This window comes from Hoskinsella mucinilytica (assembly GCF_045223415.1).
Taxonomy (GTDB): domain Bacteria; phylum Bacillota_I; class Bacilli_A; order Erysipelotrichales; family Erysipelotrichaceae; genus Hoskinsella; species Hoskinsella mucinilytica.
The window spans coordinates 1-57,671 of record NZ_JBEQZJ010000011.1 but is presented as its reverse complement, the minus strand read 5'-3'; the positions used below and the strand labels follow the sequence as shown (position 1 = coordinate 57,671).

The 57,671-nt window shown below is 34.7% G+C and carries 49 protein-coding genes (1 of these 49 running past the window's edge); 14 read left to right on the top strand and 35 right to left on the bottom strand.

The annotated features are described in order from the left end of the window. The 7 genes from UGRO018_RS05375 to hslO form a co-directional block, all read right to left on the bottom strand. Nucleotides 1-146, bottom strand: the 5' portion of a protein-coding gene (locus UGRO018_RS05375; protein ID WP_416325436.1) for an ester cyclase. Its footprint begins 265 nt before the window's first position; 146 of the gene's 411 nt are visible here — the first part of the coding sequence; its start codon is at nucleotides 144-146; its stop codon lies beyond the left edge, outside the window. Between the two features lie 55 nt (nucleotides 147-201). After that, nucleotides 202-549: a hypothetical protein gene (locus UGRO018_RS05370; RefSeq protein ID WP_416325435.1), complete on the bottom strand. Its 348-nt coding sequence runs from the start codon at nucleotides 547-549 to the stop codon at nucleotides 202-204. Nucleotides 550-649: 100 nt separating this feature from the next. Next, nucleotides 650-1,060: a VOC family protein gene (locus UGRO018_RS05365; protein ID WP_416325434.1), complete on the bottom strand. Its 411-nt coding sequence runs from the start codon at nucleotides 1,058-1,060 to the stop codon at nucleotides 650-652. A 290-nt stretch (nucleotides 1,061-1,350) separates the two neighbouring features. After that, a complete protein-coding gene (gene lysS, locus UGRO018_RS05360) occupies nucleotides 1,351-2,832 on the bottom strand; it encodes a lysine--tRNA ligase (protein ID WP_416325433.1) in 1,482 nt (493 codons plus the stop codon). Nucleotides 2,833-3,385: 553 nt separating this feature from the next. Then, nucleotides 3,386-4,003 (bottom strand): peptidylprolyl isomerase, encoded by a 618-nt coding sequence (locus tag UGRO018_RS05355; RefSeq protein ID WP_416325432.1) that lies wholly within the window; start codon nucleotides 4,001-4,003, stop codon nucleotides 3,386-3,388. Nucleotide 4,004: 1 nt separating this feature from the next. Next, nucleotides 4,005-5,000: a tRNA dihydrouridine synthase DusB gene (gene dusB / locus UGRO018_RS05350; protein ID WP_416325431.1), complete on the bottom strand. Its 996-nt coding sequence runs from the start codon at nucleotides 4,998-5,000 to the stop codon at nucleotides 4,005-4,007. After that, complete coding sequence (hslO, locus tag UGRO018_RS05345; protein ID WP_416325430.1) at nucleotides 4,990-5,874, bottom strand: Hsp33 family molecular chaperone HslO; 885 nt, start codon at nucleotides 5,872-5,874, stop codon at nucleotides 4,990-4,992. The genes dusB and hslO overlap by 11 nt, the downstream gene beginning before the upstream one ends. 254 nt (nucleotides 5,875-6,128) lie before the next feature. Between hslO and UGRO018_RS05340 the strand changes: the two genes are divergently transcribed. Both UGRO018_RS05340 and UGRO018_RS05335 read left to right on the top strand, forming a co-directional pair. Further along, nucleotides 6,129-8,795: a PD-(D/E)XK nuclease family protein gene (locus tag UGRO018_RS05340; protein WP_416325429.1), complete on the top strand. Its 2,667-nt coding sequence runs from the start codon at nucleotides 6,129-6,131 to the stop codon at nucleotides 8,793-8,795. Beyond that, nucleotides 8,779-12,000: a UvrD-helicase domain-containing protein gene (locus tag UGRO018_RS05335; RefSeq protein ID WP_416325428.1), complete on the top strand. Its 3,222-nt coding sequence runs from the start codon at nucleotides 8,779-8,781 to the stop codon at nucleotides 11,998-12,000. Before UGRO018_RS05340 ends, UGRO018_RS05335 begins: the two co-directional genes overlap by 17 nt. A gap of 37 nt (nucleotides 12,001-12,037) precedes the next feature. Here the strand turns inward: UGRO018_RS05335 and abc-f are convergent, their stop codons facing one another. Beyond that, a complete protein-coding gene (gene abc-f / locus UGRO018_RS05330) occupies nucleotides 12,038-13,633 on the bottom strand; it encodes a ribosomal protection-like ABC-F family protein (protein WP_416325427.1) in 1,596 nt (531 codons plus the stop codon). Between the two features lie 596 nt (nucleotides 13,634-14,229). Here abc-f and UGRO018_RS05325 point away from each other — a divergent pair. After that, entirely contained in the window at nucleotides 14,230-15,576 is a 1,347-nt protein-coding gene (locus tag UGRO018_RS05325) for an ATP-binding protein (RefSeq protein WP_416325426.1), read from the top strand. Nucleotides 15,577-15,855: 279 nt separating this feature from the next. Here the strand turns inward: UGRO018_RS05325 and UGRO018_RS05320 are convergent, their stop codons facing one another. Together UGRO018_RS05320 and UGRO018_RS05315 are read right to left on the bottom strand one after the other, a co-directional pair. Further along, complete coding sequence (locus UGRO018_RS05320) at nucleotides 15,856-16,413, bottom strand: beta-glucosidase (protein ID WP_416325425.1); 558 nt, start codon at nucleotides 16,411-16,413, stop codon at nucleotides 15,856-15,858. Nucleotides 16,414-16,539: 126 nt separating this feature from the next. Next, nucleotides 16,540-17,160, bottom strand: a complete 621-nt coding sequence (locus UGRO018_RS05315; protein WP_416325424.1) for a cytidylate kinase-like family protein — start codon at nucleotides 17,158-17,160, stop codon at nucleotides 16,540-16,542. A gap of 253 nt (nucleotides 17,161-17,413) precedes the next feature. Between UGRO018_RS05315 and UGRO018_RS05310 the strand changes: the two genes are divergently transcribed. After that, a complete protein-coding gene (locus tag UGRO018_RS05310) occupies nucleotides 17,414-18,070 on the top strand; it encodes an HAD family hydrolase (RefSeq protein ID WP_416325423.1) in 657 nt (218 codons plus the stop codon). Between the two features lie 61 nt (nucleotides 18,071-18,131). On the opposite strand, the gene mnmG is transcribed toward UGRO018_RS05310, so the two are convergent. The 5 genes from mnmG to UGRO018_RS05285 form a co-directional block, all read right to left on the bottom strand. Beyond that, nucleotides 18,132-19,988, bottom strand: a complete 1,857-nt coding sequence (mnmG, locus tag UGRO018_RS05305) for a tRNA uridine-5-carboxymethylaminomethyl(34) synthesis enzyme MnmG (protein WP_416325422.1) — start codon at nucleotides 19,986-19,988, stop codon at nucleotides 18,132-18,134. Nucleotides 19,989-20,004: 16 nt separating this feature from the next. Then, nucleotides 20,005-20,340, bottom strand: coding sequence for a hypothetical protein (locus UGRO018_RS05300; protein ID WP_416325421.1), 336 nt, complete (start codon nucleotides 20,338-20,340; stop codon nucleotides 20,005-20,007). A 259-nt stretch (nucleotides 20,341-20,599) separates the two neighbouring features. After that, entirely contained in the window at nucleotides 20,600-20,905 is a 306-nt protein-coding gene (locus tag UGRO018_RS05295) for a hypothetical protein (protein WP_416325420.1), read from the bottom strand. 106 nt (nucleotides 20,906-21,011) lie between these two features. After that, nucleotides 21,012-22,268, bottom strand: a complete 1,257-nt coding sequence (locus UGRO018_RS05290) for a sensor histidine kinase (protein WP_416325419.1) — start codon at nucleotides 22,266-22,268, stop codon at nucleotides 21,012-21,014. Next, nucleotides 22,265-22,942, bottom strand: a complete 678-nt coding sequence (locus UGRO018_RS05285; RefSeq protein WP_416325418.1) for a LytR/AlgR family response regulator transcription factor — start codon at nucleotides 22,940-22,942, stop codon at nucleotides 22,265-22,267. The genes UGRO018_RS05290 and UGRO018_RS05285 overlap by 4 nt, the downstream gene beginning before the upstream one ends. Before the next feature lie 203 nt (nucleotides 22,943-23,145). Between UGRO018_RS05285 and UGRO018_RS05280 the strand changes: the two genes are divergently transcribed. Beyond that, on the top strand, nucleotides 23,146-23,736 hold the full coding sequence (locus UGRO018_RS05280; protein WP_416325417.1) for an accessory gene regulator B family protein: 591 nt from the start codon (nucleotides 23,146-23,148) through the stop codon (nucleotides 23,734-23,736). 287 nt (nucleotides 23,737-24,023) lie between these two features. On the opposite strand, the gene UGRO018_RS05275 is transcribed toward UGRO018_RS05280, so the two are convergent. The 5 genes from UGRO018_RS05275 to UGRO018_RS05255 all read right to left on the bottom strand — a co-directional run bounded on the left by UGRO018_RS05275 (nucleotide 24,024) and on the right by UGRO018_RS05255 (nucleotide 28,847). Continuing rightward, nucleotides 24,024-25,199 (bottom strand): mannitol dehydrogenase family protein, encoded by a 1,176-nt coding sequence (locus UGRO018_RS05275; RefSeq protein WP_416325416.1) that lies wholly within the window; start codon nucleotides 25,197-25,199, stop codon nucleotides 24,024-24,026. Nucleotides 25,200-25,320: 121 nt separating this feature from the next. Continuing rightward, nucleotides 25,321-26,277 (bottom strand): hypothetical protein, encoded by a 957-nt coding sequence (locus tag UGRO018_RS05270; RefSeq protein ID WP_416325415.1) that lies wholly within the window; start codon nucleotides 26,275-26,277, stop codon nucleotides 25,321-25,323. A 15-nt stretch (nucleotides 26,278-26,292) separates the two neighbouring features. Next, complete coding sequence (locus tag UGRO018_RS05265) at nucleotides 26,293-27,897, bottom strand: PTS system mannose/fructose/sorbose family transporter subunit IID (protein ID WP_416325414.1); 1,605 nt, start codon at nucleotides 27,895-27,897, stop codon at nucleotides 26,293-26,295. Between the two features lie 15 nt (nucleotides 27,898-27,912). Beyond that, entirely contained in the window at nucleotides 27,913-28,407 is a 495-nt protein-coding gene (locus UGRO018_RS05260) for a PTS sugar transporter subunit IIB (protein WP_416325413.1), read from the bottom strand. 23 nt (nucleotides 28,408-28,430) lie between these two features. Further along, a complete protein-coding gene (locus UGRO018_RS05255) occupies nucleotides 28,431-28,847 on the bottom strand; it encodes a PTS sugar transporter subunit IIA (protein WP_416325412.1) in 417 nt (138 codons plus the stop codon). 281 nt (nucleotides 28,848-29,128) lie between these two features. Between UGRO018_RS05255 and UGRO018_RS05250 the strand changes: the two genes are divergently transcribed. Further along, nucleotides 29,129-31,021, top strand: coding sequence for a BglG family transcription antiterminator (locus tag UGRO018_RS05250; RefSeq protein WP_416325411.1), 1,893 nt, complete (start codon nucleotides 29,129-29,131; stop codon nucleotides 31,019-31,021). A 207-nt stretch (nucleotides 31,022-31,228) separates the two neighbouring features. Here UGRO018_RS05250 and ftsH read toward each other — a convergent pair whose 3' ends face one another. The 7 genes from ftsH to UGRO018_RS05215 all read right to left on the bottom strand — a co-directional run bounded on the left by ftsH (nucleotide 31,229) and on the right by UGRO018_RS05215 (nucleotide 39,048). Continuing rightward, nucleotides 31,229-33,259 carry an ATP-dependent zinc metalloprotease FtsH gene (ftsH, locus tag UGRO018_RS05245; protein WP_416325410.1) on the bottom strand — a complete coding sequence of 677 codons (2,031 nt, stop codon included), beginning with the start codon at nucleotides 33,257-33,259 and terminating at the stop codon, nucleotides 31,229-31,231. Nucleotides 33,260-33,276: 17 nt separating this feature from the next. After that, entirely contained in the window at nucleotides 33,277-33,816 is a 540-nt protein-coding gene (gene hpt, locus UGRO018_RS05240; protein ID WP_416325409.1) for a hypoxanthine phosphoribosyltransferase, read from the bottom strand. Nucleotides 33,817-33,843: 27 nt separating this feature from the next. Beyond that, nucleotides 33,844-35,064 carry a tRNA lysidine(34) synthetase TilS gene (gene tilS, locus UGRO018_RS05235; protein WP_416325408.1) on the bottom strand — a complete coding sequence of 407 codons (1,221 nt, stop codon included), beginning with the start codon at nucleotides 35,062-35,064 and terminating at the stop codon, nucleotides 33,844-33,846. An 87-nt stretch (nucleotides 35,065-35,151) separates the two neighbouring features. After that, entirely contained in the window at nucleotides 35,152-37,017 is a 1,866-nt protein-coding gene (locus UGRO018_RS05230; RefSeq protein WP_416325407.1) for a SpoIIE family protein phosphatase, read from the bottom strand. A gap of 113 nt (nucleotides 37,018-37,130) precedes the next feature. Beyond that, nucleotides 37,131-37,718, bottom strand: coding sequence for a hypothetical protein (locus tag UGRO018_RS05225; RefSeq protein ID WP_416325406.1), 588 nt, complete (start codon nucleotides 37,716-37,718; stop codon nucleotides 37,131-37,133). 200 nt (nucleotides 37,719-37,918) lie between these two features. Continuing rightward, nucleotides 37,919-38,476: a chromate transporter gene (locus tag UGRO018_RS05220; protein ID WP_416325405.1), complete on the bottom strand. Its 558-nt coding sequence runs from the start codon at nucleotides 38,474-38,476 to the stop codon at nucleotides 37,919-37,921. Then, the gene (locus tag UGRO018_RS05215) at nucleotides 38,473-39,048 is read right to left on the bottom strand and encodes a chromate transporter (RefSeq protein ID WP_416325404.1); all 576 of its coding nucleotides are present in this window, start codon (nucleotides 39,046-39,048) and stop codon (nucleotides 38,473-38,475) included. Before UGRO018_RS05215 ends, UGRO018_RS05220 begins: the two co-directional genes overlap by 4 nt. 105 nt (nucleotides 39,049-39,153) lie before the next feature. On the opposite strand from UGRO018_RS05215, the gene UGRO018_RS05210 reads away from it, so the two are divergent. After that, the gene (locus tag UGRO018_RS05210; protein ID WP_416325403.1) at nucleotides 39,154-40,056 is read left to right on the top strand and encodes a LysR family transcriptional regulator; all 903 of its coding nucleotides are present in this window, start codon (nucleotides 39,154-39,156) and stop codon (nucleotides 40,054-40,056) included. A 65-nt stretch (nucleotides 40,057-40,121) separates the two neighbouring features. On the opposite strand, the gene UGRO018_RS05205 is transcribed toward UGRO018_RS05210, so the two are convergent. The 7 genes from UGRO018_RS05205 to UGRO018_RS05175 form a co-directional block, all read right to left on the bottom strand. Next, nucleotides 40,122-41,240 carry an MraY family glycosyltransferase gene (locus UGRO018_RS05205; protein ID WP_416325402.1) on the bottom strand — a complete coding sequence of 373 codons (1,119 nt, stop codon included), beginning with the start codon at nucleotides 41,238-41,240 and terminating at the stop codon, nucleotides 40,122-40,124. An 18-nt stretch (nucleotides 41,241-41,258) separates the two neighbouring features. Further along, nucleotides 41,259-42,245: a rod shape-determining protein gene (gene mreB / locus UGRO018_RS05200; protein ID WP_416325401.1), complete on the bottom strand. Its 987-nt coding sequence runs from the start codon at nucleotides 42,243-42,245 to the stop codon at nucleotides 41,259-41,261. A gap of 126 nt (nucleotides 42,246-42,371) precedes the next feature. Continuing rightward, nucleotides 42,372-42,992 carry a peptidoglycan DD-metalloendopeptidase family protein gene (locus tag UGRO018_RS05195; RefSeq protein WP_416325400.1) on the bottom strand — a complete coding sequence of 207 codons (621 nt, stop codon included), beginning with the start codon at nucleotides 42,990-42,992 and terminating at the stop codon, nucleotides 42,372-42,374. A 41-nt stretch (nucleotides 42,993-43,033) separates the two neighbouring features. Then, the gene (locus UGRO018_RS05190; protein ID WP_416325399.1) at nucleotides 43,034-44,635 is read right to left on the bottom strand and encodes a response regulator transcription factor; all 1,602 of its coding nucleotides are present in this window, start codon (nucleotides 44,633-44,635) and stop codon (nucleotides 43,034-43,036) included. 12 nt (nucleotides 44,636-44,647) lie between these two features. Beyond that, the gene (locus UGRO018_RS05185) at nucleotides 44,648-46,267 is read right to left on the bottom strand and encodes a sensor histidine kinase (protein ID WP_416325398.1); all 1,620 of its coding nucleotides are present in this window, start codon (nucleotides 46,265-46,267) and stop codon (nucleotides 44,648-44,650) included. Nucleotides 46,268-46,273: 6 nt separating this feature from the next. After that, the gene (locus UGRO018_RS05180) at nucleotides 46,274-46,471 is read right to left on the bottom strand and encodes a DUF1146 family protein (protein ID WP_416325397.1); all 198 of its coding nucleotides are present in this window, start codon (nucleotides 46,469-46,471) and stop codon (nucleotides 46,274-46,276) included. 63 nt (nucleotides 46,472-46,534) lie between these two features. Beyond that, nucleotides 46,535-46,996 carry a hypothetical protein gene (locus UGRO018_RS05175; RefSeq protein WP_416325396.1) on the bottom strand — a complete coding sequence of 154 codons (462 nt, stop codon included), beginning with the start codon at nucleotides 46,994-46,996 and terminating at the stop codon, nucleotides 46,535-46,537. 466 nt (nucleotides 46,997-47,462) lie between these two features. On the opposite strand from UGRO018_RS05175, the gene UGRO018_RS05170 reads away from it, so the two are divergent. The 7 genes from UGRO018_RS05170 (at nucleotide 47,463) to UGRO018_RS05140 (ending at nucleotide 55,104) form a co-directional block, all read left to right on the top strand. After that, complete coding sequence (locus UGRO018_RS05170) at nucleotides 47,463-48,371, top strand: ROK family protein (RefSeq protein WP_416325395.1); 909 nt, start codon at nucleotides 47,463-47,465, stop codon at nucleotides 48,369-48,371. Between the two features lie 14 nt (nucleotides 48,372-48,385). Then, nucleotides 48,386-49,837, top strand: a complete 1,452-nt coding sequence (locus UGRO018_RS05165; RefSeq protein WP_416325394.1) for a glycoside hydrolase family 1 protein — start codon at nucleotides 48,386-48,388, stop codon at nucleotides 49,835-49,837. Between the two features lie 2 nt (nucleotides 49,838-49,839). Further along, on the top strand, nucleotides 49,840-51,123 hold the full coding sequence (locus tag UGRO018_RS05160; protein WP_416325393.1) for a PTS sugar transporter subunit IIC: 1,284 nt from the start codon (nucleotides 49,840-49,842) through the stop codon (nucleotides 51,121-51,123). A 75-nt stretch (nucleotides 51,124-51,198) separates the two neighbouring features. Continuing rightward, nucleotides 51,199-51,501 (top strand): PTS sugar transporter subunit IIB, encoded by a 303-nt coding sequence (locus UGRO018_RS05155; protein ID WP_416325392.1) that lies wholly within the window; start codon nucleotides 51,199-51,201, stop codon nucleotides 51,499-51,501. Then, nucleotides 51,501-51,824 (top strand): PTS lactose/cellobiose transporter subunit IIA, encoded by a 324-nt coding sequence (locus tag UGRO018_RS05150; RefSeq protein WP_416325391.1) that lies wholly within the window; start codon nucleotides 51,501-51,503, stop codon nucleotides 51,822-51,824. Before UGRO018_RS05155 ends, UGRO018_RS05150 begins: the two co-directional genes overlap by 1 nt. A 1-nt stretch (nucleotide 51,825) precedes the next feature. Beyond that, entirely contained in the window at nucleotides 51,826-53,253 is a 1,428-nt protein-coding gene (locus tag UGRO018_RS05145; RefSeq protein ID WP_416325390.1) for a 6-phospho-beta-glucosidase, read from the top strand. A 36-nt stretch (nucleotides 53,254-53,289) separates the two neighbouring features. Next, complete coding sequence (locus UGRO018_RS05140; protein ID WP_416325389.1) at nucleotides 53,290-55,104, top strand: family 43 glycosylhydrolase; 1,815 nt, start codon at nucleotides 53,290-53,292, stop codon at nucleotides 55,102-55,104. A gap of 1,103 nt (nucleotides 55,105-56,207) precedes the next feature. On the opposite strand, the gene UGRO018_RS05135 is transcribed toward UGRO018_RS05140, so the two are convergent. Beyond that, nucleotides 56,208-57,422, bottom strand: coding sequence for a helix-turn-helix domain-containing protein (locus UGRO018_RS05135; RefSeq protein WP_416325388.1), 1,215 nt, complete (start codon nucleotides 57,420-57,422; stop codon nucleotides 56,208-56,210). Nucleotides 57,423-57,671: the final 249 nt, after the last annotated feature.

Genomic DNA, 57,671 nt, shown 5'->3' with positions numbered 1-57,671 from the left:
TCTTTCATACCCTCAATACCTACATAATATGATTTTTCTCCAACTCTAGTGGTACAATTCGTTGAAACATAATTTTCAACTTCATTTATGAGACCATTAGATGTTACCACTTCACAAAAATACTTGATTTTTTCTTTATCATTCATACAAATTCTAATTTTTATTACTCATGTTTAAAGCCGATAAACTGAAATTTGTAAATCAAACAATATTCTCACCCAAGATTATTTTGGGCATTGTGGTTAAACACCTATTCCAACGTTTATAGAATTTTTCTATACCAAGTTTCCCAACTCTTGCATGTACTTCTTCATTTTCCAGCACCCAATACAAGACATATGTCACCTTACCTACATTTCTTGTAAGACGAACAGGTAATTCTCCCTCTTTAACTGCATTGAAATCTTTTTGTCGGTGAGTACGTTTTATATAGTGTACATCAATAACACCATCTTGCTCCAAGTAAAATTCCGCTACTTCCTTCATCAGTTCTTCAATTTCATCTAACTTGGTCAGTTTTGCCTCATATATACATATTTCATTAAACATAAAATACCTCCACTTTCTTTTTTTCTATTCAAAACAATAGCTATTGTAATTGCTATAACTTCATTACCTTTACATAACTAGAATTTGTAGAGTTTCTATCCTATGTTTCACTTGTACTTCCAATTTCAAGCAAATTCCCCTCAGGATCAGCTACGTAAAAGTTGCGGATACCGAAAGGATAAGTGATGGGTGCTCCTGTGGGAAACTGCACACCCAACTTTGACAGACGCTCATACTCCAAATCCACCTCAGCAAAATTGGATAGCCAAAGGGCGATTTCAAATGTCTGATTGATACCCTTTGGAAGTACATAATCTTCTCCTATTGCCTTTACAAATTCTTTCCTGCTATACATAAATAAGGATAGTTCTCCACTTGCAGTTTCAAAATCCGCAAAAGGTCCGTCATTCCATTGAGTTTGAAAACCTAGTGTATCTCTATAAAATCGAACCATGTTTTCCATGTCACCAACCAGCAGGCTTACACCTACACGTACATCTTTTCCATTCATTATCAATCCCTCCTCTACAAATTCTAATTTGCAATCTTGTCTTAATCATATCACTTAATCCTTCCGACAACAAATATATAATAAAAAATGACCAATTATTCTTCATAATAACTGGCCATTCCTATCAAATTTTCACGACATTTCTACGACTTTTCACGACATTTTTGCGTTTTTACGGAAAAATCAGCGATTTTTATCTATCGTCGTATACTGTCTGTATACATCCAAAAGTGCCCTGTTTATCGGCATTTTTGAGTTGTATGCTATCTGTATGGTACCTGTACAGACCTCTACTTATTCTTCATATGCGGAAACAGCAAAACCTCTCTAATTGTTGTCTGTCCTGTTAATAACATCACAAAACGATCGATTCCCAAACCAACACCACCAGTAGGAGGCAAACCATATTCCAACGCTTCCACATAATCTACATCCATTTCATTCGCTTCATCATCACCAAGATCACGTAGCTTCAACTGATTTTCAAAACGCTCTCTTTGATCAATTGGATCATTTAACTCAGAGAACGCATTTGCATACTCATGTCCATCAATGAACAATTCATATCGATCCGCAAATCTAGGATCCTGCGCATTCTTTTTCGCAAGAGGTGAAATAGAAGTTGGATGACCATAAATATAAGTTGGCTGAATCAATGTTTCTTCCACATACTTTTCAAAGAATAAATTAATGATATGACCAACACTGTTATGCTTTTTCTCTACTTCGATTTCATGTTCCTTAGCGATTGCACATGCTTCCTCATAGCTCATATCCTGCCAGAAATCCACACCACATGCTTCTTTAATTGCATCTGCCATATGAAGACGCTTAAATGGTGCTTTTAATGAAATTTCTTTATCGTTATAAGTGATTTCAGTAGTTCCCAAAACCTCTTTAGATACATAATCAAACAATCCTTCAATTAAATCCATCATACCATTTAAATCAGAATAAGCCATATAAGCTTCTACTGTTGTAAATTCAGGATTATGTGTAGCATCCATACCTTCATTACGGAATAGACGTCCAATCTCATAAACACCTTCTAAACCACCGACAATCAATCTCTTTAATGGTAACTCTGTTGCGATACGCATATAAAAATCCATATCCAAAGTATTGTGATGTGTCACAAACGGTCTTGCGGCAGCACCTCCAAGAATCGGTTGTAAAACTGGTGTTTCCACCTCTACCAATCCTTTGCCATCTAAATAACGCTGGATTGCACGAATAATTCTCGGTCTCATCAACGCAACCTTCTTGCTTGTATCATTCATGATCAAATCTACATAACGTCTACGGAAACGTTCCTCTGTATCTTGTAATCCATGGAATTTTTCAGGCAAAGGTCGTAGTGCTTTGGTTAAATGAGTGTAAACAGTTGCTTTAATGGATAATTCTCCATGATCTGTTTTCATTACGATACCTTCGATTCCCACGATATCACCAATATCTGATTTCTTGAAAATCTCATATTGCTCTTCTCCGATTACGTCTTTACGAACATAAATCTGAATTCTTCCATCCAAATCTTGAATGTGCATAAATCCAGCTTTTCCTTGGCGACGTTTTGTCATAATACGTCCGGCTATTTTTACTACAATATTCTTTTCAACTAATTCTTCCTTTGTACAGTTTTCATATGCTGCACGAATTTCTCCTGATTTGTGTGTTCTTTGATATGCAGTTCCAAATGGCTCAATTCCCATATCGATTAAGTCCTGCATTTTCTGACGACGAATCTTTTCTTGTTCTGTCAATTTTTCCATCATTTATACTCCTTTACATAAATAAAAGCTCTCTACCCATATAGGGACGAGAGCTTGATCGTGGTACCACCCTAATTCACTACCTGGTTGCCCAAAGCAGTCTTAGTGACTTAATATAAGTCTATTCGTAACGTGAATAAACGTCCTATCGGAAGGCTCCAAGTCTTTATTTTTGACAAAGTTTCCTACATCATTTCCACCAACAGATGCTCTCTATGATTCCACATTTATCATACTTTCTCTTCAACGCCATATTTGCATATTGATTATATAGGATACAACCTTGAAAAATCAAGCCTTTTTCTCATATTCTTGAAGAAAAGCACTGAAAGCTTTCTACTTCATGGTACAAAAAATCAATTACAATAAATAAAAACGATTCCCTTATCGCATCCTTTTATATACATCCTGACATAGAGCCTTGCTTCACACACAAGCTTCAACTAACATCATTTTCTTTTCATTTTCAAGAATATTTGTTTTTCCTTAGTTTTTACAATATCTCAAGTATATGAAAATGCCTTTGTTCATTAAAACAAAAGCATAAGCAATCTTATTCGATAATTTTGATTGTTGTAATGATCGGTTGATCTTCTTTTGCTACCGTCCCACTACTATCCTGTCCCTTTGCATCCTTACAGATCTGGTCAACGATTTCCATACCTTCTGTCACCTTACCAAATGCAGCATAATCGCCATCCAAATGAGGAGCATCTGCCTGCATGATAAAGAATTGTGAACTTGCACTATCCATTGCCTTAGAGCGAGCCATTGATATTACGCCACGAACATGTTTGATAGAATTTTCAACACCATTACTTTCAAATTCTCCCTTGATCGTTTCATTTGATCCTCCGGTTCCATTTCCATTAGGATCGCCACCTTGAATCATAAATCCATCAATAATACGATGAAAAGTTAAACCGTCATAAAATCCGTCTTTGGCCAATTTCACAAAATTAGTAACCGTAATCGGTGCCGTATCTGCATCAAGTGAAAGTTTGATGACCCCCATATCTTTGACATCAATTTCTGCTTGAATCGTACCGGATAATAAGTCTTTAGATGGTTCACTTTCCGTATCCTTTGAACTTTTGCAAGCTGTAACCAAAAACATCACACAGAATGTCATTAAGATGATTCTTATTTTCTTTTTATATAGTTTCTTCATATTATTTTCCTCTTGCTTCTGCTTCTTTTTCATATGCTTCTAAGATAGAAAGCATCTCTTCATATGTTTCGATTTTTGTCAATGCATCCTTTAATTTATGAGAGCCAGGCAATCCCTTGACATACCATGCCGCATGCCCTCTCATTTCACGAATACCGACATATTCTCCTTTTAATTTACATAATCTCGTTGCATGTAGCTTTGCCATTTCGAATTTTTCTTCCATACTAGCCGGTGGTAAGGTTTCTCCGGTATCCAAATAATGAACGATTTCCTTGATCAACCAAGGATCACCCAGGACACCTCGACCTACCATGACAGCATCACAACCGGTTTCATCCATCATACGTTTGGCATCTTCACCACTTTTGATATCTCCATTTCCCATAACAGGAATGGATACCGCTTCCTTTACCTTTTTGATATAGGACCAATCCGCATGACCTTCATACATTTGTTTTCTTGTTCTGCCATGTACTGCCAATGCACTTACGCCTATGGACTCTAATCCTTTCGCAAGCTGTACACAGGTAATCTGATCTAAATCCCAACCAATTCGCATTTTGACGGTTACCGGTTTCTTCACAGCATCCACTACAGCTTTACTCATCATAATAGCATGGTCAACATCCTTCATCAGCGCACTTCCCGCATTTGATTTTACTATTTTATTAACAGGACATCCCATATTGATGTCAATGATATCGCAATCAGTTTTGGTATCCAGTAATTTTGCGGCATAAACCATGGTTTCTATATCATGGCCAAAAATTTGCATGGTCAAAGGATGCTCACTTTCTTCTACATCTGTCATTTGGATCGTTTTTTCATTATCATAATATAAGGCTTTATCGCTTACCATTTCAGTATAAATCAATCCCGCTTGAAATTCTTTACAAATCATTCGAAAAGCCGGATTGCTGATACCGGCCATTGGTGCGATAACAACACGATTATCAATGGTAACATTTCCTATATTCCAGCATTTATTTTGCATATTGATCGATAAACCTTTCTAAATCTCTTAATTCCGCTTCATCAAAATGATATTTTTCTCCGCAAAAATTACATGTAATTTCGCAACCATGATCCTCTTCTATCATTGCCAGACGCTCTTCCTTACTTAAAGTAGTAAGCACTCGTTTCATCTTACTGCGATCACAGTCACAACGGAATTCAATTTCTTGTGTCGTTAAGATCTTAACATCCTCGAACAATTCTTTTAATGTGTTTTCTAAACTATCACTTTGATTCATAAGATCACTCATTGGTGGTAGCTTCGCCAATACCGCTTCTACCTTTTGAATATCTTCCTCTTTCGCATCTGGTAGCATTTGAATGATCAATGCACCGGCTGATTGAATGGTATCATCAGGATTTACCAAAACGCCTACAGAAACAGCACTTGGTGTTTGTTCACTTACAGTAAAATAATAAGCGAAATCTTCTCCTAACTCACCACTTTGTAACGCCACGGTACCTTTCCAATTCTCTTTCATATGAAAGTCCTTCGTAACCTCAAGATAGCCATCACTACCTACTGCTGTCCCAACTGCCAAATGCCCATTCTCATATTGCATCATGATGTGGGGATCACCTACAAATCCTCTGACATGACCATCACTATATGCATCCACCATGATCGTGCCGATAGGTCCATGCCCATTGATCGTAATGGTAAGTTGTTCTTGTTCAGACTTCAACATACTCCCCATCAAACTACCAACTGATAAGGTTCTACCTAGTGCTGCTGCGCTCGTTGGCCATAAATCAAAACGTTTTACAGCATCTTCTATCAAATGTTTGCTGGTACACATATAAATACGAACACGTTCCTCACATGCCAGTGCTTTTACTAAATAATCCTTCATGTTATCAACTCCAATTCTGCTCTTGAAGTATATCATAGATTGAAAAGAAATACGACATAAAAGCCACTGTTTTCCTTCCATACAAAAAAACAAGCTATGGGATCCTTCCCATCTATCATGAACAATCAAAGCATTCTTTTCACATGATCAAACTCATAAGAAATCAAGCATTACCAAATCTTACAATTTCTTCAAATCGATACAGCTGACTCATTCAGTATGATATAATAAATTCATTCGAAAGGAGCTTTTTTATGATCAAAGAAACCTTGCCTCCCTTTTCTATTTTGATAGCACCAAGTTACCTACATCCTTTTTTGCGTTCCTCATTATTAGAGGGGCAAAACGGCTGTATTGGTATTAAAATATTATCCCCTACTGCCTATCTGGCATCTTTAAGCCATAAAGAACCAAAGGATCCATTAGAGCTTTGTTTTTTATATAAAGAAAAAATAAAAACCATGCAAGCGCATATGAAGACCTATCAATCTATTGCTTTGACTCCTTCTTTTTTGAAAGAATGCCATAGCTTTATGGAAAAGATGAAATTTTATCATATCCTACCAAAGGATCTTCCCACTCATACACAAGCACAAAGCGAAATCAAAGAAATCATCTCTCTTCTTTATCCTATCGAAAGCGCACAAGATCAACAAAATGAAGTGCTTGCGAAATTATCCGATTGTCGTAACGTCTATCTTTATGACTCCTTTTATACGCTAAAGGAACAACAGATATTTGAACAACTGATCAAACAAGGCGCTACGATCATAGCTATGGATCATCCATATCAAGAAAAAGAATTTTATCATGCCATCAATATGCGTCAAGAGTGTGAGGCTATTGCACAATATATCATCACACATGATCTTGATGCATCTGATATCGTAATGACCCTTTGTGCACCTAACTATAAACCTGTGGTTGAACAGGTATTTCAACGATATGGCATTCCATACACCATGCTTCAGCAATCTAAAAACAGCATCATTTCTCAAAGATTTGCAAGTATGCTTTCTTATTCTTTATCAAATGATTCAGAGGATCTTTTTGCCTGTATGGATGCAGGTTTATTTGCTCATGAATATCTAGATGAATTCAGAGAATACATGGAAATATTCGATTGTGATGTTCATCAAGCATTTACTCATTTACAAACGCTACATGCTTTTGGTCATATTCTAGATGAACTTGAAGTAGAAAAATTAAAAGACTTAGAAGTACGAGCGGAGGAATGTAGGTTGGCTCTTTATCCTACTTTGACAAAAATGATGGAAGAAAATATACCTACTTTGCTCACACAGTTGATCGATATCTTACATGACAGTATGAAGCATTCATCTCTTGATGATATACAGGCACTAAAACAGATTCAGGAACTACTTTCCTTATGTTATCCCTATTTAAAAACCAAAGAGGATCTTGCCTTTATCCTTCCCGAAATCAAAGAAATCGCTATATCAAAAAGTGTACATGAAGTACAAGGTGTCATCTTAGCGGATTTGAAGCAGATCATTACAAGTAAATGCCATCATTTTATCCTCGGTGCAACGCAAAAAAATTATCCTGCCTTTCCAAGTGAAAGTGGTATCTTCGATGAAACCTATTTACAAGACACTTTATTACCGGATATGGAACAACGCTATCAGCATTATATCAATCAATGTCAAAAACAACTTTCAGCCAATTCCCATCTCATTGTGACATTCCCACTTGGAAGTTATGAGGGCAAAGGAAATGAAGCTGCTCTGGAAATCGAAGAATATATGAATATGGATCCAACCTCCTTACCTTTGATAGAAAACTACGAAATGATCGTACAAGATTTTACAATTTCTTCTGATACAGCCAAAGCTTTATTTGTCAAAGATCATCATATCAAAGGTTCTATATCCGCAATTGAACGTTATATTCATTGTCCTTATGCATATTTCCTTCGTTATGGATTATCGCTACGAGAACCAATGCAACATGGCTTTGATCCCTCTTATATGGGGACGATGGCACATTACATCCTTGAAACCTTAGTGGAAGAATTAGGAAAAGACTATACGAAAGCAACCATGAATCGTTTAGAAGAAATCGTGGATGCAGAGGTAGAAGCCATTCAAGAGGTTTTTCCAAATAATGCTGATTTTATGCAAATAGTAAAACGCCGTTTTCTTGTTAGCTTTACCCAAACTTTAAAACGACTAGATGATTTTGAATCCCATAACGCTATGCACCCTTCTTTACAAGAATACGAATTTCATCAAGAATTTCCGATTGAAAATGGGATTAGCTTTGCGTTAAAGGGTTATATCGATCGAATAGATGAAAGCGGTAATTTCTATTGTATTTTAGACTATAAAAGTAGCAGTAAAACACTTAGTGAGGATAAAGTATTTGCGGCATTGCAACTACAACTATTAACCTACTCTATTGTTGTAAAAAAACAACTGCAAAAGGACGTATTAGGTGCTTATTACATTTCATTGAAAAATCAAAACATTCCTTATATTGCAGGAAAAATGAAACGAAGACCTGTCGGCTTTCAAGAAAGTGATAAAGAGGAATATGAGGAAACGCTGTTAAAGGCACATCGTCTCAATGGTTGGACATTACGAAAAGATATTGATATGCTAGATGATAACGGTTCACATATTACCGGTGTATCTATGAATAAAGACGGTATCGTAAAAGCAAGGAAATACTACAATTATGAAACCATTTGCTCATGGTTCCATGATATATATAAAATGATAGGTAAGCGCATTTTATCAGGAAATATCAGTTGTACTCCGGATACAGATGCTTGTCTGTATTGTAGCTATCATGAAATATGTAGATTTAAAGGCTTTTATACGGAAAGAAAACCTCTGATTGAGTTAGATGATACCTTGTATTGGGAAGGAGGTGCACACGATGCCGACATGGAATAAACAACAGTTAGCTGCCATAGAAACGAAGGAAAAAAATATCCTGGTCTCAGCTTCTGCCGGTAGTGGGAAAACAACAGTATTGGTCGCAAGATTAATGGATCTGGTTCTTAACGATCATATTGCGATAGATGAAATACTCGCTATGACATTTACAGAAGCCGCAGCCAATGAAATGAAAAAAAGACTTGCCAAAGAACTTCAGATTGCTTGGGCAAATAGCAGTGATGAACAAGAAAAAGCATTTTTATCTCGTCAGCTTTCTTCGCTTTCTAACGCCTATATCTCAACCATCCATTCCTTTTGTTTATCTATCATACAAAAGTATTATTATATGATAGGGTTAGACCACGAACGTGTAAATAGTATTATGGATAACGGGGCAATGAGCCTATATCAAGGTCAAGCATTAAAAAAAGCACTTCAATTACAATATCAAAAACAAGAGGAAACCTTCCTTACACTATGTCAAATGTTTTCCTCAAGACCTGAAGATACACAAAATCTTCATGCGATGATCATGCAATTGGCAACTTTGGCAAGCAGTAAGCCGGACCCTGACGCTTGGCTAAATTCCTTACATGATGCATATAGCGATATACGACATTTGGAAGATCTTCCACAAGACATTTATCATCATTTTTTCGAATATCTTTATGTAGAAGAGCAACGTTATGAGGAAGCACTTCATCATATGGATGATATCTATCGTTTAAAATATCCTAAGGAAGCTAAAAAAATTGCTGTCCTGGAAACCAAACTTCGAGCCTTATCTACCTTAAAACAGCCTCTAGAAGACAAAGACTATGAATCATATCGCACTGCATTTATTGCAATATGTCATGGCATTGTACCAACCTCTCCTGATAAAGAAGATAAGGAATATGCAAGAGTGAGAAAACAAATCAACGATTTAGAAGATCGTACATTAGCTCTTTTATTTCGAGAGGAAACTTTTATCAAGGACCTTGAGAAACTAAATCCTATCATAAAAAAACTTGTAGAAATCACAAAGGATTATCGCCGTAATTATGAGCACATCAAAGAAAAAAACAAGCAGATTGATTTTGATGATATGGAACACTTTGCATTGGCTATTTTAGATGTGAATGATCATGCAGTCGCTCAGATATATCGTTCTACTTTTAAACAGATCATGGTAGATGAATTTCAGGATAGCAATGATGTACAAAATGCTTTGGTCATGCGTATCTGCACAGAAAACAATGTCTTTCGTGTCGGGGATATCAAGCAATCCATTTATGGATTTCGTCATGCAAAGCCACAACTTATGAAAGGCTTGATTGATCAAAAAGGTATTCATGATGAAGTCATTTATTTATCGAATAATTATCGTTCTAAAGAAATGATCGTAGAATTTAATAATGAACTTTTCAAGCGATTGATGAATATGGATGGTTTTGATTGTAGTTACAGTGAACAAGATGATGTCGCAACCGGTATACCTGCACAAAAAGAAGATAATGTACCGATTTGTTTTCACACGATATTTCATAATGAAATCAAAGAAGCAAATGATCTCATCCTATCCAAAAATGATCTAAAAGCAAGCTATATTGCCAATCAGATCTTAGAAATTAAGGAAAAAGAACAACGGAAATGGAAAGACTTTGTTGTATTGGTGCGAGGAAACGCTCGTAAAGATGACATGAAAAGTATCTTTGATGAATTGAATATCCCTTATTTTATTGATATCAAATACGGTTTTTATCAGTCCAATGCTGTGCAAATCATGTTATCCGCATTAGAAAGTCTATATTCTCCTCATGAAAATATTCCATTTGTTGCGACCATGCTTTCTCCACTTTTTATGAGAACAAATGAGGAACTTGCATGGATCAAACTTCAGAAAGAGAAAACGACCTCTTATTATGCTTGGTATCAAGAACATCCTTTTGATGGCTTTGAAGTTTTTGAAGAACTCAGAAAACAGCGTAACGTATTACGTTTAAGTGAAATGTTGAATGCTTTATATGAAATCAATTCATACTATTCCCTTCATACCACCATACAAGAAAAAACCAATTTAGATCTTTTATATGAAAAAGCAATCCAATTTGAAGAAGAAAATGCCTGTGGTATCCCATCCTTTCTATCTAGAATAGCGCAAATCAAAGATGCTCAGACTGCGGAAGCAATCCCTATCGGTAGTGATGCAGATGTCGTACGTGTCATGAGCATCCATCAATCAAAGGGTCTTCAATTCCCTGTGGTGTTTCTTTGGTCAACGGATCGCATGACACCAATAGAATTTAAAGAATTTTGTATCGCAGATGCAGATTTAGGTATTGCAATGAAAGCAATGGATCTTCCTGAACGATATGTAAGAACAACGATTCCTCGTATCGCTATGGAACATAAAAAGGATAAAGAAGAACTTGAAGAAGAAATGAGAATTCTTTATGTTGCGACCACCCGTGCTCAGCAACAAATGCACATCGTAGATTGTATCCAATCACTTGAAGACTATAAAAAACCATTGACCATGTCCGGTGTTTACGATCGTGGTGGTTATACAAGTTGGATATTACAAAGCTTTCTCACACATCCTAGTCCTTTGTTTACGATTAAGGAAATCCATCAATTCTGGAACAATATACCAGTTGAAAAACAGTATCAACAGCATCAAGCCATACCTATCTATAACAAAGCAGACACGGTATGGAAACTATCAAGTGCTACGACATTAAAATCAGAAGATGCCTTACCTAAGTTTCAACCGAAAAGTAAAGCCGGAATGAGCTATGGTAATAAAATGCATAAAATGATTGAGTTTTTATCCACACCGCCTTGGAGCATGGAACATATTCAAACATGTGCAAGTGAGCTTCAGATATCCTTAAAAGACTATGATTATCAATGCCTTTGTGACCTTGGTAATCTAGCGTTTTACCAATCGCTTTATCTAAAGGAACATCATCATGAGCTTGCGTTTATGGTAAAAAAAGACCATGAGATCCTACATGGATTCATGGACTTCGTCGCAATTGATGATAAAGAAACTATCATTGTGGATTTCAAAACAGATCGATTAGAGGATACCAGTTCTTTTATCGAGGATTATAAGTCTCAGTTGATCGCCTATCAAGAAGCTATGCAGATCCTATATCCGCAAAAAAGCTGTTCTACCTATATTTATTCTTTTCATTTACATCAGATGATCAAAATAGATCAAAAGGAACTATGATTCGAAAAACAGACAAATGCAACATTTGTTTGTTTTTTTATTTCATCAACCAGTTTTCATTGAGGTATTCATGAATACCTTGATTTTCAATCATCCACACCTTTGAGCATAAGGATCGAATAAAATATCGATCATGAGTTACCAAAAGCAAAGTTCCAGTATATTCTTTCAAAATCTGTTCGATGATTTCAATACTGGAGAAGTCTAAATGATTGGTTGGTTCATCAAAGATGATAACATTCACTTCTTCTTTTAATATCATCGCAAGCTTTAACCTTGTTTTTTCACCACCACTCATTATTTGAATTCTTTTGAACATATCTATTTGATCAAACCCAAAGCGGGATAAATACCTTCTGGTATCTTCTTCATGCCATCCAAGTTCATATTGTGCATAATCAAGGATTCTTTCTTCTTCGTTCGCAAAATGAATCATCTGAGGAAGATATCCTATTTGTGTCGTATCAGACACAAATAATTCTCCTTCGTCTATTGGTTCTTCCCGCATGATCATTTTGATCAACGTACTTTTCCCCATTCCATTTTCCCCGCAAATCGCTATACGATCCTTTGCAAAAACAGATGCGTTCATATGGGCGAAGATAGTTTTATCACCATAAGATTTTGATAATTGTTTGATTTCTAATACCTTTTTTGCACTATGTTGACGTTCTTTCACCTCCACTACCATTTTTCTTGTAAGGTTTTGAGGCTTTTTGATTCTATTGATCATTTCTAATCGTTTTTCCAGCATTTTAGCTTTCTTATAAAATTTTTCGTTATCCCCTTCTTGTCCCCATTGGCGAAAGCGTCGTATCGCATCTTTCAATTTTTTTATTTCTTTCTGTTGTTCCTCGTAATCTTGTTGCCATAACAAATATCGCTCTTGTTTCTGTTTACGATAATCATCATAATCTCCTATATACATTTGTAATTCACCATAGGTGATTTCATATATTTTTTTCACTGTATGATTTAAAAAGGTACGATCATGACTTACTATGATAACCGTTTGTTTTAGGTTTTGGATATATTGTTCTAGCCAACGAATTCCCACAAAATCCAAATGATTGGTGGGTTCATCCAGTAATAGAACATCCGGCTTCTGGAGTAGTTGTTTGGCTAGATTTACACGAGATACTTCTCCTCCACTTAGATTTTTATATTCCCTTTGAAGTAAATGATCAATGGAAAGCCCTTGCGCAATTTGTTCGACGGATGTCATGAGCTGATAACCGCCCATTCTTTCAAAACGTTCTTGTAGATTTCCATAGTTCTCTAACAATGTATCTATTTCTTGATTTGTACTTGTTGCCATTTCATCTTCCAATTTTTGCAATTGATCTTGAATATGTAAAAGGTCTTCATGTGCTTCTATCAAATATGCAAATACCGTTTGTTCAAATGTATCAAACATCTGACTTAAATAAGCTATTTTCGTTTGTTTTGAAAGTAATACTTCTCCTTCCTGGCAAGGTTCCAGTTTTGCGATAATTTTTAATAAGGTTGATTTCCCACATCCATTTTCCCCTACAATGGCAATGTGTTCACCATCGTTAATTGTCATTGTAATATCATCCAGAATAATATCCTGTGTATACGCTTTTGTGATATGATTTAATTGTATTGTCATGTTACATTTCCTTTCCTAACTATTTTTGGGAAAAGAAAAAGCCCCAGCAAAAAGCGGGACATTCATCATGATTGTTCGTATGATGTAAGGCTTTTTACTTTATGTTTTCCCGAATTTTTGACGCACTTGTCCCTATTTCGTGGAAAACCTTAAATGTTATCGTATGACAAAAAGCATCATGTGCCATTTTTTTATCATTGCCTGTACTTTTGATCATACGAATTATCATTTGCCTTACACCTCCTCATAAACGATACATTTATCATAATTGGTTTTATATTACTTGTCAATAAGAAATGATTTAGAATCATTCATAATAAAGTAAAAATGTTACAGAATATATGTGAATACCGTATCACATACTTTCATATTTGCGTGAATAATCTCAAATAATTTGTCTCTTCTATTTTCAATATGCAATATCATTTCTAGTTAAAAAACCAAAGATCCCTGCACAAATGAAGATTTTATTAAAAAACAGGATGAAATCATCGTATTTATTTTTGGTTATAGTTGTATTATCCACAGCATAAGAATATAATAAAAGTGTGATTTATATCACTAAAATACGTATAAAAGTGTGAAGGAGCATGTATATGGAACGATTGATTATGAATAAGTTATTAAACTGGAAAAATTCTCCTTACCGTAAACCATTGATCATGAAAGGTGTTCGTCAAGTAGGAAAAACCTGGATTCTCAAGGAGTTCGGTAGACGTTATTATGATAATACTGCTTATTTCAATTTTGATGAAAACGAAGAATACAAGCAGTTTTTTGAGACTACAAAAGATATAGAGCGAATCTTACAGAATCTGATGCTGGCAAGTGGTCAGAAGATTGTAGCCGAAAAAACCCTTATCATTTTTGATGAAGTACAGGACTGTCCCAAAGTCATCAACTCCATGAAATATTTCTGCGAAAATGCTCCGCAATATCACATTGCCTGCGCTGGTTCATTGCTAGGTATTGCTTTGGCAAAACCATCTTCTTTCCCAGTAGGAAAGGTCAACTTTATGCAGATAGACCCTATGACCTATACTGAGTTTTTGCTTGCAAATGGTGATGAGAACTTGGCTGAATATTTAGAAACAGTAAACACGATTGAGCCAATTCCTGACGCTTTCTTTAACCCTCTATACGAAAAACTAAAAATGTACTATGTGACTGGAGGTATGCCAGAATCTGTGAAAATGTGGACAGAAGCACGTGATGTTTCTGCCATGCAAGAAGCCTTATCCGCCATCATTGGTACCTATGAACGTGACTTTGCAAAACATCCTAGCATAAGTGAGTTCCCAAAAATTTCAATGATCTGGAAGTCCATACCATCCCAGTTGGCAAGGGAGAACAAGAAGTTCATCTACAAGGTTGTGAAAGAAGGAGCCAGAGCCCGTGAATACGAGGATGCACTTCAATGGCTTGTAGATGCCCGCCTGGTGCATAAAATCTACCGCAGCACAGCTCCTGGACTTCCTGTTGCTGCCTATGATGACCTATCAGCTTTTAAAATTTATATGGTGGATGTAGGCTTGCTACGTCGACTGGCTCAACTGGCACCTACAGCCTTTGGCGAAGGTAATCGCCTGTTTACAGAGTTCAAAGGTGCATTGACCGAAAACTTTGTACTACAGACCTTAGTTACACAATTTAAAGTCGTTCCCCGATATTGGACACAGATAAACCCACCATATGAGGTGGATTTCCTCATCCAACGGGATAACGACATTTTCCCTGTTGAGGTCAAGTCCGAAACCAATAACACCAGTAAAAGTCTGAAAAAATTCAAGGAACTATTTTCAGATCAAGTGAAACTTCGGATCCGCTTCTCTCTAAATAATCTGAAACTGGATGATGATGTGCTGAATATTCCACTTTTCATGGCTGACCAAACTGATCGCTTGATTGGATTAGCGTTGGAAGCTTGCAAAACTAAATATTAAATAGTAACAGATAAAGCAATGCCATTCATGCGAGTATCAGAGTTATCGTTACCAGATGATTCACTGTCAAAAAGGAAACCTATTGGTTAAAACTAATAAAACCCGTAAAATAGCTATTTTGCAAATATTTCAAAAGCTCAATTCGCTTGAAGGAATTGAGCTTTTCAAGTTTTCCTTATATTCAAACAATAACAACACGATCGAAAGTACAACTTTCTTAGTTTATTACATACCTCTATTTCAATTATCACTTCATAAGAAATCATAGATCTACGATCATTATCCAATGGTTCCTTTAAAAGTCTGTCTTTTCTTACTATCTAAAACAAATCGCTTCATCGCCTTCCAAATCGAATAGACGATATTTTCAAACACACCCAAATGCATACTTTGCATCACGACCTGTGATAAATAACCATCTTTATTTTGATCATCAGAAGCATCAAACATCAGTAACAATACCATAATGATATCATTTTCTTTCAAATAATCAATATCATCCCAAGTTTCATCTAAGTAAAGCTTCATATCTTCTTTTTGAAATTGATCCATCATCGCAATAATTTCCAAAGGAAGATCAATCACACCTTTACAATAATATAGGCGATGATCCTCTTGCCATAGACCAAATCTTGTAGAAAAATCACGCACACGCAAACTGATAGGTAAACGCCAGTCTTCAAATGGTTCTAGATAACCGCTATCATCTAAATCCTTGAATGCATAACCATCTTGTTCCAGAATTTTTATTCCTGAGTTTGGATCATAACCTAATGTTTTTCCTCCCATATTCTCAATGATCATGCCTTGTTGTGTATGTGTCAATTTCCAATTCATATAGAAACCTCCTCGAGTATAGTTTCAGTATAGCATAGGTTCCTTAAAGATTTTGTCTGATAATCTTGTGAAATTATGGTACCCTTATCTCTTGAAAAGACACTTCAAAATGAAGTGCCTTTTTTGTTAGATTTCCTTTTTTTCCAGCATATCTTTTAGAATAGAAACGGTTCGATCAATACCGAATGTACTGGTATTGATACTAACATCATAATTATCTGCCTTGCCCCATTTACGATCTGTATAATATTCATAATAATTACTTCTACGTTTATCGATTTTTCTTACAGATGCTTCAATATCTCTTTCATCTACTTCATAAGAATGGACAGCACGATTTTTACGATCTTCCATATCTGCATGAATAAATACATGCAATACATCTTCTCGATCTCTAAGTACATAATCTGCACATCGACCAACGATGATACAAGGTCCTTCATCCGCAACCTGTTTTACAACCTGTGATTGCACAATAAACAGACGATCGTTTAAGGATAATTCTGTCATTGTGGATAATGGTCCTCCCAAAGAATAGCCCAATGCGCCTAACAAATGGAATCCTTTGCTTGTACGTGTTTCTTCATCTTCAAACAATTCCTTATCCAATCCGCTTTCTCTTGCGGCGATTTCAATTAATTCTTTATCGTAGAATGGAATTCCCAGCTGTTCTGCCAGCTTCTGTCCTACCTCTCTTCCGCCGCTACCAAATTGTCTACTGATGGTAATAATGGTCTTCTTTTTCATATTGATGACCTCCTTGTTTTGTTACCTTTATTATACTATGATACCCTGACAACATCAATGTAAACCTTATCATTTTGTGAAACCTCATACATTAGAGCTTAACAATGCCTGCATCTTTTCCTGACTACTGCCTTTTTACTTATACATGTCTTAGTTACAAAATTAGTTTATTTCAGTATAAAAATCAATCGAAATAAAGCTAGTAAAGATATCATCCATCCATTATAATGATAAAGAAAGAAAAGGTGGCATTATGAAAAAGGCAGTAATATTTGATATGGATGGTCTGATGATCGATAGTGAACGAGTTACGTTTGAAGAATATGAAAAAAAATTAAAACAGCTGGGATATCAAGACTTTAACGAATCTCTTTATCTTCAATGTCTTGGGAAGAATAAAAAAGGCATTTGTCAGGTATTTTATGATCATTACGGAAACGATTTCCCTATGGAAGAGGTTTGGGATGAGGTACATATTAGCATTGATGAAAGATTAAGGGAATTTGTGCCTAAAAAACCAGGATTGAATGAGCTTTTACAATATCTAAATCAACAAGGCTATAAGGTTGTGATTGCGACAAGTAGTTCCAGAAATAGAGTTGATGAGATCATACGATGCGCAAACATCGAAGCATATATTGATGATTCTATTTGTGGGGATGAGGTATCTCATGGTAAACCTGATCCTGAAATATTCCTTAAAGCCTGTGAAAAGGTTTCAGTTGATCCTTTAGATGCTTTGGTTTTAGAAGACAGTGAAACCGGCATACTAGCTGCTTATCGTGGTGGTATTGATGTCATTTGTATCCCTGATATGAAATTCCCTTCTCAAAAATTCGAAGCTATGGCTACCGCAATCAAAACGTCATTATTAGATATCATACCTATTCTAAACGATAAAAACCCATAGACAGTTATGGGTTTTCTTTTGTGATATTTTTCTGTTATATGCTGTATTCGAACATCGATGATCATCCTCGATTCATTTGTTCCAAATACACTGCAAGCACTGCGATATCAGCAGGATTCACACCTGAAATTCTAGATGCCTGACCCATTGTCTGCGGTTGTACCTTCGCAAGCTTTTGGCGAGCTTCTAATGACAAGTTTTCGATATGTTCATAGTCTAGGTTATCTGGAAGCTTTCGTTCATCCATCGCACGTAAATGTGCCGCATCTCTTTTCGCCTTACTGATGTATCCTTCATATTTGATTTCAATTTCAACTTGTTTTGCGACTGCAGGATCTATCTCATATTCTAAATATGGAATAATATCCTGAATGGTTACTTTAGGGCGTTTTAATAACTCACTTGCACTAATTCCATTGCGAAGTGATTCATAGCCCATTGCTAGTAACTTTTGATTGATTTCAGATTTAGAAGTAAAACGCAAGGTATCCAAATACGACATCGCCTCCTTGATCTTGTCCTTTTTAGAAAGGAAGTTTTGATATCGTTCTTCTTTGATCAAGCCTGTTTCATATCCATATTGTGTCAATCGTAAATCTGCATTATCATGACGAAGTAACAATCGATATTCCGCACGTGATGTTAATAAACGATATGGTTCTTTGGTTCCTTTCGTTACTAGATCATCTATCATGACACCGATATAGGCTTCATCTCGATGCAATACCAAAGGCACTTTCCCATCTAGCTTACGGCTGGCATTGATACCTGCCATCAAGCCTTGTGCAGCTGCTTCTTCATATCCACTGGTTCCATTGATTTGACCTGCAGTATAAAGGTTTTCAATGATTTTATTTTCAAGGCTTGGCTTACATTGTAAAGGATCTATCGCATCATATTCAATCGCATATGCATATTTTTTGATACGGCAATGCTCAAGCCCGGGAAGGCTGTGTAACATCGCATCTTGTACATCATGCGGCATTGAGGTTGAAAAGCCTTGTACATAAGTTGTATCAAGTTGCTCGCTTTCCGGTTCTAAAAATATTTGATGACGTTCTTTATCCGCAAAACGCACCAGCTTGTCTTCAATGCTAGGACAATAGCGTGGTCCTACACCTTTTACCAATCCACTATACATCGCTGATTTATCTAAATTGCGATTGATAATTTCATGTGTCACAGGGGTTGTATAAGTTAAATAACAAACCACCTGATCTTTAAATGGTCTTATTTGCGTCGTTTCTTGTGAAAAACATAAAAACTCATCGGTTCCCGGCTGAACTTCTGTTTTACTAAAATCGATAGAGTTTGTATAAACACGAGCCGGTGTTCCTGTTTTTAATCGAAAGGTAGAAAGACCAACATCACGAAGACTTTGACTAAGCTGTTCTGTTGTCGGTTCTTCATCCGGTCCGCTAGGTGTTGCGGTATGTCCAACCAACACAGTAGAACTCATAAAGGTTCCTGTGGTCATGATCAACATCTTACATTCTTGAATGATACCATCTTTTTGTAATACACCCTTTATTTTATTGTTCTCGCATAATACTTTTTCCACACACATTTCTCGTACTTCTAAATGCTCTTGGTGTAAAACAACATCTTGCATATAAGCCTTATAAGCCATTTTATCTGACTGAACACGAAGGCTCTGTACGCCGGGACCTTTTGTCGTGTTCAACATCTTAAATTGTAAAGCTGTCGCATCAGCTGCCTTTCCCATCTCTCCCCCCAAAGCATCAATTTCACGAACAACGATACCCTTCGCCGGCCCCCCCACACTAGGATTACATGGCATAGATGCAATCATATCTATGTGCATGGAGTATAAAATAGTTGAATGATTGGTTCTAGCACAAGCAAGCGCAGCCTCTACACCGGCATGCCCTCCACCAATAACGATAACATCTACCACACGCTTTTCCTCCCTTCTAATAAAATTTTGTGCCACATTTTGGACAATAACATACGTTTGATCCTATACTTGCGCCGCATTTCGGACAAGATCGCTCTTTCGCAAATAGTTCACGATCAAATTCAAAACTATATTCCTTTTTAATTTTCTTTCTTCTCATATTCATTTGAAAAATATAACAACTGATCAATAATAGAATTACTGCAGCCAAACAGGCACCTGTCCCTATCATCCTCTGGTTTTTTATGAAGAAAAAGACAGCAACTGCTACAGCTACGATACCAGCAATCAGACATATTCCAAATGAAGCCCAACGTTCTTTCAAACAAAGACGTGAATAACCTTTCTTCATGGTATTACCTTCCTTCATTTTATATCAGTAAAACTTTCCTATCGTTCTATATTATAGACTACTTTTTTATGAAATAATAGAAGTTTTTTCATCTTTTTACTGGTAACTCTTTCTTTTTTCATCATTTATCTCATGATTGATTACTACCCTTTCTTTTGACAAATTTTGCTGTTTTGATTTGATATCCTTATAGAAATACGTATTCCACATCGCCTTATGATCAATTCAAAAAAAACAGACAAATGGAACATCATCCAATTTATCTGCTTCTTGTTTCAATAAAGATTCTATGATTTTCATATAGACGGCAACGTCTTTTCTTCATGAGCTTCGTACCAAATAACACAAGATAAAGAAATACACACATGGAACATGCGATAAATACGTCTGCGACTAAGTTACTGAGAGTTCCATGATAGGAAAGATGATAAACCGCCATAGATACCCCTAGAGTCAAAATCACCCATATCCAATTGATGTAATATTGCAGTCTATCTTTTATTGTTCTGAATTTAATTTTGATTTCTCGATCTTGCCATTTCTGATAAAATTCATGAAAACTCATATCTCAGCACCTCTTTTCTACTTTTATGCTACCATTGAAAAATTAACCACGCAAGGTTTCTGGTACCAATAGTAAAAAATACGGATGAATAGCATGAAAGCCTTCGTTATTGATTACTAACCATAAGCTTAATGGTAAAGACATTATTTTTCTGTTGAATAAAAACCTCACCATCATATGCATCTACAATTTTATGAATAATATTCAATCCTAATCCATGTTGTTCTTGATCCCCTTTCTCACTGATCAAAGATTTTACGTGCTCTATAGGATTGCTCACACAAATAGAAAGCTTATAACGATCTTGTTCAATTCTAATTGTGACATATTTATCTTCCCCCTTTGCGCCTTCTACCGCATTATTCAATAAATTGATGATCAAAGAACAGAAATCCATAGTATCCATATAAATATCATGGATATCCTGTATTTGTATTTGAAAATCGATTTCAGGATGACTAATTACATTTTGATATAAGATCGCATCAAGGTAGGTGTTACCTGAATAAGGGATGACTTTATCAATCGCTAACGACTTATTTTGCAAGTGAACAACCTTCTCAGCCTCTTCATAATTCTTCTCTTTTAATAAGACGCCCATCATTTGCCAATAAGATTTCATATCATGACGAATTTCTCTTGCTTTTTCATAGTAACAAGCAATATCCTCAGCATATGTTTTCGTAGCATCAAGTTTTTGTGCTGTTAATGCATTTTGTAATTCCTTTTCTTTTTGTAAACAAATTTCTTTTCCAATATAGATGATTGTAAGACAGGATAAAGAAGCTATAAAAGATAGCATGACATAAGCATTATTTCCAGGTTCTTGAAAGGAAAGATTAAAGATTTCCGTATATAACACCGTTGTCGGCGTTAATAAAAACACCAACTGTTGTAGTAATCGAACATCTTTTTCTCCACCTAAACCTTTGTAATATTTTGCACATAGCATACATACCAAGGCACATATAAACTGATAAATTAAGGAGATTAAAAATTGTTGAAGATCTGGCATGTGAAGGAATGAAATATCTAACAAACCACCGTAAATTGTTGTTTCCATCAAAGAGACAAGATGACCTATCATAATATAAAGAAGGGCATAAATGAAGGAAGCATAAATAGAAAAACGGAACAAAAGGACACCAATAAAACAAATCACAAGAATAAAAAATAATTCTGAATAAATATATGGAATTGGTACGCCCACAGTTAGTGTATAATCTAATACAATACCTAGCAACACCAAAGCCACACCTTCGTAATTAAATTTTAGTTTCCTTTTTCCATTTAAAAGCCAATAAAAAAACAAAATTCTTACAAAATCGAACACACAAAGAATAATATCGCCTGCAAGTTTCATAGTATTATCTCCATAAATTTTTCTCTGACATCTTTATAACAGTAACGATTGGTATAAAGGACTTCTTCATTGTCCATAAAAATCTGATACTGTTTATTTAAATGCACCATATGGGCAACGTTTACTATCATATGGCGGGAGGCATATACAAAATTGCGATCAAGTTGGTTGTAGCATTCCTTTAATGTCATATTAGGTAAGTGAATCTTTTCATCCTTTTTATAAACATATACATCTTTACGATAGACCTCCAAATAATAAATGCTGGATATGGCTAGCTTATTCTCTCTTCCAAGATCATCTTTATAAATGAAATTATGATCGATATATAGGCTTTCATCTACGATTTCCAATACTTTAGGTAATTGATCCATAAGATCTTCTTTGAGTACAAAGCCTTCAACATGTTTACCGAAAGCTTCTTGCATACGTTCTTTCATACTCGTCACAAAAATGATCACACAGCCTTTTTGTCTAAGCTTTTTAGCCAATTCAATACCATCTTCTCCTGGCATTGCGATATCCAATAATACTATGGCAAACTCATCTGCTTCTTTTATAAAATCGGATACATCTTGATAACATTTTGTTTCATATTCTGGTAATGTTTGTTCAACGATCGATCGTATTCTCTCTAAGTAAAATTTTTCATCATCTACGATAGCTATCCTCATGTTAAAGCACTCCCTCATTCCTTCTTATATGTAACCTTATATATCCCTTATTATACAAGATAGCTTATATATTATCCATAGATTTTCTACTATGAAATGAAGAAAACCCTTTATCTATAAGCGCTTTATAGTTATTCTTTGCTATTCAGACGCAATTTCTGCTATTCGTACCACAAATATTCCAATTTATTTGGGATTGTAGTATGATTAGGCCGAAGGTAGAAGAAATGATTGAAAAATATGGGTATAAGTTAGGAATTTATCTATGGAAGAAAGGGTATATTGATAGTGAAGAAGATGTAGATTATTTCAGATTTGCATTGGTTGCACTATCAAGTGACATTCTTAATACAATTGGTATCTTAAGCATCGCTCTCATCAGTCATAGACTGATTGATATGCTAGTTTATCTAATTGGATTTCATCTATTAAGATCAAATGCAGGTGGCTATCATGCAAATTCCCTTATCGCATGTTTTGGAATTACAGTTGTAGCATTTATCCTTGCATTGTGGTATTCCACATTGAATCTTATATGGATGACAATTGGTTTTCTCCTGATATCTGTTATGCTCTTTTTTAAAAATCTACCATACTTTACCAAAGAGCAATGGCAGTATCCACTTATCCATAAATTACATCTTCGATGTAAAGTCGTTTCTACTCTACTTCTGATAGTAAGTGGCTTCTTTTATTTCCTTGGTGATATTTCATATTTCCATATCATTGGATTCTTAATGATGGAAGTTGCACTATCGATGGTTTATGGGAGGTTCCGTTATGAAAGTGATTAAGAATGTAGTAAGCCAGCTGATAACCGTTGGAAAGCAATGTGATAATTCAAAATCTTTTAATTATCACTATTTACCTAAAAAGGTAAAAAAGAGCAAGTAGTATTTATTTACTCCTATTCATTCATTATTTTCCCCATTTAAAAAAAGGAATATGCCCGTGTTCCTTTTTTTATTATAAAAAAGTAAAAATATTTACGTTCAATCTCTTGATTCTGCAAGAGAAAATACAGTTCTTTGATTATAATTGAAATTAGAAAGAATATGATTCGACAAAAAAAAATCCAGCATTATGCTGGTTTTTTTAAGCATTTATAATTATAGACGATACCTTGTACAATATCATGATGTTCTGGCAATCCGACAACCTTGCTTACAGCATAGGAAATCCCTTTTTCAGAAATCATCTTTTGTATATATTGTGCCTTTTTATCCGATGGTTCATCATAAGCCATGCCATATGCTATGGCTTTGATTAAGTTTTTCGGTTCAATGCCATGTTTTATACATAACAGTGCATTTCCCGTCAATCGATCATGTTCTGATAATTTCCTAACAGGATCCAGCGCAACTCTGGTTATCAATTCTTCTTCATTTTTAAATCCTTTTGGCATCATTATAAATAACGCCAAATTCTCTCTTGTTATAGGAAACTCTTTTAGAATAGCTTCCTTTGCTTCTGTTAAACAAGCATCCATCAGCATTTTAATTTCAGAATCTTGTTGTGCTTCTTCTATTGTTTTATAACCCTTCCAATATCCAGCATATGCGCAGACGGCATGTGGGCAATTATAGGTAAATATCTTTATATCTTTGAACATTTCCAACTGGTCACGAAGTTCTAGCCATGGAAATATTGCGACATCAAAATAAACAGGACCTTGGATCAATAATGATAAAAGCGCTTTTGTGGATAAATATAGCGAACTTGTAGATATAGCATTGGCACTTCTACGAATGATCATATCCCGAAACACTACATTTCTTTGATACCAGTACAATTCTTTTTCATCAAAAAACTTTAGCATATGCTTTTCATAGATAGAAATCATACGATTCTTATTTGTCCCGCTTAATATTGTTAATTTTTTTTCTGGATTTTGATGAGCTCTTCTTTTTAAAAGATCTCGTATGTCAGCCATAGCTTCGAAGATATCATCGGGGTAAAGTGCAAAAACGATCACATCACAACCTAAAATATCCTCTTCATACGCCGCATGATTTTTTATTTCATAAGCATCATAGTTATTAATCTCATGTTGTTCAACACGATTTTCATATATTGCTTCCACCTGATATGCTTTCTTTTGTAAGAGTGCACGAATTACATCTATATCCTTATCTAAAAATGTTATATGCCATCCTACTTCATGAAATATATCACCAAATGTACCTTTTCCTTCTTTCCCTGCCCCTATTATAACCACATTCTTTGATCCTGTGTTTTCCTCTATTATTTTGGTCAACGGTTACACTCTCCTTCTTGTAAATGAGAAAAGAGAATCTATTGAACAGGCTATGACACGCTATATTTATCTCTTTCCTCTATTTCTAATAATCTAGTAAATACTTGATAAATAATTAAGTTTAAATGCGATTTTTATATGTAATAAGACCTAAATCAACATCACCTTGCACATGCAAAGGGCCATAATTATACGGGATAAAAACGGTTTCTCCTTTTTTTATGTGTATATCATTTATCTTAGCTTCTCCATCAAGACAAACTAGGAATAAGAATTCAGTTTGTTCATAGATTCCTTCTTCTTTTACTTGGATACGTTTTGCAGTAAAAATCCCTGGTTCATCTAAGAAATCATATATGATACATCCGTTTTCATTTCTTGGAACTACATCGATACCATAATTGGTATCATCTGGAATGTTGACCGTATCTATAATTTTATCGATATGAAGTGGGCGATCTGCCATATTGCGGTCATGATCATATAAGCGGTAAGTAATGTCTGAATTTGTTTCAAACGCAAGAGATATAATGTCTTTTTCTTCTGTTTTTTTAGGTTCTCCATGTAGTAATCCTTGAGGAGTGTGGGTATATTGTCCTTTTTTTATTTCCACAATGCGGAATAACTGATCCCAACGTTCTTCTTTTACCAATTTACAGAATTCCTCTTTCGTTTTAGCATGATGTCCCCGAATCGCTAAATGATCACAATCACCTTGTATGCGGATAAGACACTCCACTTTGCCTCGTTCACCTTCATGTGCAAGACAATATTCATCATTAGGGTGTAATTGAATAGAAATTAAATCTACACCATTTCCTTCACTCAAGCGAATAGGAAACTCTTCTCTATCACAGTGAAATAATTCAGGATTTTCATGATAAAACTTTGATAAAACCTTATCAGTTCCCAACACCTTATTATCCAACTGATGCTGAGGAAGAGCAATGACATGATATACGAGTGCAATATTTGGAAGTTCTGTTTCATATCCATATCTTTCTCTTATAGCTTGACCACCCCAGTATTTTGCTTCAAAAACTGGCTCTAAAAAATAAATCTTTTTTGCATCTTTCATTTATTTGTTCTCCTTTTATAAAATCCCAAGACCACCCAAAATCAAGCCTATTCCAATCATCAATAAAACAATTTGGGTATAATTTCGATTTACTTTTTCCAAATATAAATATACGCCCCCAACAGTAGCTAATTGTAATAATCCAGGTAAGATACTATCTAATATTTCTTGTATGCTATATACAGTGCCTCCTGTTTGAATGGAAAGTGGCGTTGTTACTTGAATAAATGTAGCTGCTAGACCTCCCATCATAAACAATCCTAAAATACTAGCCCCTAAAATAGCTTTATCGATCCATCCTGATTTTAATAAGAAGGTTGCTGATTTTGTACCCGCACTATAACCAAAATGATATAAATGATAACCGATAAAACATGTAATTGCCGTATAGATCAAGATAGGCGCTACACCTGCGATCCAATTCCCTTTTTCTGCCATAGGAATAAACAATCCAAGTAAAATTGGCAATAAAGTCGCCCAGTTGATTGTATCACCAATACCTGCAAATGGTCCCATAAGACCTGTTTTGATGCCGTTGATAGTATCATCTGGTACATCTGCATGCATTGCTTTTTCTTCCTCTAAAGCAATGGTCATCCCCGGTACAATAGCTCCCCACGTACATTCGGTATTAAAAAACTGTAAATGTCTTTGTAATGCTGCGCTTAAATCTTCTTTGTTTGTATAAAGTTTTTTCAAAATTGGTGTCATAGCACAACAGAAAGCAAGTGATTGTAGACGTTCAAAAGAATTTGAAACTTCACAACTCAACCACCACATCCAATAAGATTTCGAGATATCTTTTTTCTCCAACAAACGGAATACCGGTGCTTTTTCTTCCTCTGGTTCCTCTTCCATCTCTATCTCTGCCGTGATATCTTTATTTGTAAATAATATATGTAAATATGCAATCACCAATCCGAAGATAGAAATCGGTAAAATTCCCAATCCGGAGAATTTAATAAGGAAGAAACCTGTAATAAAATATGGAAGCAGATATTTTCTTCCTATTACTGATACTACAATGGCAAATCCTAACGCAGGCATAATACCTCCTACAACAGTCAATCCATGCATAAGCCATTGTGGAATAACGTCTAGAATACCTTGTACAAATGTAGGTCCATAAAATGCTGCCAATGCAACAGGTATCACACAGATAGGAAGTCGCATCAGGGATGGATAGACCAAACCAGAAAGGATGATTCCCCGTACATTTCCCTTTGCTGCATATTTGTCAGCCATGTGCACCCATACAACGTTAAGGGCACGAATCAAATTTGAAATCTGTGCTCCTAATAGTCCGACAGGAATTGCCAATGTTACAACTGCTTCCGCATCCATTCCTGTTTTTAATGCAATTGTTGTTGCAATTAACGCTGCTAAAGCTGGATCTTGAGGAATATTTCCCGCAGGACCAATAGTACCTAAAAACATTAACTGAATCACAGCGCCAATCGCCATAGCAGCAGGAATATTGCCTAAAACAATTCCTGCCCATAAAGCTGCAGGCATACAACTCATTAGAATAGATGCAGTGAAAGAATGTCCATATCGATTGCATTCAAACCAATAGAATAGTCCAATGAGAATTGCTTGAATAATTGTTACTTCGTTCATGATAACCTCCTTGTTTTATAATGTAAAATATTTCTTTATGATGGTTTGTATATCAACGATCTTCTCGCCAGGCATTGATTGAAACTCAACATTAACTCCTTGGTCATGAAGGTCTTTAAGTAGCATTGCTGATTCTTTATCTAACCCAACAGATTTATAAACCAATTTTTTTCCGGGACCGGATGCTAATCCAGCAATTTGAACATGGGAAAAATGAAACCCTTTTTGATAGGCATCATATAATGCCTTAACATTTTTAAACAAAATCAATAATGTTCCTGTGCCAAGTTCATCTTTTTTCCATTCCTGCGCAAGATGATCAATTGCAATAACTTCAACCGTAAGTCCTTTAGGTGCCGCCATAGTATAGATACTTGCCATAAATTTATTGTTTGCTAATTCATTATCTGCAATCAGAATCCGTGTGCTTGCTGTATGGTTGATCCATGTCGTTACAACTTGTCCGTGAATCAATCGATCGTCGATTCTAATAAGGCCTATTTTTGCCATTTTGCATACCTCTTTCTATTCATTTAAATCTGATAATCCTCTGCAATAATGCTGTTTACATCTTTAACACCATCCAAAGCAGCTTGTTTACATTTCATTGCAATTTCATCTAGGGTGATATTCTCCTGCTGTCGCGTAATTAATGCCTCCAATAACATTGGTAAATTCACCCCAGTTAAGCATCGAAATGGATAGTCCATAATATGCGACATTACCGCATTCGTAGGACTTCCGCCAAACAAATCGGTGAAGATTAAAACATCTGCTGTTGAAGCATATGCTTTCATTCTTTGTTCTACGGCTTTACTAAAGATCAAAATATCCTCGCCTCTTTTCAACGAGAATGCTTCTATATCTGTTTGCTTTCCTACAATTAGTTCTGCACTATCTAGTAAAGCCTTTCCTAAATCTTCATGCGTTACGATTAAAATTTTAACCATATTGTTTCTTCCTCCTTTTTCTATTTCTTTCCTATAACTCAATTTCATGCCATATCTACTTCCTCCTTTCATTTCTTGTTAACCACTTATTTCATGCTATGGTCAACTTCTGTCTAAACTATATCATTCAAGATTCATAATGTTTTACAATGATTTACATATATTATATGAAAATAACAATAAAAAAAATTGCAACTGTTTGCATAAAATATGTAGAAATTTTTTGATATATTTCTAAAAACACTTATTGTATAATCTATTTGAATAAAAGAGGTGAAATTATGCTATCTGAACGCCAATTACATATTATTGAGTATTTTTTACAATATTGTGATTCCTATATCACAGCAAATATGATTGCGACTCACTTTAAAGTAAGTATGAGAACGATCTTTAATGATTTGGAAGCAATAAAAGAATACGGGAAAAAATATGCCTCTTTCGAAATCATTACTTCTCCAGGAAAAGGGACAAGAATAAAAATCCTAAATGAAGTACAATTAAAAAAAGATTTACACTTATTAAAAAGCAATAGTTCTTATGATTATGCTAATGCAAATAATCGCTCTAAGCTTATTATAAAATACCTCCTGAACAATAATGGATATACTCCCAAATATGATCTTATGGAACAATTTAGTATCAGTGAAACGACACTCTATACAACCATACGGGAATTAAAAACGATATTAAAAGAATTTTCACTACAATTAGAGTATAAGACCAATCACGGGTATGCAATTCTTGGTAGCGAATTAAAGAAGAGAACTTGCATTAATAAAATTGGTATGGATTATGAATTCGACAGTACTGCACCAGAAAGTACAAACGCAATTTATACCATAGTTGCTGATGTTTTTATTAAATATCAATATCATATCGATGAAAGTACATTACAAAATATAACTTCTTATGTATCATTATCGCTTCAAAGGATCAAACATTTTCATTTTATTGAACAGCCCTCAGATTTAGGTCTTAAGCAAACAAAAGAATTTATCATCGCAAAGGATATCTTGCATACTTTAGTAAACCGAAATAAACTTCCTGAAGATTATTTCTATTATGAATGTATGCTGTTAACACAAATCATCCTTGGTCGATTAGATTATACAGGAGAAGATTTATTACAGGAAGAAGTTAATGCATTTATTGATCGAGCATTTCATCTCATTTTTCAAAAATTTTCTATCAACTTTGATGCAGTTGATAATTTAAAACTTGTATTGGCACTTCATGTAGTGCCCTTATTTTACCGCATCAAATCGGGAACTCAATTAACTAATCCTCAGGCTAATGAAATCCATCTATCTTTTACTCATGCCTACGATATCGCTTTATTTTTTTCAGTTCTGATAGAAAAAGAATTTGGGCTTACAGTGTCCATTGATGAGATATCCTATCTTGCTCTTTATTTTAACTTTGGATTAGAAAATTATATATCTACGACAAAAGGTAAAAAAATCTTGATCATTACGTCTTTACGAAAGTCAGAAATGATTTTATTAAAACATAAGATATTCAATAACATTCCCAATCAAATTGAAATCATAGATTTTACTTCTTGGCCAATCACAAATACCAATATTTCGGTGGAGAACTATGATGGGGTGTTTACCACAGAACAATATCTTGAGGAATATCAGAATGTCATTCCTAAAATAAATTTATTTCCTAGTGAACAAGATTTCAAAAAAATCACAATGACTATTCAGGGTTATAATGATATACATGCAGTATTGACAAAATTCAGTGAAGAACGATTTTTTTACGGTAGTGTTTCCTCTAAAGATGAAGCATTAAAAATCGTCATTGATAATATTAATTGCACATATCATTTAGGAGATGAATTTGTAAAATCGGTTTACAATCGAGAAAATCTATCCAGTTCATATTTTGGAAATCATGTTGCCATCCCCCACCCTCTTACGCCAATGTCGGAGGAAACACTTGTATCTGTAGCATTGCTTCAAAATGAAGTTTATTGGGATGAAGAACATGCTGTTCGTATCATTCTTCTTGTATCTATTGCGAAGAATAATATCAAAGAATTACAATTTTGGCATTATCTATCAATTTTCCTCGAAAACGATACATTATTTCATGATATTTTCTCAACACCTACATTTTCAAATTTTATAACCTGTGTGGAGCATGCTTTAAAAATCATGTAGAAAAAAGTGATGTTAAAAACACTCAAATTACACCTATACCATATCTTTTTATACATGTATGTCATAGATTTTCTCTGTTAGCGCCATTTTCATTACCCAATCGAATGGGTAATTTTTTTCACATACTTATTATACAGATCAATATCCTCTCACTGTGATTGTGGTATCTCTCATATCATGAAAAAAAGAGATAGCGTTTGCTATCTCTTATTCTTTTGATTCATCATAGTCATCACTTTTTGTAAGTTCCTTCATCGCTTCTTCAAAGCTGACCTTTTCCTGTTTTTTCTTTTCTTCCTCAGCATCGTGATGATCAATGTCATCATGAAGAACTTCCTGTGCTTCCATATTATCCTGTTTGATCTGGTTTTCTACATCCTCTGAAGTAGTTGCTTCCTTTTTCACTTCATTAGGATTAGTCAAACTACCATAAGTAACCAAATTATTGATTTGTTCACTTGTAATTGTTTCTTCTTCTACTAAGGTATTGGCAATCAATGTCAATAGATCAATATGTTCTGTGATGATTTGTTTCGCATGATCATAACATTCATTGATGATCTTACGAATTTCCTTATCGATTTCATATGCAATTTCACCGGAGTAATTGCTACCGGAACCATAGTCTCTACCAAGGAATACATTCCCTGTTCCATCATCATATTGAATAGGTCCAAGGTTTGACATACCCCAGCTTCTTACCATAGCCTTTGCGATTTTAGTAGCACGTTGAATATCATTGCTAGCTCCTGCAGAGATTTCATTAAACACAACTTCTTCTGCCACACGACCACCCAATAAACCGGTAATCTGAGCCATAAAATCAGCTTTGGTAGGCATCATTTTTTCTTCTCTTGGTGTCATTAGGTTATAGCCACCTGCTTCACCACGAGGGATGATAGTAACTTTTTCTACCATGTCGGCATCTTCCAGTTTGATACCGATAACAGCATGTCCTGCTTCATGGAACGCCACTAGGCGTTTTTCTTTTTCTGTATACTTTCTAGATTTTTTCGCAGGTCCCATCATAACACGGTCGATTGCTTCATCTAGATCTTCCATCGTAATGACCTTACGTTTATCACGAACTGCAAGAATAGCACCTTCGTTCAAAACATTTTCCAAATCTGCACCTGAGAATCCCGGTGTACGTTTCGCAAGGGATTCCAGTGAAATATCATTTCCAAGTTTCTTGTTTCTAGCATGAACCTTCAAAATTTCAAAACGTCCTTTTTTATCAGGTAGGTTTACCGTTATCTGACGATCAAATCGTCCACTACGCAATAACGCAGGGTCCAATACATCAGGTCGATTGGTAGCTGCAATAATAACAATACCTTTGTTTTCACCCATACCATCCATTTCAACCAATAACTGGTTTAATGTCTGTTCACGTTCATCATTTCCGCCACCCATACCGGCTCCACGCTGTCTACCAACAGCATCAATTTCGTCAATAAATACGATACAAGGTGCTGTTTGTTGAGCTTTTTTAAACATGTCACGTACACGGCTTGCTCCAGTACCAACAAACATCTCTACGAAATCACTACCACTGATAGAGAAAAACGGAACATTTGCTTCACCGGCTACTGCTTTAGCAAGCAACGTTTTACCTGTACCTGGAGGACCAACCATCAGCATCCCCTTAGGTATACGTGCTCCCATATCCGTAAACTTTTTAGGATCTTTTAAATAATCAATAATCTCTTTTACTTCTTCTTTTTCTTCATCACATCCGGCTACATCTTTAAAACGTACCTTGATGTTTCCTTCGATTCTAGCTTTTGATTTACTGAATTCAAATGCCTTATTGCTACCTCCGCTATTCATCTTCGTAAAGAAGAAAATTGCGATACCCGCAAGCATCAAATAAGGGAATACATTGATAAAGAATTTCATCAGGAAGCTTTCCTGATTTGGATCTCTTGTTGTCAGCTCTGTGCTCTTATCCTTTGATAAAGTATCTGTCAACCATTTTACATTTTCCTCTGTATTTGGTACAGTTACCTTAAAACTAGCATTTCCTTTACTTGTTGCATAGGTTCCGCTAACATCGATCACAGTAGTGCCCATTGCCATTTCAACCTTTTTGAATTCCATTTTTTCAGCATTTGCTAAAAATTCATTGTAATTGAATGTTTTCGTATTGCTTCCAGTCCCATACGTAACTAGGACTGCCAGAATTGCAAGGATCAGCAAGTAGGGCCAAAGGCTTATGACCTTTTTATTTTTCATACCCAAGTCCTCCTTTTTTATTTATAGATTTCAGGTTTCAACACACCAATATAAGGTAGATTACGGTACTTCTGGTCATAATCCAAACCGAACCCTACAACGAATTCATTTGGAATGGTAAAACCAACATAGTCCGCTTCGATATCCACCACACGACGATCAGGTTTATCTAACAAAGAAACGACTTTTACATCTTTCGCACCTTTGTTTTTCAAAAGTTTAGTGACTTCCTTCAAGGTTCTGCCGGTGTCAACGATATCCTCCACCAACAAAATTGAGATATCCTTTACAGAACAATCCAGATCTTTGTCAATACGAATATCGCCAATAGATTCTGTTCCCTGATAACTGGAAACATCCATAAAATCAAATTGAATGTCCATATCTATATGTTTGATGATTTCAGCTAAAAAAGGAACACTTCCTTTCAGTAGTGCTACCACCAATGGTGTTTCATTTGTTTTTTCATAATCTTTTGTGATTTCAGCGCCAAGTTCTCGGCTACGTTTCACGATTTCTTCTTCTGTTACTAATACTTTTTCAATAACATCACGCATGAATGATCCTCCTAATACAGCTACCTTCTATTTTAACACAAATAACGTAGGATTGTTAGAGAAATGTGCAATATCACAGCCGATTTTCGGTACCAGTATTACAATTCCATCCTTGTTGGTTACCACAGGCCATATTTTACGTTCTTTTTTTGGTATCTTACGATCAATAAACCAACGATTCAGCTTTTTTCTACCGAATCTTAACTGGATAACATCGCCTGCTTGTGCATTTCGTATGGTAATTGGGAAATCATCCTCTTGCAAGGTCAAAGCCTCGGTAGAGCTTCCATGATCACTGATTGTGAAATACGGTGTTTGCTCAAAACGAATGCGATCATAGGTATAAGAAAACGTTTGTTCTTTGATGGAATCTATACAAAGTTTACCATATTCTTGATAAAATTCATATTTATTTGCTATGACACGTGACCATCCATCTTCATGCTTTTGGATCAGTTTTACTAGTATATTGATTTCATGATGATTCAAAGAAAGCTTTAATTGTTCATAAATCAACACTTGAAGTAATTCTTTCAAGTCTTCCTCCTCTAGTAAACTCAACTCTTCTACTGTATGCTGCCAAGTAGAAAGATATTGTTTCCATTTCCTTGTTTTCGCAGCTTTTTGTTCATTTTCTTGTAAAATGAGTGTAGCCAAAGCCTCTTTTTCCTCTCTGCTCATCGGTTCGATGATCTCATGTCTAATTCTATTTCTAGTATAATCATTCCCTAAATTGGTTTCATCTATTCCATAAGGCACTTTAAATTTTTCACAATAGTCCATGATATCATTTTTCGTATAAGAAAGTAATGGGCGTAGAATGTTACAGCCATGTATCACTGTCTGCTCACGAATGCCCCACACACTTCCTTCACTATTTCTTTGTTTCTGCATGAGATAAGTTTCCAGATGATCATCCAAATGATGAGCTAACAATACTCCTTCCCCATGATAGCGATGCATAAGCTCCGCATAAAAAGCATAGCGTTGTTCTCTGGCAAACGCTTCGAAATTACCTTTGCATGGCTTTTCCTGTAAACGAATTTCACAAGGGATATGATACTGTTTGGCATATTGCTCCACGATTTCCATATCTCGAAACGCCGATTTCCTTACTTGGTAATTCATATGTGCTATCACGATATTCAGTTTTGCTTTTACACACATATCCAAAAGTGCCATAGAATCAGGACCTCCGCTAACACCGATGATATATGTTTTGTTATGTTCAAGTTCTAATAATTTCATATGCGTATTATATCATACATCAAAAAAAAAGCATCTTTTTATTGACATGAAAATAAAAGAAAAGCACTGTGTTCAGTGCCAATATCCCTACATTCTCTGATTTTTACTGACTTTGGTTATGATAAAGGTAGAATCATCCTTTCTTCTCGTCTTCTCAAGTATTTCCCGGAAAATATCCACATCTTCTCGTAGACTATGAGACTGTCGTTCTCTCATCCATTCATAAAATTCATGCGCCTCGATTCCATCACTCATCATAATAAATTCATCACCATCTTCTAACTCAATAGAAAAACAGTCCGGTTGCATCACAGACACAATGCCTACAGGTAATGCATTGCCACTAATTTCATAAAGCTTATGATCACGCATGAGATAAGTAGGACATGCGGCTGATTTCGATATATAAGCAATACCTAACGCATAATTAAAACACATAACGTCAAGCGTTGCGAATGCATCACTTTGTATCAGCTTATTGATGCATTTGATTGCGGCATCCTGTGTAATCCCACTAATCATCATCCTTTGAAATATAGTGGTAATCAATTGACTGCTTTGCGCAGCCCGTTCTCCATTTCCCATACCATCGGATATCATACATACCATGCTTTGACGAAACCGAAAGATAGAAAAGGTATCTCCATTTCCTGTATAAGAATTTTTCACACTATCAGCCAATGCATCAATTTGATAAGGTACTGCATCACTCATACAGATGTGAAATCCATTAAAAAATCTACGATTTCGTATTTCATCTAGTTCTAAATTACGATGCATCAAGGCTTCCATCAATGGTTTTAATGTTGTTTTGATTTCACCTCGTTTGATATTTGAGATATCCATAACGATTTGAAGATATCCTGGTTTAGGTTCTTCCATCACAAAATCATCCACCCCATATTGATAGCCCTCTAAAGCAGTGACAATTCGTTCCTGTTCTTGAAATCGATGGTCTGCCTTACAAATGACATCTGCATTGTATCGAAGTGCTTCAGCCATGGTTTTTAATAATTCACTTTCTTCATTGCTCATGGTTGCATAATAACTTGCTAAGGATTGAAAGATACTCGCATAATTTAACATCTGCCTTTTTAATAGACCTTGATCTTGAAACCTGCTCATACAAGGCTTTGTTTGTGACGGTGTAAAGAATGGCAGCTTTTCTTTTTGTATCGCTAACAAGGCAAAACAATATAAGAAATAAGCAACGCTCCACACGTTATGCACCATATAAGTACCTAGACATAATATGACAACTGCCGCAAGCAACCTTTCTTTTTGAAATACACATAGAATCACAGGCACAGCCATCATGATCCATGGTACCCCCATACAAAAGTACAACAGCATAAACAAGGTAAGCAACGTCACAGGTTCGCATATCATGGCGATAAGAGCAAAAGATATCCATCCGATATATTCCTTGTATTCTGGCATCATTTGAATAAACAAAACATAAATCGCAAGCAGAAACAATCCATACATACTTTCCGGAAGTACATAGCGATGTTGTATCCAATTAAATTCTTTACACATTTGTCGCATCAAAAGAAAGGTGCACATAGGTAATATCACAACCTCTTTTACAAAACCGAATTGTTGAACACTATAAGGAATCATAATTAATGTAACGATTGCGCAGATCCATTCATATAAGTTATATTCCAATAAGCGTATCATATGTACGATGATAAAAAAGCAGGTGAAACCCAATGCATATAAATAAGTATCTAACACCCCTCTGGCAAGCGACATCAATAAAACAAAAAACACAACGATCGTACTTTCTCTTGTACTTCTGATATAAGACATTGCACAATAAATAAATACGAACATATAGGCAAAAGGTGAGGCAATGCTTCCTAATAAAATGGAAATCATCGCACAGCAGACATCTTGTATGCGGATCTGGTATCTGCTTTTTTCCTTACCTAAAACTGCCTTTTCCACAAAACCACCTCTTTCTTTAACATTCTAAAAGAAAGAAAGTGTTGTTTCTGTCAGTTTTTGTCTGTGATGCATTATTTTGTCTATTCTTTTTTCAAAATCATGCATATTTTTCCTTATTTATGCATAGTGCCTTCATCAAGACAGCTTTTTACTCGTTCTTTAATTTCATGAAACAGTGAACTGTTCTTATTTAGATGCGCTTTTATATCAATGATCCTTGCGGTATTGATCCACTTTGCGTCATTGATGAACAATACAGATTCCTTGTTCATTCCTTTGATTTTTCCAAGTCGCATCAAATGACGTTTTCCTTTTGGATTATCTTTGCTGTAGGCTTGTAAGAAAGCCGCATGATTTCCACTCATTGGTACCACAAATGCCTTGCTATGGAAAATGGAAACGATCAATCCAAAATGTTGATATCCTATTTCGTTGATATAGGCTTCTCCATAATCGATATAACAGATATCACCTATCTTGATATTCAGTCCTAACTCCATACAATTGTTGATGTGTCTTCGCTTTCTCAGATTATCATCACTAATCAATCTAGGGATAGCTTCTTTCACAGCCAACATTTGATAATCAGCACTTTTTTCTTCTACATAAAGTTCCCATAGATAATCCCAATAAGTTGCTTCAGTGATTCGCTGTTCTTTCTTTTCATGCTCTAATAGTTCGTATAATTTCTTGATTTCCATATGTATCCCTCCTTAGGGGATAGGATACACGAAAAATAAAAAAAAATCATGAAAATGTAAAATAAATATATTTTTTGCTTGTTTTATTAAAATTTCCTTTCATTTTTTCCTTTTCTCTTCAAATTCCAAGTCTTACTTTTCTTGATTTCATATTGAAAAAAAGACCTAAAAAGGTCTTGTTGTCTATAATCAAAATAAGGTCAAACTATCAAATAAGTGATACCTCCAAGGATACCAGCCATGACCATGACCATTGTAGGACTCGCTTTCCACTTTCGTAAAATAATCACACACACCGCAAAAATGATGACACCTATGATGTCTGTTGAAGGTAAAGAAATCGCTCCTTCTCCCCAAAATGCCACAATTCCGATGGATACTCCTGCTGCTGCGATTAATGCAATAACTGCCGGTCTAAGACCGTTTAATATACCTTGAATAACGTTTAATTCATGATATTTTCCATAAAGATACCCCAATAATAGCATCAAAACGATAGATGGAAATACGCAACCGATGGTAGCGATAATGGCACCTGGTAATCCTGCGACCTGTATACCTACGAAGGTTGCTGAATTGATTGCAATCGGTCCCGGTGTCATCTGTGAAATCGTGATGATATCTGTAAATGCACTCATATTCAACCAATGATGCAAGGATACGACCTGGTTTTGGATCAATGGCATTGCGGCATAGCCTCCACCAACGGAAAATAAACCTATTTGAAAAAAGCTCCAAAATAATTTTAAATAAATCATACTTGTGCCTCCTTCTTTGCTTTACGCTGTTCCATAAACATCATAGCCGCTCCAAAGACTCCACACACTAATACAATCACGATGACATTCACTTGCAAGAAATAATTTGCACAAAACGCAACGATCATTACAACGATAGATACGATATTTTTGTCCTTGATCAAACCAGATGACATACTGATCACCACATCACAGATCACAGCAGCAACTGCTGACTGCATAGCCTTTAAAACTGCCTGTACGATGGCATTTTCTCTAAATGCTACATAAAACATTGAGATAACGGATAAAATGATCAATGGTGGAAGCACCGTTCCAAGAACAGTAACCAAAGCTCCTTTTAATCCCGCAATGCGATATCCTAATAATATAGAAGCATTGACCGCAACTGCACCAGGAGCACTTTGTGCAATCGCAGCTAGATTCATCATTTCCTCATCCTCTAACCACTTCAAATCATCCACAAATTTCTTTTTCATCAATGGAATGATGACATAGCCTCCTCCAAAGGTGAATGCACTTAAATAAAAAGTAGATGTAAATAGCTTCTTATATGTTTCGATTGATTTCATTCTAATCCCCTCCTTACGTTAACAGTATACGTCTTGTTAATTCATTAGTAAAATATTATAATTAAATAAACATCATATGATTTTACTTATGATAGGAGGGTATCTATGAACATTCGCCATCTACGTATTTTTCTTGCTGTTTGTCAATATGGAAACATGACAACAGCCGCAAAGCACCTTTATATTTCGCAACCTTCGATTTCACTAGCCATTGCGGAGTTAGAGGAGCATTATGGTATTCAGTTATTTGATCGTATTTCTCAACGGCTTCATATTACCCAAGCCGGTGAACAATTCCGTCAATATGCACAACATGTGATCGGTTTATTAGATGAAATGGAAAGCAATATCAAAAATTGGGATAATGTTGGAGAGCTACGTCTTGGAGCTAGCATTACCATGGGAAACCATGTCTTACCGAATCTTGTTTCAAGTTTCCAAAAAAAATATCCTGATCTGAAAATCCGTGTATATATCTATAATTCAGAAAGAATTGAACAAATGGTACTTGAAAATAAAATCGATCTTGGCTTTGTAGAACATGTTAGCAAACAAGAATTTATTCATAGTCATGATTTTATGAAAGATCATTTAACCTTAATCTGTGCAAATGATCATCCATGGGCAAAAAAAGAAACCATCACAGCCCAAGATCTGATGGAAGAAAACTTTCTTTTGCGTGAAAAAGGCAGTGCAGGTCGTGATATCTTTGATTCCTATTTAAGTCTTCATGGTATGAATGCTGATCCATTGTGGGAAAGTATGTCTTCTCAAGCTATCATTCATGCTGTAGAAAAGGGTATCGGTGTATCCATTCTTCCTTACTTGTTGGTAAAAGATCATTTAGATCAAAAAAAGATCAGTTCCGTTCGCATCGATGATGTCGCATTGACTCGTAAATTTTCTATTATATATCATAAGAATAAATTTCTATTTCAAGCTGCCAGAGAATTCATTGATCAAACTTACATCTATGTCACACAATTCCCTGATGCTTCCCAGATATAAAAAAACCAGAGCATACCTATCTCTGGTTTTTTAACACAATGTTAGACGATTGATATCCAATCTATTTATAAGGTACGTTTGTCCATTTCTTCCTTTATCGATTTACGTTTTCTTTTTGTGAGAATATCATACAGTTTTCCACATTTCTTTTGTATCCCTCTTAATATAGACAATAACGGATGAAATTGCTTTGATATCATTTCGCTCCATTCAATGAATAACTCTACGATGATCGCAATCATAAACAAAACAAAGAATCCAGTTGCCTTATTGATAAGATACAGATAAGCAGTAAACCCAAAAAGTGCAGTAACGACATATAAGATCAAAACAGTATTACGATGCCCAAAGCGTCGCATCAAAAGATGATGCAGATGTTTTTTATCTGCTTCATTGAATTTATGTCCAGACAGCTTTCTTCTTACAATGGCTCCTAAGGTATCCACGATCGGTACTGCCAAAAGTAGAATCGGCAATGCCAATGTCATGATCGTAGAGCTCTTAAAACCTAAAAGTGAAATGGCGGCTATGATAAAGCCTAAAAACAGCGCTCCACAATCACCCATAAAAATACTTGCCGGATGCAGATTATATAATAGAAATCCTAAAATCGAACCTGCAAGTAGCAACGACATTGTTTCAATATCAAGACGAGCTTCTACTACTGACATGCATGCAATGACCACAAGGATGATGGCACAAATACCACCGGAAAGACCATCTAGACCATCCATTAAATTCACAGCATTGGTGATACCAATGATCCATACAAATGTTACAATAAAGGAAATGATTCCCATATCGATGGTAATCCCAAATGGTAATCGAATGACATCAAGACTAACCTTTCCTACGACCATCAAAACAATTGCTGCTACACATTCAATTGCGAGCTTATAGCTAGGCTTAAGATCTACCATATCATCGATCAATCCACCTAGAAACATGATGGTTCCGCCTATGAGGATTCCATTGATCGTCACATCTGTTTCCATAAAGCATGCCATACACACAATGAAAGAAACATAGATGGCAACTCCACCAATACGTGCAATTTTTCCACTATGAACTGTTCTTTCATTCTCCTGCGCATATATCTCCAATTTCACAGCAATCCACTTCAAAATCGGGGTAATCAACGCAGATAACATCAATGGAATCAACAGATATTTCAGCCAATCCATAGATCCACCTCGCTTTTTTTATCTCACCATGTGCAGATTTTCTAATAAAATTCCGGTACCTTCCGCTACACAGCGAAGTGCATTTTCCGCAACATAAACAGGAATATGTAATTCATTTCTTAAAAGTTCATCGATGCCATGAAGCAATGCCCCACCACCTGTTAACACAATACCTCTTGTGACAATATCACTTGCAAGTTCTGGAGGCGTCTGTTCCAAAACAGTCTTACAAGCACGTACCACATCTTGTAGACTTTCTCTCATACTACCTTCGATTTCCTCACTATCAAGTGAAATCGTTGTAGGTAATCCACTGACAAGGTCACGTCCGCTTACTTCCATCGTTTCATGGATACTACCCTTCCAAGCAGTACCGATATTCTTCTTGACTTCTTCTGCTGTACGATCACCAATCAACAGTTTTTTATTTTCTTTTACAAATTTGATGATATCACGATCCAGTGTATCACCTGCGATTTTCAAAGAGGTACTTGAAACAATTTCTCCTAAAGAGATGACAGCGACATCTGTGGTTCCACCACCGATATCCAATACCATACATCCACTAGGCTTTCCAATATCCAGGCCAGCACCTACTGCCGCAACCTTTGGTTCTTCTTCGATATATACTTTTTTTGCACCTGCTCGATAAGCAGCATCACGAATTGCATTTCTTTCTACACTTGTGATATTACTTGGACAACAGATCAGAATGGTAGGACGTTTAAACATCCCTTTGATTGCCAACTTTTTAAAGAAGAAGTTCAGCATGATTTCCGTTACTTCAAAATCTGCGATGACTCCATCCTTCAAAGGACGAATCGCAAGTACTCTGCCTGGTGTTCTACCAAGCATATCCTTCGCTTCTTGTCCAGCCGCTAAACATCTTTTTGTTTCTGCATCTATTGCTACAACGCTAGGTTCGTCGATGACGATTCCCTCGCCTTTGACATACATTAATAAGTTTGCCGTTCCTAAGTCGATTCCAACTTCTTTTGAAAACATTTTTTCTACCTCCGTTTCGCGCATGTACATTATATCATAATTTTTCAATTTAAAAAGACATAACCTAACGTTTCTTAAGGAACCTTAAGAATTGATTTTTACGTGAAAATAGTACCGGTTAAGGTACTATTTGATTTCATCCACGGTTTTATCGAACACCATTTCCGGATCGATCATTTTTCCTGTCTTAGTTGTTACGATATGTAAGTGGTTACCTAGATCTTTGTTGTAAATATTGGCTCCTGCTTTTCCTATGACATCGCCTTGTTTTACCTCAGCATCTTTTTCTACCATGACTTCACCGAGACTTTGATAGGTAATTTCCAAATCATCTGTAAGAATGGTTACCGTTTTTCCAAACACTGAGTCATCTTTGACTTCACTTACTTTTCCGGAAAAACAAGCTAAGACCTCAAAGGGTTCATTGTTATTGGCATAATCCATGCCTTGATTACCACGATAAACACCTTCGAATTCAGTGATACTGTCTACATCGCTTTCCTTCCCATCAAAATAGTCTAGAACAACCTTAACGTCACCTTTGAATGGCTTTATACAAGTTTCCTTTGTATTTGATGCAGGAAGTGTTAATACCGGGACACTGTCCTCTTTGAATACCGCCGTTTCCTGATCCTTCTTCACTGTATATTCATAGCTTAAAAATGCAACAGCAACCACCAGAAGACAGGACATCGTTACGATCAGTTTTCTTTTTGATAACTTCTTTTTCTTTGTATAGCTATACATTTCATCACCTCTAGTGATGAGTATGCCCGTACCCCTATGCTTTATACTTCTTTATTTCCACTTAATTCCAAAGCGTGCTGACTTAATTTCTTACGATATTCACTTGGTGACATACCATATACCTTTTTAAATACTTTATTGAAATAAAATTGATCATCAATACCAACTTGCATTGCCACATCCTTGATCATAAAACTTTCATCTTCCAGTAATTCCTTCGCCTTTTTCATCTTTCGATCATTAATAAAACCAATCAGATTCATCCCGGTCTCATTTTTAAACACCCTTGATAAATAGCTTTCACTCATACCAAAGGCTTCCGCAATCATTTTCAATGTGACTTTTTCTGTCAAATGTTCTTCTATAAAAGATATAATTTCCATAATATTTTTCTTATATTTATCTGATCCCTCTGACCACATCCATTTACATATTTCTTCAAAAGCAGTTTCTACCTGTTCCTTTAGCTTATCAAACGTTTCACTGATATGGATATAACGATGGAGTGCATCAAAAGGATATGCCTCTTTGATTCCCTTTGCGATTTCATTACCTTCTATATTATTCAATATAAATATAAAGTACTCTTTTACACTATAAGGATCCATTCTTTGTATCTTCATAAAATGCAAAGCTTCATTTACGACACGATTGACTTGCGCAAAATCCTTTTCCTGAACCGCAGTTAAAATATCCGTATGAAAAGAAATATCATTCATAGAAAGCTCTTCAAATTCAAAATTTTCTTCACTGAACATCAAGGTACCTTCCCCTTCATAAAAGCGTTTATCATGGGAAGCTAGAATATCAAGATAAGTTTGATAAAAGCTTGTGACATCATTTTCCTTTGGCGATACCGTAATGGATAAGGCAATATCCATGTATTGAGATATATTACGAATCATACTGTTACAAATATTCAAAACACGTATTTTTTCTTCACCATGAAATAACAATACGCCGGAGTGATTACTTAGAAATATCATAAGATATGGCATTCCTAAAGGAATCGTTTCTCTGATAAGGTCTTGTAAATTATTTTTCATTTTCGCATGGTCTTTGATCTTAGTTTCATAAACCACATCTACATTATCTACTCGAAAATATGCCATTTGATAATCTTTATAATAGGGTTGAAAAATAGGTTGGTTCAATGCCTTTAAAAATTTATCTTCTTCCATCACATGCTCATTTTTAATCATCAGCATAGATTGGCGAAGCTGTAACAATGCCTGATCCTCTTCTTCATCCATCGTCAGTGTATTTGCCTCACAGTTTTGTTTGACCTGACGTATAATTTCTTCTAATTCTTTCTCCTCCAAGGTGATTTTCAATAGATAATCAAAGGCTCCTGCCTTCATTGCATCTCGAACCAACTCAAAGTCAGAATAATTACTTAATGCGATTACTTGCGTATTATTGTTTTCTTTTCGTATTTTGCTAATCAATTCTATGCCATCCATCTTTGGCATCTTTAAATCTGTGATCACGATTTCCGGATGAACTTCCTCATAGATACGATATGCCTCTTCGCCATCCTTCGCTAAAGCTATGACCTCACAATCCAAAGACTTCCAATCAATCATATTCTTTAATGTAATTCTGATTAGATTTTCATCATCAGCAATCAAAACCTTATACATAAGATTCCTCCCTTAAGATTGTAGTGGTAATATCAATGTGGTAATCGTACCAACATTCATAACACTCTCTACCTTCATTGAATATGCATCTCCATACATCAGTTGAATACGTTCTTGTATGTTTTTCATACCGATACTGGAAAGTTTTTTATTACTTGCTTCTGCCTTTAATACTTGGAAACCTTTGCCATTATCACCGATTTCGATTCGCAAGCAATGTTTCCAAATTTTTGCACGTATCGTTAAGATCTGATGCTCTCTATCCTCTTCAAAAGCATGAAGGATACTATTTTCAACGATTGGCTGAAGCAAAAATTTTAAGATCTTTTGATATTTCACATCATCATCAATATTATAAACAGTTTCAAATAAGTCACCATATCGAAGCTTTTGAATGATGATATAGTTTTTCACGTTTTCTATTTCTTCTTGTACTGTCACCATTTCATTGCTATCTACTATGGTATTTCGCAATAGTTTCGCAAGCGCATTGATTCCTTCACTTACCGGTTTATCTTCATTTAAGATTGCTAAATATTTTAATGTATTCAAAGTATTAAAAAGAAAATGTGGGTTGATTTGAGCCTGAAGTAATTGTATTTGTGTTTCTCTTTGTTGTTCCTGTTCTCTTTGTATGGTTGTTAAAAGCTCATCAATACGTAATAACAGCTCATTAAACGTTTCACTTAAGGTATGCATCTCATCCCTACCACCGTCTTCTATACGAATAGCTTCTAGATTATCTTCTCTGAATTCATGCATACTTTTTAAGATATGATCGATTGGATCATGCATGCTATGATAGGTTATGGTTGAAAAAATCAAAAGTAAGATCATCGCAATCACACAATAAAGCAAAATCAGATTACGAAAATTATTGATTTCCTCATATACATAATCTTGTCTTACCACATTTGCAATCTTCCAGGATAATCCTCTGATATTTTGTTCATTTACATAATACTTTTTGGTTCCTATCGTTGCTTCTCCATCTACGATTTCAAGTTGTGTATCATCAACAAAATCCCCTTGTCCAAACATTACCCGATCATCTTCATCCAAAATGAATAAAGCTGCGGTGTCACTCCTTGCTTGAACAAAGGATGGCGCAAAGACATCAGAAGGAAAATAAACACAGAGATATCCCATTATATGATTAGAAGGATGAATCGGACTTAGATACATAAAGGCTCGTTCTTTCTTATCATAGTACCATTTTTCTTGAAAGTCCATTAAAATAGGATGATTGGCTTCCTCTACCCCATATGCCTTTATCAACGCTCCATGTTCATCATAAAATCGCACCAATCTGCTTTTCATGCTCACTTGGAGTTTTTCAAGCTGTGCTACAGCATCACTGTTTTCCGGATCCTTTTTCAAATCCACAAAAAAATCCGATGTACTCATATTATCCACATCTTCAGCAAGACGCAAAGCATTCATAGAAAGATTTTCGGATGCCATATTCACTAATTGAATACTTGCTTGTTCGTTTTTTTGAAAAATAACACTTTGTGAAAACATATAATAAAACATAAAACAAATTAGCATTAAAATACTGGGAAAAAGAGCAAAAGCGATTAATCGCTGTTTGATACTAAGGCGACGAATCAAATCAATAATTTTTTTCATACCTGTTTAATACCCCATTGAAAGAGATAATAAAAATTGTCCACATAGATAGGCGAGTGCCATAGAAAGCAATAATAGTAATAATTGTGTTTTACCCGGTTTACTGACATTGGTAAATTTCTGAAATTGAACATTAGATAATGCCCAAAAACTCAAGATAAAACACAACATATAAACAACAAAGCGTACAAAAAAATAAACCATAGAAACGTCACCTCCATGATTTTATTATACGTTTTTCCAAAACAAAAGTAAAACAAACTTTTTCTAAGTCCATTGCTTTCGAAGGATTTCTTTACCAGCTTCCACAACTGCCCTTAAGCAATTGAGCTCTTTTTCACTCCAAGAAGATGACGCACTTGATACATCCTCTGGATATTCATCAAATTGACATCCATAAAATAGCTTTCGATAAATATGCTGTATATGCTCATCCTCAACATCGCCGAGAAAAGGAATCTGTAGACAAGTCGTAAGATCGCTCATACAATTCCAAAACTCTAAAATGGCATGACAATCTATGGTGTTATCATCAAACTCATCACAATATTGATAAATCACAAAATCTTCCATATAGATATCATTTACCCTTAACTTTAATTCTTCTTGTGTATATCCATATACAAGTTTACCTTCTTGTAATAAGAAACCACCAGTGTCATCATCGCTCCATAATGTATAGTGATTTTTATGATCTATCACAAAATCTATGATATTATACCTACTCATAAAATCGCAATTCTCCTTACTGTTAAAACCAAATTTCCGTAAATGCCAGTTATCATATTAATAATTAAACCATTTATTTATAATTTCCATGAAATCATTATACAATTCTATTTTTATCCTCGCAAGTGTCAGTTCTATATATTTAGCATAGATCTTACGCTAGGGTCTATCGGAATGTTCGCAGAACATTTTTCTTATTATATGTTGAAATATGATTTCAATCTTAGAGAGTTAATAGGATACAGTCATATAAATAGTTTAAGAAAATAAGTAAAGATTTCAGGTCTAAAATTCCCAAATATAAATAATGAAATTTCAGATTTTAAAAAAAGTCTTAAATCTAATAAAAAGAGCTGTTTTTTAACATACATTACACCTTGTTATAGACTATTATATAAGTGGTTAAATTATCGATATATTTAAACTAAGTAGCATCCTTAATAAAAATGGAGAAATGGAGGAATGAATGGATAAGTATTTAGCATTAGATTTTGGTGGATCTGGATTAAAATCAGCAGTAATAAGTGAAGACTTCAAAATTGAAAAATATGAGAGGTTTGATCCGCCGCTAGAAAGTATAGACAAATTCATAAATATATGTCATATGATAGTTAAAAAAAATGGCAATATTAAAGGATTGGCAATTAGCTTACCAGGTAGAATTGATGATCGTAGTGGTTATGTTTATAGCGCTGGTATGTATAAGAAAATTTATAATGTCAATTTAATTATAGAATTGCAAGAAAAAATTGACCTTCCTATATCAATTATCAATGATGCTAATGCTGCCATAACAGCCGAAATAGCGTTAGGTAGTTTGAAAAATGTTAAAAATGGAGCAACTATGGTGATTGGTACAGGAATAGGTGTTGCAACTATAATTAATGATGAAATTGTTAAGGGTTTTAACTATAATGCGGGTGAGGTATCATTATTATTAACAAATGATGATATTAGCTTAAACAGTAGAAATTTATTTAGTGCAAAAGGTAGTATGTACTCAATACTTTATAAGTATGCAGTAAGTAATGGTATAAAACCTGAAGATATTAGCGGGATTGAGTTTTTTCAAAAGGTAGAATCTAATGATGAAATTGCAAAAGAGTTATTAAATACTATGATAAATACTATTTCGGTTCAAATATACAATATGCAAACGCTTTTAGATTTGGAAGTAGTATCTATCGGTGGTGGAGTAAGTGCAAATAAAAAATTTATAGAATTATTAGAAAATAGAATCGATGAAATCTTTGCGAAAGAACTATTTAGCTCTATAAAAAAACCTATCATCAAATCATGTAAATTTGGTAATGATTCAAACCTGTTAGGAGCTGTAGTTCATCATGTAAACAAATATAAAAAGAGAATTTGTTAATAGAAAGGAGTAATATGAACTTTAAAAATATTATAAATTTTCCAGAAAATTTTCTATGGGGAGCTTCAACTTCAGCTTTTCAAGTTGAAGGAGCATATGATCAAGATGGTAAAGGTCTATCGGTAGGCGATATTAGGAGTTTTAAGAAATCGCATAAAATTGCTGACACTAAAGTTGCAATGGATCATTACAATCGTTGGGAAGAAGATGTTGATTTAATGGTTGAATTAGGCTTGAAATCATATCGGTTTTCTATATCATGGACAAGAATTTTCCCAAATGGAGATGATGAGGAAGTGAATCAAAAGGGAGTAGATTTTTACAACAGATTAATTAATAAATTGGTAGAAAACAATATTGAACCAATTGTTACCATTATGCATTTTGATTTTCCTGAAGCTTTAGTTCAGAAATATGGTGGTTGGAAATCAAGACAGGCAATTGATGATTTCGAACGATATGCAAGAAAACTATTTGAGTTATATGGCGATCGTGTAAAGTATTGGATGACTATTAATGAGCAAGGTATCGTAGCAATTACAAATTCTCTATTAGGATTACGTGAGGATGATTTGGTCGAGTCTGCAAGAATTCGACACCAAATGAATTATCATATGTTTGTGGCCAGTGCTAAGGCAATTAACGCCTGTCATGAAATGTTGCCTAATGCCAAGATTGCACCGTGTTTATCTTACATGACAGTATTTGGCAAAACAACTAAAGCAGAAGATCAATTAGCAGCAAAAGATGCAGAGGATTACATGTCGTTTTATTTAATGGATGTATATTGTCATGGAGAATATCCAGGTTATTATACAGAATTCCTTAAAGAAAGAGGTTGGATGTTTAAAACTGAGAAAGGTGATAGTGAAATACTCAAAAAAGCAAAACCAGATTATATTGCTATTAACTGGTATTGTACAAAAGTAGCTACAGTAAAAGAACCTGGTCATATTCAAAAAATGCTAGAAATTAAACCTGAATTAGCTGAATTAGCTAAAGAATATAGTGGAATGGCAGATAGCTATCAATTTGTCGATAATGAAAGCACAGAAGAAAATGAATGGGGTTGGAACATTGACCCTGTTGGATTTAGAATCGCTTTAAGGGAAATGCATCAACGATATCGTCTACCAATTATGATTACTGAAAATGGTTATGGTCATAGAGATGTACTAGAAAAAGATAACAGTATCCATGATACATATCGAATTGATTATTTACGAGAACATCTAAAACAGATGCAACTTGCTATTATGGATGGAGTTCAAGTATTCTCTTATAATCTATGGTCATTTATTGATGTATTGAGTAGCGGAGATGGTGTTGAAAAAAGATACGGATTAGTTTATATCAATAGGGATGATTTTAATACTAGAGATCTAGCTCGTATTAAAAAAGATAGTTTTTATTGGTATAAAGAAGTAATTCAAACAAATGGAAAAAAACTAGATGGAGGAAAATAAAAATGTTAAATAAAATCAGTAGTATAGTTGAAAAAACATTAAGCCCACTTATGGCAAAATTATCTGAAAACACAGTAATAAGATCAATGTCAATGGCGATGATGAAAGCAATGCCTGTTTTACTTGGGGTAGCAGTCTTTTCATTACTTGCAGATTTTCCAATAAGCCAAGTACCCGAGTTTTTTGGTGAAATTGGAATCTTAGAGTTCATGCAAAAAGTTGTTACTACGCTTAATAATTTAAATCCTATACTATTTATAGCAATGTATTGTTATTCATATGCAGAAGAATCAGGAGTTAGTCCAATTCCAAATTTATTATTTGGGATCATCTCTTACTTCATTTTGATTCCATCTACAATGACCGTTGGAGAGAATGTCATAACTGCATATAGTGAAACCTACATGGCTGGTAACGGAATGTTCGTAGCAGTAATCACAGGTATTTTGATTTCATTTATATACGTATTTATGATGAAAAAAAATATCATATTTAAACTTCCAAAAAGTGTACCTAGTATGGTTTCTAAATCATTTGAACCAATTTTTGTTGGGATATTTGTAATTGGAGCTATTCTATTGATAGATTTTGGCTTTGCTCAGACAGCGTATGGAAATTTCTTTACATTTGTTCAAGAAGTCATTCAAGCACCGATTGTAGCTGTTGGGGCAAATGTTCCATTCATGATTTTATTCTATACTTTAGTAAATCTATTTTGGTTCTTTGGAATTCATCCATCTGCAATGATGGCCTTATATTTACCAGTTATTAGAGTCATGTTTTCAGGAAATATTGGAGCTGCTATGCAAGGTCTTGAACTTCCATATGTGAAAGAGTACTTAGCTTATATTTCAGCAGGAGTAGGAGGTACTGGAAGTTTATTAGCATTAGGGTTGATTATGTTGTTCTGCTCTAAATCAGAACGTATGAAGGCTTCAGCTAAAGTTGGATCAATTCCAGTAATCTTTAATGTTAATGAACCCATGATTTTTGGTATCCCAATTATTATGAATCCAGCATTCTTTGTACCAATGCTTTTGTCACCGTTAGTTGGAATGGGGTCTATGTACTTAATGACGAGCGTAGTATCAATTAACTTTAATGCGATTGCTGCAATGGCAGTTCCTTGGACAATGCCTTATCCAATCACTGCTTTTATCGCTGGTGGAGTTCCATTGTTAATTATGATGTTAGTTGTTATTGTACTTAATGGTATATTATACTTTCCATTCTTTAAAATTGCAGATAAAAAAGCATTAGAAGAAGAGAAAATTTTAGAGGTTTAAGAATCAGCTGTTTAATAAATTAAATGACTTCATGGGTAACATGAAGTCTTACCTATAAAATATGGAGGAAGTTTTATGAGAAAAATAGTATTAGTTTGTAATGCAGGAATGTCTACCAGTATATTAGTGGAAAAAATTAAAGAGGCTAGTGAGGCAATAAATTATGAAATAGATATTCATGCATACGCAACTGCAGAATTAAAAGAAGTTGCAGAAACTGCTGATGCAGTTTTGTTAGGACCACAAATTAGATTCCAATTAAACAAAATGAAAGGATATGTAACATGTCCTATTGAGGTTATTGATATAAATGCATATGGAATGATGGATGGTGTAAAAGTACTAAATCAAATAAAAAAATTAGTAGGAGATAAGTAATGGATAATTTAGAATTAATCTGTTTTCGAATTATTACAGCTGTTGGAACTGCAAGATCTTTATTTATTGAAGCTATTCAAGAAGCAAAGAATGGTGACTTTATAAAAGCAAAAGAACTTATTGAAGAGGGTGATAAATGTTTTGTTGAAGGCCATAAAGCACATGCTCAATTGATTCAAAGAGAAGCATCTGGAGATACAATAAATGTATCACTACTTTTACTTCATGCCGAAGACCAGTTGATGAGCGCAGATGGATTCAAAACAATTGCAGAAGAAATGATAGAATTACATAAACTAATCAGCAAAATTGGGGGTAAGTAAAATGTCATTTAAAACTGATTTTTTATGGGGTGGAGCGACAGCTGCTAACCAATGTGAAGGAGGATATAATTTAGATGGGCGTGGCTTATCTAATGTCGACTTATGCCCAGCTGGCAAAGAACGATTTTCCATCATTAGAGGCTTGGAAAAAGTAACAAATTTTACTGAAATTTACTATTATCCTGCGAAAACCGGTATTGATATGTATCATCACTATAAAGAAGACATAGCATTATTTGCCGAAATGGGATTTAAAACATATCGCTTTTCAGTATCATGGTCGAGAATTTTCCCAAATGGAAACGAAGAGGAACCCAATGAAGAAGGATTAAAGTTCTATGACAATATCATTTTGGAATGTAAGAAATATAATATAGAACCTTTAGTTACAATCAATCATTTTGAATGTCCAATGTTCTTGGTTAATAAATTTGGTTCTTGGAGAAGCCGTGAATTAATTGGCTTTTATGAAAATCTATGCCGTGTATTATTTACTAGATATAAAGGGTTGGTAAAGTACTGGATAACTTTTAATGAAATCAATGCACTTTTGTTTGCTCCATTTATGGCAGCAGGTGTTTATTATAAAGAAGGTGAGAATAGAGAACAAGTTAAATATACGATTGCACATCACGAACTTGTAGCAAGCGCAAAAGTGACAAAACTCGCTCATGAAATTGATCCGAATTATATGATTGGATGTATGATGGCAGCTGGGGAAGTATATCCTTACTCATGTAGACCAGAGGATGTGTTTGATGCCCTTAATAAGAATCGAGAAAACTATTTCTTTGTAGATGTACAGGCTAGAGGTTATTATCCAAATTATATAATAAAAGAACTAGAGAGAAAACAAATAGTTATTCCATTTAAGGAAGATGATGAAGATATCTTAAGAAATAATACAGTAGATTTTGTTTCCTTTTCATATTATTCGTCTAAATGTACTTCAACAGATTTAGAAATACTAGAAAAGTCGAAAGGAAATATGTATTTAGGGGTTAAAAATCCCAATTTGGAAAATAGTGAGTGGGGATGGCCGATTGATCCTCTAGGATTAAGAATTACTCTAAATAGCTTATATGATCGTTATCAAAAGCCATTGTTTATTGTTGAAAATGGTCTAGGAGCTAAAGATGTTCCTGATGATAAGGGGTTCATTAATGATAATTATCGAATTTATTATTTACGTGAACATATAAAAGCGATGAAAGATGCAGTAGATATTGATGGTGTTGATTTATTAGGCTATACAACATGGGCCCCAATTGACCTAGTTGCAGCTTCAACAGGTGAAATGTCAAAACGGTATGGATTCATATATGTAGATAGAGATGATAAAGGTAATGGAAGCTTAAAGAGAAGTAAAAAGAAATCATTCGATTGGTATAAAAAAGTTATAGCAACCAATGGTGAAGATCTTGATTGAAAAAATTCACATGCGAAAAGGAGAACTTAATAAAAAATGAAATATTATTGTAATCCAATTAATACAGAATATAAATTTCAATTTGTTAAACATGATGAAAGTAGGGGTGGAAAGACTACAATATATAGAGAAGCTGCAGATCCATCATTAGTACTTTTTAATGGTCTATATTATTTATTCCCATCAATGATGGGAGGGTTTCTAACTAGTGAGAATTTAACTGAGTGGAAATATAACAAGTTTATTGGAGATATGCCAATTTATGATTACGCACCAGATGTGTGCGTAGTGAAAGATTATTTATATTTTTCAGCATCAAAGAGAAATGCAAATTGCTCATTTTATCGATGTAAGGATCCATTAAATGAAGCCTTTGAAGAAATCGAAGGAACATTTCCATTTTGGGATCCTCATATGTTCTGTGATGATGATGGAAGATTATACTTTTATTGGGGATGTTCAAATATTACACCAATTTATGGTGTAGAGTTAGATCAAACGACATTGATACCTAAAACAAATCCATGCGTGATGATTACACCAAACAATAAAGTCAGAGGTTATGAAAGAGTTGGAAATAATCATATTCCACCAAAGACAGAAGAGCAAATAAAAGCTGATGTAGAGAATATGGTTACAATGATGATGAATATGCCTGAAGAAATTCGAAAGGCAAAGGGCATTCTATCTGAAAACCAAGTTCGAGCTATGACTCAAGCATTTATGGGAAACGATCCTTATATTGAAGGAGCTTGGATGACAAAATATGAAAATAAATACTATTTGCAATATGCAATACCTGGAACGGAATATAATATCTATGGAGATGGGGTATTTGTATCATCATCACCTTTAGGTCCATTTGAGTTAGCTAAGAATAATCCTTATTCATATAAACCTGGAGGGTTTATAAACGGTGCTGGTCATGGTTCAACATTAAGAGATAAAAATAATAACTACTGGCATACATCTACAATGACAATATCAAAGAATGATGATATGGAAAGAAGATTAGGATTGTGGAAAGCTGGCATTGATAAAGATGGCGTACTTTATTGTGATCAAAGATATGGAGATTGGCCAATCAATATCGAAACTCCTGCGTTTAGCAATCCAGAATTTATGTTACTTTCCTATAATAAAGATGTAAAAACTTCCTCAGGGATTAATGGTCATTATGTAACAGATGAGAATATTAAGACCGTGTGGAAAGCAGAATCAGCAAATGATGAATGGGTAGAAATAAACTTAGGAAAACCATTTGAGGTTCATGCAATTCAAATCAATTTTGCTGAGGATAATATAAAAATTGATTGTGATATTACTTACGAGTTTAAAGCGAACGGATCAGAAAGATATATTGATTTAGCTTCTTCTAATTATATTAAATGGATTTTAGAAGGATCGGTAGATGGAAATACATATTTTACAATAAAAGATAAATCTGATGCCAATACAGATTATTCACATGATTTTATAATGTGTGAAAGCGAAATGAAAATTCAATATGTTCGTCTTAGAATTATTGAGGTTCCTTATAATCAAAATCCAGCTATATCAGGATTGAGGGTTTTTGGAAAAGATAATGAGAAATTGCCATTACCTGTTCAAAAAATTAATATTCAAAAAATAAGCGAATTAGATGTCAAAATAACATGGAATGAAACAGATGCTGTTGGTTATAACGTACTCTGGGGTTATTCACCAGATAAGTTGTATCATAGCTCTATGGTGTATGGGAAGTCTGAATATACCATATCTGCATTGATTGCTGGTGAAGGTTTATATGTGCGTATTGATTCATTTAATGAAACTGGTATTAGTGAAGGTAATGTAGAAAAAGTATTCTAAAGCCATGTTCATTGAATAATGGATTTAAAAAAATAATGAGATATGCCACACTTTAGTAGAAAAATAGAGTAGTAAATTGAGTCTCAACTCACTCTATTAAAGAAACGAAGGTGTGGCTTTTTATGAGGATAGAACTTCAAAGTATTAGTGATAATGTACTATTCTTTAGCAAGTCAAGATTAGGTCACGATGCGCTGTAATATTTCTGCCTTGGTGCAGCATACAAAAAAATGCTCATGTGCCGCAAAGTAACACATAAATGAGCTGAAACGTGGAGATAATCAAGGTATACATTTCATAAATATTCCAAAGATGTGAGAAACTCTACGATGCGTGTGTGCTTATCAAGATGCTCATTACCTACAATGAAGATGGAAAGGAGGTCAGGAACTAATTGATCAAATCCAAATTGGCAAATTTATAGCCGAGTCAAGAAACTTTACCTAAAGGTAGCTTACTAACGCACCTTTCATTAACGACAAAACAATTTCTAAGTAGGAGTGCGGAAAAGGACTTTCCAAATTATCTCTCATGCTTCCATTGACTTGCCAACGATTGTACGGATTATATTGATTGTGTTCTCTGTTACAGTGGCAGTGATGCTTAATATAAAGCCAGTTATTTTGAATGCACACATTACAAGGAACTCTATGTACCAAACATGGACATACCTTTACAAAACGCAGAACTAACCTATCCTAAATGTGGTAAAACAGAAATGTGCAAACATCGTGTCACAAGATAAATATGACTTGTGGTAATAGCAAAAAGTGCTGCCGCACTTTCTCATAATTCGGAAAAGGGGATTTCTTTAACCGAGTTAGAATATCAGGAGTATATACGACACTCGTTAGGCAGGACATTGAGCTTTATTATAACTTTGTGGGCAAGATTGACTTATACGAAGTCAAAACAACCCAACCTATCCGGTACGTAGCGATTGTGCCGGATAGCAACGGCAATTTTTTTACACTTCTATTACTTCTTTATCACATATCAGCAGTATATGTAAGCAACAAACAGAAAAGCAGAAGGTATGATATCTCTTGAACCAACATCATACCTTCTGCTTTGTTTGTATCTCCATTATTTTACAGTTACCTTTAATCATTAGTCTTTGGTTTATTCTTGATCTTATCCCTAAACTCTTTAGGAGTCACTCCTTCTAACTTACGAAAAATCTGCGTAAAGTAACTTTGGTTTGAGAAAGAAAGATATTCACTGATCTCAATTAATGAGAAATTACTGTACTGCAACATGAGTTTTGCCTCACTTATTTTTAGTCTTTGAATGAATATAACTAATGACTCTCCGGTTTCTCGCTTAAATTTTTTTAGTAAATAATCTTTACTAATGCCTAGATAATCGCAGATATCATTAGTATCAATTTGTTCTAATATATGTTCTTTGATATATATTATCGCTTCATTTATTGATTTAGAATATTTCTCATTATTTACAATATTTGAAACTCTCTCAGTATAGTCTAAAAACATTTCATCTACCATACTTCCTACTTTTTCCACATCGTTTATTTCTTCAACTTTGTTAATATAATAATCGCTTATTGAATATGCTGTATCTGGACTCAAACCACCATTAATAGCAGCACGGCTAGCTAATGTGCAGGCTACAATAAATTGATTTTTCATATTACGCAATTCATAACTTACTGATAAATTTCCTACTTCTCCAATCTCGCTATTTGTTAAATGACGTATAAGTTGTAGTTTATTACCAGATTGGATATGACTGAACAATATTTGTTCAAACTTATATGAATCATGTAGATGTTCTCCCTTTGTTGTTTTATCTAAATCTACTACATTTATTTCCTTAATAAATAATTCGAATTTACTCGAATTAATTCGTTCATAATTTTTAAAGAATCCTTTATTATTAACAATTTCACAAATAAAATCCATATCCCTCATGAATTCGTCTTTTGAAAAAACTTTTAATTGATTAAAATATTTAATAATCGCACTTCTGCTACCAATATCTTGTTTGATTAGTTCAGCTCTGATTTTTTGAGTTAGCTTATCACCTAAAAAAACCCCACTAAATAAAATAATTTCTGATGTTTTATCTATATAAATTGTAGAAAGTGTTAGATTCGTTCGATCAAAATGTAAATGATTCTTTTTCTTTATTTTAGTTTCATGAATTAAATTCATTGCTACTTCAGAAAAACTAAGCACTGCTATTTCATTGTTTGTTGATACGCTTTTTATTTCCATATTTTTGCCTAATAGAATAAACGGAATCCCAGTTGAAATATAAAATGATTTTAGTATATCTTCAATATGTATACTCATAACAGTCCTCCTCTAAAATCTATAACATTCTCATGAATTTATTATTATTATGATTTCCCATCAGACAACCCTAAGTCAGAAAATGATCCAAATAGAAAGAATGATAGTCTTTTGAAATAAAGGAGATTTCTAATTTTAAATCTCTATAAAAATTATATAGGGACATCAAAGGGGGATTCCCATTTATTATAACCTGAATCTGTGATGAAGTAAATAAACAGAGAATGCCTAAATACATGCAGTGTCAGT

Coding starts and splice junctions, on each gene's coding strand:
- UGRO018_RS05175 (WP_416325396.1), bottom strand. CDS start 46,996: ATGAGTAGGTATAATATCATAGATTTTGTGATAGATCATAAAAATCAC.
- UGRO018_RS05290 (WP_416325419.1), bottom strand. CDS start 22,268: ATGAAACTTGCAGGCGATATTATTCTTTGTGTGTTCGATTTTGTAAGA.
- UGRO018_RS05310 (WP_416325423.1), top strand. CDS start 17,414: ATGAAAAAGGCAGTAATATTTGATATGGATGGTCTGATGATCGATAGT.
- UGRO018_RS05295 (WP_416325420.1), bottom strand. CDS start 20,905: ATGAGTTTTCATGAATTTTATCAGAAATGGCAAGATCGAGAAATCAAA.
- UGRO018_RS05285 (WP_416325418.1), bottom strand. CDS start 22,942: ATGAGGATAGCTATCGTAGATGATGAAAAATTTTACTTAGAGAGAATA.
- UGRO018_RS05215 (WP_416325404.1), bottom strand. CDS start 39,048: ATGAAATCAATCGAAACATATAAGAAGCTATTTACATCTACTTTTTAT.
- UGRO018_RS05335 (WP_416325428.1), top strand. CDS start 8,779: ATGCCGACATGGAATAAACAACAGTTAGCTGCCATAGAAACGAAGGAA.
- UGRO018_RS05365 (WP_416325434.1), bottom strand. CDS start 1,060: ATGAATGGAAAAGATGTACGTGTAGGTGTAAGCCTGCTGGTTGGTGAC.
- UGRO018_RS05190 (WP_416325399.1), bottom strand. CDS start 44,635: ATGTATAAGGTTTTGATTGCTGATGATGAAAATCTAATCAGAATTACA.
- UGRO018_RS05220 (WP_416325405.1), bottom strand. CDS start 38,476: ATGATTTATTTAAAATTATTTTGGAGCTTTTTTCAAATAGGTTTATTT.
- UGRO018_RS05135 (WP_416325388.1), bottom strand. CDS start 57,422: ATGAGTATACATATTGAAGATATACTAAAATCATTTTATATTTCAACT.
- UGRO018_RS05155 (WP_416325392.1), top strand. CDS start 51,199: ATGAGAAAAATAGTATTAGTTTGTAATGCAGGAATGTCTACCAGTATA.
- UGRO018_RS05160 (WP_416325393.1), top strand. CDS start 49,840: ATGTTAAATAAAATCAGTAGTATAGTTGAAAAAACATTAAGCCCACTT.
- UGRO018_RS05250 (WP_416325411.1), top strand. CDS start 29,129: ATGCTATCTGAACGCCAATTACATATTATTGAGTATTTTTTACAATAT.
- UGRO018_RS05145 (WP_416325390.1), top strand. CDS start 51,826: ATGTCATTTAAAACTGATTTTTTATGGGGTGGAGCGACAGCTGCTAAC.
- UGRO018_RS05270 (WP_416325415.1), bottom strand. CDS start 26,277: ATGAAAGATGCAAAAAAGATTTATTTTTTAGAGCCAGTTTTTGAAGCA.
- UGRO018_RS05180 (WP_416325397.1), bottom strand. CDS start 46,471: ATGGTTTATTTTTTTGTACGCTTTGTTGTTTATATGTTGTGTTTTATC.
- hslO (WP_416325430.1), bottom strand. CDS start 5,874: ATGAAGGATTATTTAGTAAAAGCACTGGCATGTGAGGAACGTGTTCGT.
- UGRO018_RS05170 (WP_416325395.1), top strand. CDS start 47,463: ATGGATAAGTATTTAGCATTAGATTTTGGTGGATCTGGATTAAAATCA.
- UGRO018_RS05300 (WP_416325421.1), bottom strand. CDS start 20,340: ATGAAGAAAGGTTATTCACGTCTTTGTTTGAAAGAACGTTGGGCTTCA.
- hpt (WP_416325409.1), bottom strand. CDS start 33,816: ATGCGTGATGTTATTGAAAAAGTATTAGTAACAGAAGAAGAAATCGTG.
- UGRO018_RS05205 (WP_416325402.1), bottom strand. CDS start 41,240: ATGGATTGGCTGAAATATCTGTTGATTCCATTGATGTTATCTGCGTTG.
- UGRO018_RS05325 (WP_416325426.1), top strand. CDS start 14,230: ATGGAACGATTGATTATGAATAAGTTATTAAACTGGAAAAATTCTCCT.
- UGRO018_RS05225 (WP_416325406.1), bottom strand. CDS start 37,718: ATGGAAATCAAGAAATTATACGAACTATTAGAGCATGAAAAGAAAGAA.
- UGRO018_RS05150 (WP_416325391.1), top strand. CDS start 51,501: ATGGATAATTTAGAATTAATCTGTTTTCGAATTATTACAGCTGTTGGA.
- UGRO018_RS05370 (WP_416325435.1), bottom strand. CDS start 549: ATGTTTAATGAAATATGTATATATGAGGCAAAACTGACCAAGTTAGAT.
- UGRO018_RS05260 (WP_416325413.1), bottom strand. CDS start 28,407: ATGGCAAAAATAGGCCTTATTAGAATCGACGATCGATTGATTCACGGA.
- UGRO018_RS05280 (WP_416325417.1), top strand. CDS start 23,146: ATGATTAGGCCGAAGGTAGAAGAAATGATTGAAAAATATGGGTATAAG.
- UGRO018_RS05140 (WP_416325389.1), top strand. CDS start 53,290: ATGAAATATTATTGTAATCCAATTAATACAGAATATAAATTTCAATTT.
- UGRO018_RS05315 (WP_416325424.1), bottom strand. CDS start 17,160: ATGAAAAAGAAGACCATTATTACCATCAGTAGACAATTTGGTAGCGGC.
- abc-f (WP_416325427.1), bottom strand. CDS start 13,633: ATGACAATACAATTAAATCATATCACAAAAGCGTATACACAGGATATT.
- UGRO018_RS05265 (WP_416325414.1), bottom strand. CDS start 27,897: ATGAACGAAGTAACAATTATTCAAGCAATTCTCATTGGACTATTCTAT.
- UGRO018_RS05185 (WP_416325398.1), bottom strand. CDS start 46,267: ATGAAAAAAATTATTGATTTGATTCGTCGCCTTAGTATCAAACAGCGA.
- UGRO018_RS05255 (WP_416325412.1), bottom strand. CDS start 28,847: ATGGTTAAAATTTTAATCGTAACGCATGAAGATTTAGGAAAGGCTTTA.
- UGRO018_RS05355 (WP_416325432.1), bottom strand. CDS start 4,003: ATGAAGAAACTATATAAAAAGAAAATAAGAATCATCTTAATGACATTC.
- UGRO018_RS05210 (WP_416325403.1), top strand. CDS start 39,154: ATGAACATTCGCCATCTACGTATTTTTCTTGCTGTTTGTCAATATGGA.
- UGRO018_RS05165 (WP_416325394.1), top strand. CDS start 48,386: ATGAACTTTAAAAATATTATAAATTTTCCAGAAAATTTTCTATGGGGA.
- UGRO018_RS05340 (WP_416325429.1), top strand. CDS start 6,129: ATGATCAAAGAAACCTTGCCTCCCTTTTCTATTTTGATAGCACCAAGT.
- lysS (WP_416325433.1), bottom strand. CDS start 2,832: ATGGAAAAATTGACAGAACAAGAAAAGATTCGTCGTCAGAAAATGCAG.
- UGRO018_RS05195 (WP_416325400.1), bottom strand. CDS start 42,992: ATGTATAGCTATACAAAGAAAAAGAAGTTATCAAAAAGAAAACTGATC.
- tilS (WP_416325408.1), bottom strand. CDS start 35,064: ATGAAATTATTAGAACTTGAACATAACAAAACATATATCATCGGTGTT.
- dusB (WP_416325431.1), bottom strand. CDS start 5,000: ATGCAAAATAAATGCTGGAATATAGGAAATGTTACCATTGATAATCGT.
- mreB (WP_416325401.1), bottom strand. CDS start 42,245: ATGTTTTCAAAAGAAGTTGGAATCGACTTAGGAACGGCAAACTTATTA.
- UGRO018_RS05320 (WP_416325425.1), bottom strand. CDS start 16,413: ATGAATTGGAAATTGACACATACACAACAAGGCATGATCATTGAGAAT.
- ftsH (WP_416325410.1), bottom strand. CDS start 33,259: ATGAAAAATAAAAAGGTCATAAGCCTTTGGCCCTACTTGCTGATCCTT.